Consider the following 57,671-nt stretch of genomic DNA (forward strand, 5'->3'; position numbering starts at 1 on the left):
GGGGGATGAATGCCGTTAATGCATCTGATAGAGAAATTTGGAGTAAGAAATAGTATAATACATATAGGAAACTTCTTTTCCTAAATCTACAGAAAGGAGGCTAAATATATGTATCTTACAGTCAAGCAGCAGGTAAAGCATCTGTCCAAGGAAGACTATCATTCCATCAAGGAATTATGTCATATTGCAAAGAATCTTACTAATCAGGCAATCTATAACATCAGACAGCATTACTTTGCAGAAGGCAAGTATCTCAATTATGAGAAGAACTATGCACTTCTGAAGTCGTCTGATAACTATAGAACGCTTAATTCCAATATGGCACAGCAGATACTGAAGGAAGTAGATGGTTCATTTAAATCATTCTTCGGTCTTCTTAAAAAGGCAAAGCAGGGAAAGCATGCACTTAAGGACTGCAGACTTCCACGCTATCTTCCAAAGGATGGATATACTACACTCATTATTGGAGATATAAGACTTAAGGGGAATAAACTAAAACTTCCATATTCGAATAGCTACAGAAAGACACATAAGGCTGTAGAGATTGTTATTCCACCTATACTGCTTGATAAGAAAGTGAAGGAAATACGTATCTAGTGATGGATATACTACGCTCGTCATTGGATTTGTAAGACTTAAAGGGAATAAGCTCATACTTCCATATTCAAACAGCTTCAGAAAGACACATAAGGCTGTTGAGATTACTATTCCACCTATACTGCTTGATAAGAAAGTGAAGGAAATACGTATCATACCAAAGGCAGATGCCAGGTTCTTTGAAATTCAGTACATCTATGAAGCTGAATGCATTCAAAGGAATCTCAATACAACAAATGCACTGGCATTAGATCTTGGTATCAATAATCTTGTCACTGCAGTATCAAGTAAAGGTGAAACATTCATCATCGATGGAAGAAGACTGAAGTCCATTAATCAGTGGTTCAATAAGAAAAATGCAAGATTACAGTCCATCAAGGATAAGCAGCATTTTGGAAAGAAGACAACCAACAGACAGAAGGCATTAGCACGCAGGCGCAACAATAGAATAACCAGTGGTTCAATAAGAAAAATGCAAAATTACAGTCCATCAAGGATAAGCAGGACTATGGCAGGAAGCCGACCAACAGACAGAAGGCATTAGCACGCAGGCGCAACAATAGAATAAATGACTACATGAACAAGACTGCACGCAGGGTGATTGATTACTGTATCGATAATGATATCGGAACTCTTGTTGTGGGCTATAATGAAACATTTCAGAAGTATTCCAACATAGGCAGAAGAAACAATCAGACTTTCGTCAATATTCCATATGGGAAGCTGAAAGATAAGCTTGAATATCTCTGTGAGCTGAATGGTATCATCCTTGTAATGCAGGAGGAATCCTATACATCAAAAGCAAGCTTCTGGGATAAGGATGTCATACCAGGGAACTCTTGTTGTAGGCTATAATGAAACATTTCAGAAGGATTCCAACATAGGTAAGAGAAACAATCAGACTTTCGTCAATATTCCATATGGAAAGCTGAGAGACAAGCTTGAATATCTCTGTGAACTGAATGGCATCACACTTGTAATGCAGGAGGAGTCCTATACATCAAAAGCAAGCTTCTGGGATAAGGATGTAATACCAGTCTATAAGAGTGATGATACTGAAGAATACCATTTCAGTGGAAAGAGAATACATCGTGGACAGTATAGAACAGCGAGTGGATAAGTTCTGAATGCAGATGTAAATGGTGCGTTAAATATCATGCGTAAAAGTAGAGTTGTGGATGTAAACATAGGCGAAGTGGACACGCAATAAGAATAAGGATTGCCTAGCAATAGGTGGAGACTTAAATATCAAACTTCTTAAACGGATGCGTAAGCATCCTAGAAGCCTTGACTTCAAATACGGAGTATTAAGTCAAGGTAAGTTCACATCAAATTATGATCTAAACAGTAGTGATACACACCATCATCTGCTACAGATAAACATATATCATCCGCAATAGCCTTCACATTATCTGTTGCATTGCCCATTGCGACTCCTGTACCCACTGCTTCCAACATTTCAATATCATTCGTACCATCTCCAAACGCAATGGCTTCACTAGGACTTAAATGATAATACTCTAATACCTTATGTATACCATTACCCTTTCCACCACCTGCTGGAATAATATCTACCGCCCTATTCCACCAAGCTGTAATTTGTGCACCTTCTACATTCTTCATTAATGCATCATATTCATTCTCATATCCACCACACATAATTTGATAAATATCTTCATTCACAAAACTATCAAAGTCTTCTGCTACATTCACCTTCTGTTTAGAGAATGCATAATAATCATCTAAGTCTTGATCTGTGCCATTGGCTTTACTATCATCTTTACTTGCAAGAGAGACAGATCTATTAATAGAAGAAGCATTATCTATAATTCTTAATACATCTTTATGTGGGATAGGATGACTATACAAAACATGTCCTTCCTTATCAAAACAATAAGACCCATTAAAAGAAAGTATGGCATCAAAAGTCACTCCTTCAAAAGTAGGTACACTTAAAGGATGTCTTCCTGTCGCAATACATACCTTTATGTTATTATCCTGTAATCTTTGTAATGTTTCTATAGTAATATCAGAAACACTGCGTGTTTCCATATTGCTTAAAGTTCCATCAATATCAAAAAATGCAATCTTAATCATACCAATCCCTCCATGGATCCATTCTAACATAAAAAGAGAGGTTTACCCTCTCTTAGTCTAACTGTTGACAGAAATCTTTCAGAACTTTATATGATTCTTCTAGTGCTTTCTGCTCATCTTCTTTCATATTGATTTCTACGATTTCCTTAGCACCTGTTTTATCAATAATAGTAGGAACACTTAGGAAGATATCATTCATACCATACTTCCCATCTAAATGTACAGATACTGGATAAATTCTATTTTCATTGAAGAGAATAGATTTCACGATAGCTGTAGTTGCTGCCGCAATACCATAACATGTATTTCCTTTACGGTTAAAGATCTGCCATCCATCTTCAATAACAGCATGTCTTAATGTTTCCTTAGTGGCATCCTTAGTACGTTCTGCATTATCCTTTAATACATCTTCTACACTCTTACCACCAATAGTTGCACTAGACCATGTCACCATTTCTGAATCCCCATGTTCACCACATACATATGCTGATACACTCTTTGCATCTAAATGATACATATCAGCTAAACGACAAGATAATCTTGCACTATCAAGAGTTGTACCACTACCAATTACCTGGTTCTTTGGTAAACCTGATTCCTTCCATGTAATATAACTCATAATATCTACTGGGTTAGATACAATAATAAAGATACCATTGAATCCTGAAGCCATTGTAGAACCCACAATAGACTTAATAATCTTAATACTTGGTGCTAACATCTGTAAACGGTCATGAGAATCTTTAGGCATTGGTGCTGATGCTGTAATGATGACTACATCTGCATCCTTACAATCAGAATAATCCCCTGCTTTTACTTTAATATTTCTATTCATGAAGTAAACTGACTGCTGCATATCTAATGCTTCACCATATGCTTTTTCTTTATTAATATCTATTAATACAATCTCTTCACAAAGTCCCTGGTTAATAATTGAATAGGCAGTTGTAGCACCTACATTACCTAAACCAACAATAACTACTTTAGAATCCTTAAAACTCATATTAGTTTTTCCTCCTTGAATTGTTAATATTGTAGCACAACTGTCTGATCAAATGTATAATAATTACCAAGAGAGGTTCGAATATGAAAACAAAAGTACTATTAAAAAAGGGTGAAGGCCGTACTATTAATGCAGGCGGTTTATGGATTTATGACAATGAAATAAAAGAGATACATGGACATTTCAAGAATGGGGATATTGTGGATGTATATGCCCATAATGAGTATCCGTTAGGAAGAGGTTATATTAATCAGAATTCTAAGATTAGAATTCGTTTAATGACTAGAAATATTAATCAGGAGATTGATTCTGATTTCTTACGTATGAGATTACAGAATGCCTGGGATTATCGTAAAAAGACAGTGGATACTTCTAGTTGTCGTCTTGTGTTTGGAGATGCTGATTTCTTACCAGGTTTAGTCATTGATAAGTTTGAAGATGTATTAGTTGTACAGTCTCTTGCATTAGGTATTGATGCATTTAAGGAAGAGATTGTAGAACTTATGAAGGATATTCTACTACAAGATGGCATTACTATTAGAGGTGTATATGAACGTAGTGATGCCAAGGAACGTACTAAGGAAGGTATGGAAAGAGTTAAAGGATTTATTGGTGAACCTTTTGATCCTCATATTGATATTGTAGAGAATGGTGTTAAGTATCATATAGATGTTGCAGAAGGACAGAAGACAGGTTTCTTCCTTGATCAGAAATATAATAGACTTGCAATACAGAAATTATGTAAGGATGCAAAGGTATTAGACTGTTTTACTTATATTGGTACTTTTGCACTCAATGCTGGTATTGCAGGAGCTCAGAGTGTTTTAGGTGTGGATGCATCTCAGTTTGCGGTAGATCTTGCAAATGAGAATGCTAAGTTTAACGGTTTAGAGAATACTGTTAAGTTTGAGTGTCATGATGTATTTGATTTCTTGCCAGAATTAGAGGCTCAGGGAGAGTTATTTGATATGGTTATATTAGATCCCCCTGCTTTCACAAAGTCTCGTGCATCTATTAAGAATGCGATTAAAGGCTATCGTGAAATTAATATGAGAGGTATGAAATTAGTAAAAGACGGTGGATATCTGGCTACATGTTCATGTTCTCATTTTATGGACTATGATACATTTACTAAAACTATTGGACAGGCTGCAAAGCTTGTACATAAGAGATTAAGACAGGTAGAATTTAGAACACAGGCTGCAGATCATCCTATTTTGTGGAATGGTGATGAGAATAGCTATTACTTGAAATTCTATATCTTCCAGGTGGTTGATGAGAAGTAATGAATAGAAAAAGGCAGTAATGCTTGATTTAGCAGATGTAAAAGGATTTTGACACGCACAAGAAATGATGTCAAAGCTATTTGATAGACAATAATGGGTGTTTTTCCTACAATAAAAGTGCAAGGAGGGACAGTAGTATGGAATATGATATTGGAAGTAAAATCAAGACAGCACGAATTGAAAAAAAGCTGACACAAGAACAGGTTGCTGAATTGTTGGGTGTGAGTCGCCAGACAATCTCAAATTGGGAAAACCAAAAATCCTATCCAGATATCATCAGCGTCATTAAAATGAGCGAATGCTACGATGTCTCTCTTGACTACCTATTGAAGGGAGAAGAAAAAATGAAAAACTATTATGATTATCTTGAAGAAAGTACAAATGTTGTGAAAAGCAATACCAACAGAAGCAAGATTGTTACGATTCTCTCCTATCTTTTGATTTGGGCATATGCAATGATAGTGTTCTGGTTTTTCACAAGTGGAAGTGATGCTATGGGTTACAGCTTGATGTTCCTTTGGTTTATTCTTCCTGTAACTACATTTATTGTATCCGTTGTGATTGGTAAAAATAACTTTTGGGGAAAAGGAAAATGGGCATTCACTCTTTTCTTTGGCGTAATGTATATGCTCGCTGAATATGGCACATTCAAAATAGCAAACAACATTGCTGTTAACAAACTGAATTCCCCTGAATTGGAAATGATTGTAGCTGGATCAATAATCTCTGCAATTGGTATGTTGGTAGGTTCACTATGGAATAAGAAATGCCACAATCAAAAAAAATAAGTAACTAAAAGAATTCCAGTTAGTTGATGAAAAGTAAGAAAGGATGATGACTCGATACAAGTCATCATCCTTTTCAGTTATATCTTATATTTTTGGTTATTTTCTGCATTTTATCAGTTATAACTGACAAAACTAAGATTTATGTATGAAATTTCACTTATATATGTGATATAACATAAATAGTTATAAGGAAGGGGCTGAGATGAATGATTAAACGTGAACTCTATATGAAACGCATCCGTCCGTTCATTGGATTGGACCTTATTAAGGTAATAACCGGAATTCATCGTTGTGGGAAATCTGTTATGTTAGAGTTGATTAAACAGGAACTTATAGAATCAGGTGTTAATCCAACACAGTTTATCTCCATCAACTTTGAAGACTTAAGCTATTCTCATTTACAGACAGCACAGTCTCTTCATGACGAAATTACTTGCCGTGCCAAGGAAATCGGTGGTAAAGTTTATCTTTTTTTCGATGAAATTCAAGAAGTGAAAGATTGGGAGAAGTGTATTAATTCTTTTCGTGTTTCATTGGACTGTGACATCTATATCACTGGATCAAACGCAAAACTATTATCTGGTGAACTTGCCACTTATTTAGGCGGAAGATATGTAGAGTTTGTCATCTACCCATTTTCTTTTGGAGAATTCATCGAATTATATCGTCCAATTTACCCTAATAATTCAATCCAACAATGTTTTCAAAAGTATCTCATTACCGGAGGTATGCCCTATCTTGCGAATATTCAATATGCAGATGAACCATCTAAACAATATCTTCACGACTTATTTAACTCTGTACAGCTTAAAGATATTGTGAAACGCAATAAAATACGTGATGTAGATTTACTAGAACGTATTATTGCATATGTGATTGCGAATGTAGGTACAACCTTCTCTGCAAATTCTCTTGCGAAGTTTCTCAAAAGTGAACAACGTACTGTTGCGCCAGAAACAATCCTAAACTATATCAAATATTGTTGCGATGCTTATCTGTTCTATCAAGTGAAACGAGTTGATCTACAAGGCAAACAGATACTTTCTACAAATGAAAAGTATTATATTGCAGATCATGGCATCCGTGAAGCTGTTTTTGGAGGCAATATGCGAGATATCAATCTCATTTTAGAAAATATTGTCTATCTTGAATTACTGCGTCGAGGATATAAAGTCACTGTCGGTAAAACAGGAGAAAAAGAAATTGATTTTGTATGTGACAAACGTGGTGATAAATTGTATGTTCAGGTGACATATCTCTTAGCATCAGAAGATACAATCAAACGTGAATTTGGTGCATATGATACTATCCGTGACAATTTCCCTAAGTATGTCGTTTCTCTTGATGAATTTGATATGAGCCGAAATGGTATTAAACATCAAAACATTCGTGATTTCCTTTTGGCTGAACAATGGACATAATAAGAGCGAATCAATCGCTCTTTTTTACTACTTGAGAATAAGTTATACTTGAAATAGAGGTGATATCCATGATCAATGATAAAGAGAAGAAAATGATTCAAAGATATTGTATTTATCCAAAGATTGCAGTCATTGCACTCATCTTTTCATTTATACAATGTGCATTAATCGTACCACTAGAGATGATTGATGATTTAGTATTTCACAATAAAGGTTTCGAGCCTACAGGAATGTTTACTGCATTAGGATTTGTCGTTGTATATGTTGTGATATTCTGTTTTTGTGCACTTGCGCCTAAGTTTGGAATGAGAGGAAAGAAATAGCAATCTCTCATAAATAGATTAAATGTGAAACAATCAGAAACAGATTATTCTAAAGAGGTATCTGCAGCTTTAGCGTCACAATCTGTTGGACGATTATTAAAAGAAAGTGATCATGATACTGTGAAGAATATAGGAAATGCAATGCAGGTAGCTGGTGCAATCAGCACTGTTTCTACATCTATAGATATGTTATCTGAGGCAGGAAGTAATGCGGAAAATATGGCACATGCCTATAGAGTTCCTATTCCTCATATTAAGAAACAATTGGTTGCCTTTGCGGTTATTCCAATACTTATTGTAGTAGGAGCTTATATTCCTCAATATATCAAAGGAAAACAAGCAACAGATCAAAGAATTGCAGCTTCCGCAAAACAAGTAGAAATAGTAAAGAAGGCATTAGAACCTGTTTGTGTAAGTGTACATGCTGACGATCCCAATAAATCACGTGATAGATCAAGTTATAGTGTTATGAGATATTTAAGAGATTTGGATACTACTGATTGTTATGTACATATTCAATTGAATGATAGTGGAACAATCACAAATATCTCATATGTAAAAGGTATAGATATTAACAAGAGCTTAGAAGAGAACTTGCAACAGGCAGAAAGAGATTTTACTACACTACAAAAACCTTTTGAGAATTTGAATGTATCAGTATCTAATCCTGAGATATTATCTTATCAGGCAATCCCCCAACAGTTTAAAGATGAATTCCTAAGTGGGACATTCTATAAAAGCTTCCGTTTCTATAATCAGGATGCACCTATCAGTTTATCTTGTTCATTTGATACAGAAACAAAAGATAAGTTTGATGAGTACTCAAGACCTAAGATTTATTTCTTCTTAGGATCAAAATAGGCACCTTATGAGTATTAAATTAAAAAGGACATAAGATATCAGAAGAAAGAGGATGTCTACAAAGACTTAATAGTATCATGAAAAAAGATTGGTTTGGTCGTTATTATAATCATGTTAGGTATGTATATCTTTCATTCCACAAAAAGACCTTAGATCTGCCTGATGCATCTAAGGTAGAATTTGGACATGTACATGGTAATGCAATAACTACTGGCTATGAATGATAATCCTAATGGTGTTGATTATATCCAGATGAAGATAGATACAAAAACATATTATGTCTATGAAAGAAATAGAAAAACTTATATAGAAGAACCTTATAATGGAATATGGAAGATTCCTTCTGACTTATATAAGAATATTAAAAACAATAAAAATCAGTTGATTGTAGAGTACGAAGATTAATATAGTTTTAAACTATATATAACTGTATATTATATGTATTTCTCAATGGTCAAGGTAGTTGTTATAATACAATCACTAACCAAGGAGGAATAAGAAATGGGAAATGTACCTTTTAGATATGATTTTGTAGGAAGCTTTTTAAGACCACAGGCTCTTAAGGATGCTAAGGAAGCATTGGATAACGGACAGTTATCTCAGGAAGATTATGATCATATTGTAGATGAAGAAGTTGTAAAAGTAGTTAAGAAACAGAAGGAATTAGGATACCATGTGATTACTGATGGAGAATTCAGAAGAACATTCTGGCATTTAGATTTCATGTGGGGATTAGAGGGTGTTGAACATAAGAATACCGGTAATGGTGTGAGATTTAATACAGAACTTGCAGTATTGGATGATACTTATCTTGTAGGTAAGATTAAGGCAAAAGCACATCCTTTTGTGGAATACTTTAAATTCTTAAAACAGTTCGAAGATGAAAACACAGTGGCTAAGTATACTATTCCAGCCCCTGCACAGACATTCCAGCAGATGATTGTACCTGCTAACTTTGAAACTACAAGAAAGTTCTATGCTACAAATGAAGAACTCATTCATGATATTGGTGTAGCTTATCAGGACGTCATTAAACAGTTCTATGATGCAGGATGTCGCAATCTACAGTTAGATGACTGTACTTGGGGTGCGATTGTAGGAGATGCCGCAAAACAGAGATATGAATCTTTAGGAATCGATTTAGAAGAAGTAAAGGCTGAATTACTTGCAGTCAATAATCTTGCATTAGAAAATAAACCAGAAGATATGGTGATTACATCACATATCTGCCGTGGTAATTACCATTCTACATTCTTTGCGAAAGGTCCTTATAATTCTGTCGCTGATTATGTATTTGCGAAAGAAAATGTGGATGCTTTATATCTAGAATATGATGATGAAAGATCTGGAGGATTTGCACCTCTCGCAAAAGTATCAGAAGATAAAAAGGTTGTATTAGGGTTGATTACAACTAAGACACCTGAATTAGAAGATAAAGAAACAGTGATTAAGAGAATTCATGAAGCAGCTAAGTTTATTCCACTCGATAGACTTTGTTTAAGTCCACAATGTGGATTCGCTTCTTGTGCAATTGGTAATAAGTTAACTGAAGAACAGCAGTGGGCTAAATTAAAATTAGTCAAAGAAATTGCCGAAGAGGTATGGGGATAAGAACTTCGAAAGAAGTTCTTTTTTAATATATAAAAAGAAGTAAGATCACTCTTACTTCTTACATCATTGAACAGCCACCTCTGTTGCCGCCACGTTTATCATCTACTTCATAGTGGGCATTGAATTCTCTGTTGATTTCATCTAATTCTTTTAAGCCATCAATATAGGCATCATACATAGAAATGATTCCCTGTGAACAGCCATCACATAAACCATCTACTATACCTAATGCATCATTCACAATTTGTTCTCTCTGTTCTCTTGTTGTATTCTTGATTAAAATATCTTCTTTGATCATAGTAACCCCCTGTATTGTCCTTTATCCTTATTTTTAAATCTAATTGCATTCACAGGACAATGATGTAAACATCTTAAACACATCATACACTGTTCTTTCTTGAATGTCACATGCTCTTTGATTTCTATCGCCTGTTCAGGGCATTCTTTCGCACATAAGCCACAATGAATACAAGATTCATCAACAGTGAGGTTATCTGTTTTTCTTACCTGTTTATATTGAAACGAACAGGCCTTATTAATAAAAACTGGGACTGTTCCTTTCAAGTAGTCACCTATTCTTCTTTCCTTGATCCGTGTAATGATTTCTTCTATTTGAGGGTCTATTTGAGATTCTATCTTTTCATTTTTAGATGCATCATACATAGGAATATATGTATCCACCATTTTCACACCATACATGGCATAAAAACCTGTCCCCTTTTTCTGCATGATCTTGTTGGCCTCTTTCCCAATATTACCTGGTTTACCACCATAAGTGACGACTAGATATAAATAAGATTTGGAAGAGACAGACAATCTTTCTAAGAAATCCTTCACAATATCAGGTAACCCAAAGAAATAAACAGGTGTGACTATACCAATCATTTCATCCTGTTTAATACCTTGAGCTGATTCAATAGATTGCATTGTATCCTGTAAGGACTTTGAAAGTACTTCTGCCACATAGTGACTATTTCCTGTTCCACTAAAATAATAAATCATTGTATTTCTCCTTTAAAAAAGGAAACGCATTGCGTTTCCTTATGGTCTCATTCCTAATCCACCTTCAAGAGTGATTGTTTCACCAGTCATATATTTGAAGTCTGGAGAAGTTAATTGTACAACAACACGTCCGATTTCTTTTTCATTGTCACCAAAATGTCCCATAGGTGGTGTATGAACATTTGCCTTGAATGCTTCTGGATAAGCTTTTTCAAACTTTTCAAGCTGTGCAGTCCAAGCAAGTGGGCATACAACGTTTACGTTGATACCATCTGCAGCCCATTCAGTTGCAGCAACACGTGTTAAACCACGGATACCTTCTTTTGCAGCTGCATAAGAGCACTGACCTTTGTTTCCGAATAATCCAGCACCAGATGCGAAGTTGATGACTGAACCTTTAGTTTCTTTTAAATATGGATAACATGCTTTCATATAATAGAATGCTGCATATAATCCTGAATACATAGCTAAATCAAACTGTTCTGTAGTATGTTCTGCAAGAGATACACCAGATGCACTTGCCTGTGCATTATTGACTAATGCATCAATATGACCAAATTTTTCAATTGCCTTTTCAACAACTGCTTTTACTACTGCTTCATTATCAGCACCTGCATTCACATCAGCCTGTACTGGAAGAACTTCTACATTATAAAGTCTTTCAATTTCTTCTTTTGCATCTTCTAGTTTCTTTAGATTACGTCCAGTGATGACAATATTTGCCCCTTCTTTCGCAAATGCTGTTACGATACCATAACCAATTGAACCACATGTTCCATCTTCAAGTACTGCACGTCCACCACCAGTTACAATGACAGTCTTACCTTCTAAAAATCCCATATTATTTACCTTCTTTCTTTTAATTTAAAAGCGTTAATGTAATTATACATGAATTAATCATAAATGTGTAAAATATGATACATCTTAATTAATTCCTTTATCTACTTCATTCTTGCTTGGAATGCTGAACATTTCATTACTGATGATATTTTCAGGATCATCCACACCCTGATTCAACAACATAATAAGTGATACCCAGACAAAGATATCATAAGGGTTAAAATACTTATTCTTTTCTAGGAAACGGAGCTTTGACTGCGCAAAGTTTACGATGTTATCTCTATTTTCTATAATAAATTCATCGAGTTCGTGAACATACATATAGCCTAGATTATGGAATCTTTTTACAACTCTTAATTCAGATATAATATACGGTTCTTCCTTAACTGAGATATTAAACTGTTCACAGATGATCTGTGTTAATTCACTCATAATAGGAGAATCATGATAATAAGTCATGAGAGAGTTATAGTTCAAGTCTGTCTTTAATACCTTCTCTATATGATCAATACCCCTATTGTATTCTTCTATATCATCTCTTATATTCACAAATTCTTCATCTAGAATTTCTAGAGTCGCACTCAGTCTTGTAAGTCTTCTACGAATATCCTTAGGTATTTCATATTGTGACTTATACCCTAGACCATGTTCTACTTCAGCCCAAGAATGCTGGAGAATAGTTCTAATCTGTATTTCAAAGACAATATGACGATAATCTGAGTATTCAATCATATTCAGTCTTGCTTCATTATATTTCACTAATAAATGAAGAGAGTTATAACCGAAATCAATACGGTCATCATAGTTCTTCTTTCTCTTATCATTGTATTCCACAATATCAAAGTTCTGTTTAATTAATTTATATATGACATCAATATCTGATTCAAACAATGTAATAATACGACAAGCAACGATATCTGTAATATCATTAACATCCTTGTACTTATGCTTTAAACAGATCTTACGTCTTAATGCATCTTCTGTTTTAATACGTATCGCAAAATTAGAAATCTTTATATTATTCTTTGTAATGATATTATCAATAATATCTGTAATATCATGTTTTAATGAACGGTAGAGATTCTAGTTATCATAATATTGCTGGATGATATGATTTTCAATTCTTTTATCCATCTTTTACACCTCTTTACTATCATATATATGATACATTAACTTAATGTGAAGAAAAAGCGAAAGATTAATTCTTTCGCTTTTGCTGGTTAGTTTTACACATCTTTTCAGTTGAATTTACTTTTACATCTTCATCAGTTAATTTTTTCTACCTGCATATAATCGTATGTGATGTCTATTCCTATTTTTTGTGCAAATGCACATTTTTGTGTAATACACTGATATAGGCATGAAAGATGCTACACTCACACCCCCCTATTAAATCAAAAAAAACGCCAGAACTGGATATCAAAATCCCATTCCGACGTTATTGATTACAATTATCTTATTAACTTTTCACTTTAGGACTTTCGCTTTTGATAGTTTCTTAAGTAATATATGCCAGCCACACCCACAATAATAAACACTATAGATGTGAGTTGGGCCATACGGATAGGACCTAACATAAGTGAGTCTGTACGTAATCCTTCCACAAATACTCTCACAATACCATAACCGACAAAGTAAGAGAAAAACTGTTCACCTGTACATTGTGCTTTCTTCTTAACTACAAGAACAATCACAAGAAAAACAATCAAGTTCCCTACTGATTCATAAAGGAATGTAGGATGATGATAAGCCCCCTCAATATACATATTATTGATGATAAATTGAGGAAGATGTAATAGTTTTAAGAAATTTAAAGAAACAGCTGAACCAAATGCTTCATGGTTAAAGAAGTTTCCCCAACGACCACATGCCTGCGCAATGAGTACACCTGGCATAATTGCATCACCTGCTACAAAGAACGGAATATCCTTCTTTTTAAAGAAGTAATAGCTATAGATGAGTGCAGCTATGATTCCACCTTGTATCGCAAGTCCACCATGCCATATCGCAATAATTTCTTCAGGATGAGACATATAGAGTTCTTTCCACATGAAGATGACATACCAGATACGAGCACCAATGATCCCTGTCATGAGTACTCCAAAGAAGTAATCTGATAAAATTTCAGAACTATAGCCTAATTTCTTAAAATTATACTGACCTAACAGATAGGCAATAAATGCACCAATAATGATACATACTGCATACATATGAATTTGCAGACCACCGATTTTAAGAAATATATTATATTCTGGAAAGAATTGCATAACTTACACCTGCTTATTTTTAATGTTTTCAAGGATTCTATTCACAAATTCTTTGCTTGAATCAAATCCAGAATCCTTAAGCTGCATATTCATGACAGCTGCTTCAATAATAACTGACATAGAACGTCCACCAGTTACTGGTACAACGATCTTAGGAATAGGAACTGAAAGAATATCTTCTGTAACATCATCTTCTTCTACTCCAATACGTCTATATTCACGAGATGGTAACCATCTTTCTAACTGAATAATAAGGTCTACCTTTTCTTTTGGAAGAACACTCGCAGCCCCAAACATCTTAGAAGCATCAATAACACCAATACCACGGATTTCTAATAGATTCTTTAAAACTGTTGGTGCTTTCCCAATAATAGACTGCCCAATATGATAGAGTTCTACTGCATCATCCGCAATCAACTGATGTCCTCTCTTAATAAGTTCAAGTGCGATTTCGGATTTACCAATACCACTATCACCTTTGATAATAACACCTTTACCATAAATATTTAAGAATACACCATGAATCTGTGTTTCAGGTGCTAATAATTCATCTAATTTACCCATTAAGTTAATAGAAACTCTTCCTGTTGCCATCTCTGTTTCAAAGATTGGGAAGTTTCTCTTACAGGCAATATTTCTAAGTATTTCTGGTGTTTCATAACCCTTTGCGATAATGATACAAGGTGTTTCATCATTCACTAACTTAGAAAAACAAGCCAACTGACTTTCCTTAGTCATTTCCTTAATAAATATATTTTCTTTATCACCTAATAGAATAATTCTTCTAAAATCACTATGTTTAAAGAAGCCGGCAAGTTCAAAACCAGGACGATTTATTTCTGCGACAAATACTTCTCTTTCTAAAGATTCTTCATCTCCAGATACACGTTTATAGGCCGGATTATTCATCAAGTCTTTTAGTTTTACGGACTTTCGCATAAAATACCTCCTTACAATAGGTTCTTAAGAAAGCGTCCTGTATGGCTCTTTTCACACTTTGCAACCTTTTCAGGGGTGCCTTCTACGACTATTGTACCACCATTGTCGCCGCCTTCCAATCCTAAATCAATGATGTGATCTGCGACCTTAATGACATCTAGATTGTGTTCAATGACTAATACTGTATCACCATTATCCACAATCTTCTGTAATACAGCAATTAATCTATTTACATCATCACTGTGTAATCCTGTAGTAGGTTCATCAAGAATATATAATGTTTTTCCTGTTGAACGCTTCTGTAATTCTGATGCAAGTTTTACTCTTTGGGCTTCACCACCAGAAAGTGTCGTTGCACTTTGTCCTAGCTTAATATAGCCAAGTCCTACATCATATAATGCTTGTAGTTTAGTATGAATACGAGGAAGATTTTCAAAGAAAGAAAGTGATTCTTCTACAGTCATTTCTAATACATCATAAATATTCTTATCCTTATAAGTGACCTGTAATGTTTCCTCATTATAACGATGTCCATGACATTCTTCACAAGGTACATAAACATCTGGTAAGAAGTTCATAGAGATACGTTTAACACCATCTCCCTGACATGCTTCACAACGTCCACCCTTCACATTAAATGAGAAACGTCCCTTATCATATCCACGTATTTTAGCTTCTGGAGTCTTCGCAAATAAATCACGAATATCATCAAAGACACCTGTATAGGTAACTGGATTAGAACGTGGTGTTCGACCAATTGGTTCCTGTGATACTTCAATTACCTTATCAATATTCTCTATACCACGTATTTCTTTATGTTTACCTGGTAGTTCTCTTGAACGATAAATCTTTGCACGTAATGCTTTACATAAAATATCATTCACTAAAGTAGATTTACCTGAACCAGACACACCTGTAACCGCAATAAACTTACCTAACGGGAACTTCACATTAATATTCTTTAAGTTATGTTCCTTAGCCCCACGTACTTCTAAATAAAGACCATTGCCTTTATGTCTTGTTTTAGGAACCTCAATCTTCTTTCTACCAGATAAATAATCACCAGTAATAGAATTTTCATTGGCAGCGACTTCTTCAGGTGTACCATAGGCAACTACCTGTCCACCATGAATACCAGCACCAGGTCCAATATCAATAATATAATCAGATTCACGCATTGTATCTTCATCATGTTCTACAACAAGAACACTATTTCCTAAATCACGCATTTCCTGTAATGTATGAATAAGTTTCTCATTGTCTCTTTGATGAAGACCAATAGACGGTTCATCTAATACATATAAAACACCTGTTAAACGTGAACCAATCTGAGTAGCTAGACGAATACGCTGTGCTTCACCACCAGATAATCCTCCAGCACGTCTAGAAAGTGTTAAATATCCAAGTCCTACTTCATTTAAGAATGTCAAACGATCATGAATTTCTTTTAAGATCAAATGGGCAATCTTTTCTTCCATTTCTGATAACTTTAAGTTTTCTACAAACTCCAAAGCTTTCTCAATAGAAAGGTTCGTAAATTCAATGATATTCAAACCACCCACCTGTACACTTAAGACCATTTCATTCAGTCTTGCACCGTGGCATGTAGGACAGGTATGTTCAGCCATAAATGAGGCATACCATTCTTTAGACCATTTAGAAGATGTTTCTTCATAGCGTCTTTGTATAAGTGTAACAACACCTTCAATATAGTTTGTTGTACGAGAAACATTACCAGAAGAAGAAACAATTGTATAAGTAATAGGATCATGTGAACCAGTAAAAATAATATCTCTTTCTTCTTCATCAAAGTCCTTTAAAGGTTTATCTAAGTCAATATGATAATATTCACATAGTTTTAAGAATCTCTGCCATTCAATACGATCAGTACCAACTGCTGTCTTAAAATAACGAATACCACCTTCATTAATACTTAAGTTCCAATCTGGTACTAATAAATCCAAATCAACTTCTTCCTTAATACCTAAACCTTTACAATCAGGACAAGCACCTAATGGGTTATTAAAAGAGAACAAACGTGGTTCTAGCTTAGGAACAGAGAAACCACAAATAGGACAAGCATAATTAGAAGAGAAAAGCTTTTCTGTACCCTGAGTTAAATTCTCTACAATAGCTTCACCATCTGTAAGTTTTAAAGCTGTTTCTAAAGATTCTATAAGACGTGTACGATAGCCTTCTTTTTTCTTAATACGATCGACAATAACATCGATAGTATGTTTTTTATTTTTTTCTAGAGTAATGTCTTCATCAAGAGTATACATGTTTCCGTCTACCTTAACTCTGACATACCCTTCTTTTCTTAATTTATCAAAGAGATCTTTATGTGTTCCCTTTTGGTTCATTGCCATACGTGCAAGTATCTGAAGTTTATCTCCATCATCATATGTATCCACAATATCACCCATCTGTTTTAATGTCTGGGCTTCTATCTTAATACCATGATGAGGACAATAAGCATGTCCTACACGTGCATATAATAAACGTAGATAATCATAAATCTCAGTCACTGTACCAACAGTAGAACGGGGATTATTAGATGTTGTTTTCTGATCAATCGCAATAGCAGGTGATAAACCTTCTATTGAATCTACATCAGGTTTTTCCATTCCGCCTAAGAACTGTCTTGCATATGAGTTTAATGATTCTACATAACGTCTCTGACCTTCTGCATAGATTGTATCAAACGCAAGAGATGTTTTACCACTTCCTGATAAACCAGTCATAATGACTAATTGATTCTTAGGAATATCTATATTCACATTCTTGAGGTTATTAACACGTGCACCTCTAACCGCAATGACATCCTGTTTCATTCTTCAACCTCCTTATAATCACTTCTTTATTTAAACCTTGTAATTGGTAATCATAGGCAAGAGAAAGGATTTTAGAATAATCCTGATGATTCTCAAAACCTTCATTAATTAAATCTTTACCTGTCACAATAGCTGCAGGTGCATGATCCCCACAAATAGAGATCATTTCCTCTATATATTCATTTAACTCATTAATAGAAGCACTTGTGACCATACCTCTACCTAACTTATCACATCTTGCAAGATAAAGAAGATCTTTTAAAGGAGCCTTCTTATCAATCGCTTTTAAGAAGCGTAAGAATTTGATCTTTCTTGCATGATTACGAGAAAATGTAGGTAACACCATATGATATTGAATCATAGTATAAATATATTTCTTCTGTTTATGAGAAAGAATAAGATCTACCTTCTCATTAAAGAGCGCTGCACCTTCTTCTGCATGACCATAAGCATGTCCTTCTGGTGTTGTTACTAGTGGTTTACCTATATCATGTAATAAAGCACTCCACATAAACCATAACGGTTCACTTGTATGATGCTTACATAAAGCTGCTAAGTCAGTCACCAACATTGTATGATTCCATACACTACCTTCTGGATGATAGTCAGTTCTTTGATGTGTTGTGACTAAATCTTCTAAATAGAATGGTAAACCATGAATATCTCTTAAGAAATTAAATCCCTGTGAAGGATATAATCCCATCAATATCTTACAATATTCTGTATAAATACGTTCGATACTTAAAGTCTCTAATCCACCTTCTTCTACAATAGATTGACAAAGATTCTTTGTGTCTTCATCCATCTTAAAGCCATAGCGTGACATAAAAGACGCACCTCTTAATACACGTAGTGGATCTTCTGAGAAATGATCTTTATTTGTAGCACGTAAAATACCATTCTTTAAATCTTCCTGTCCTGAATAGAAATCAATCACTGTCTCTGTTTCTACATCATATAACATACTATTAATAGTGAAATCTCTTCTAGCACAGGCTTTTTCTAAAGGAAGATCTGGGTCCACAATAATATTAAAATCCTGATGCTTCAGTCCTGTCTTCTCTTCTATTCTAGGTAAGGCAAATTCATAACCTTCTAATGTAGAAAGATGTACAACCGCAAAGGATGCACCCATCACCTGTACTGTCCCAAAGGGAGATAATACTTCCTTTAAAGCCTCAAAAGAGAGGTGATGTACTTCTACATCAATATCTTTAGATCTTCTTTTTAATAGAAAATCTCGTACACACCCTCCTACTAAATAGACATGTCCTCCTGCCTGTTTAATTGCCTCAAAGACATCTAATGCGAGAGGTGTGAGATTAAACTTACTTTCCATCTTTAATCTCCTCTATCATATCGCGTAATTCCATAGCACGTTCAAAGTCAAGCACCTTAGCTGCTTCCTTCATCTGTCTTTCTAATTCCTCAAGAAGAACCTTCTTATCCTTCTTAGGTGCCTTACGGCCTTTCTTGACAAGCTTCTGTGCTTCATCAATGACTTCCTGACCATGGATTGCTTCTCTAATTTCTTTCTTGATAGTTGTAGGTGTAATACCATGGGCTTTATTATAAGCTTCCTGTATTTCTCTACGACGACTTGTTTCATCAATGGCACGCTGCATTGAATCAGTAATACGATCTGCATACATGATTACATGACCATCCGCATTTCTTGCAGCACGCCCAATTGTCTGAATCAATGAACGTTCACTTCTTAAGAACCCTTCCTTATCTGCATCTAAAATACATACAAGAGAGACTTCTGGAAGGTCTAAACCTTCTCTTAATAAGTTGATACCAATCAAAACATCATATTTACCTAAACGTAAATCTCTTAATATTTCTGTACGTTCTAATGTCTTTGTTTCTGAATGAAGATAAGCGACCTTTAAACCAAATTCCTTAAGGTAATCAGTTAAATCTTCAGCCATTCTCTTAGTGAGAGTCGTAATAAGTACACGTTCATTTCTTTCTATACGTAATTGTATTTCACTAATGATATCATCAATCTGATCTTCAATAGGACGTACTTCAATAATAGGATCTAATAATCCTGTTGGACGAATAATCTGTTCTACATATTCACCATGTACACCTTCTAATTCATAATCACCCGGTGTGGCAGATACAAATATTGCCTGGGGAATAAGCTTTTCAAACTCTTCAAAACGAAGTGGTCTGTTATCTAGAGCACTTGGTAAACGGAAACCATATTCGACCAATGTTTCTTTACGGCTTCTATCTCCATTAAACATACCTCTGATCTGTGGAAGCATAACATGAGATTCATCAACAATAAGTAAGAAATCATCAGGGAAATAATCTATTAAACAATAAGGTCTTTCTCCTGGTTTTCTACCATCAATATGACGTGAATAGTTTTCAATACCTGGACAGATACCTACTTCTCTCAACATTTCAATATCATGTCTTGTACGGTTATCTATTCTTTCATATTCAAGAGGTTTAGCGGCATCTTGATAATATTGTAGACGTTCTTTTAATTCTTCTTCTATCGTATCACAGGCATGAAGCATCTTTTCACGACTTGTAATATATTCTTCGGCTGGATAAATTGTATAAGTATTATAAGATGCTTGAACATGACCAGTCAGAGGATCTACTTCTGTAATACGATCTACTTCATCACCAAATAATTCAATACGTATAATATAAGATTCAGTATGACCTGGTACTATTTCAATCACATCACCACGTACTCTAAAAGTACCTTTGACCTGGTCCATATCATTTCTAGTATATTGTCTATCTACCAAGAATGTAAGTAATTCACGTCGATCTATTTCTTGTCCTACACGTAAAGAGAAGATCATTTCTTGATAACTTTGTGGATTACCTAACCCATAAATAGCTGCCACAGAGGCCACGACAATTGTGTCTTTTCTTTCTAATAAAGAATTCATAGCAGCAGCTCTTAACATCTCTATTTCTTCATTTGTCTGTGATTCTTTATCAATATATGTATCACTCTTAGGTATATAGGCTTCTGGCTGGTAGAAATCGAAGTTTGAAATAAAGTATTCTACACGGTTTTCTGGAAAGAATTCCTTTAATTCACTATAAAGCTGTCCTGCAAGAGTTTTATTATGTGATAGTACAAGAGTGGGTTTATTCACCTGTGCAATGACATTCGCAAAGGTAAATGTCTTACCAGTTCCTGTACCACCTAATAATACCTGTGTCTTTTTACCTTGATGAATACCTTCTACTAATTCTTTAATAGCCTCGGGCTGGTCACCCATTGGTTTAAATTTTGATACAAGCTTGTAAGACATAAAATCCCCTCTTTCTATATTAAAGTAAGTACCTTCTGTAAACTATTATCATATTCCTTATGACTTAATCTTTCTGCAAGTACACTAACCATGCATTCCTGATCACTATATTCTAATACACCATCTACAGTTAATCCATGATCCTGTTCAAAACGTTTTAATGCATCACTCACTCCTTGTGAGAAATAACCATCTGTACGACCTGGATTATAACCTAACACATCTAATAATTTTTCCATCACAATAATAGAATTATTCACATTATCCACATAAAACTTATCACTATAATAAGTGAAATAAGCTGATAAGAGAGATTGATCCTCTACAGCGACATCTGGAGTCCATCCCTTCTTATTAATATTCACACCCTTAGGTGTATACCACTTTGCATAAGTGTATTTCAATACAGAACCATCAGATAAGTTTGTCTGTGCCTGGATAGTCCCTTTCCCATAAGACTGCTGCCCAATAAGTTTATATCCCTGTATTTCTTTAAATGTACCTGCACATAATTCAGATGCACTGGCTGTTCCACTATTCATTAAAATATAACCATTAGAAAATGCATAATGTGTCTTACTATTATCCTTATATGTTTCAGTCTGACCCTTCTTATTCTTAACAGTAAAGAGTGTCTCTCCCTTCTCATTAAATAAAGAAAGAAGATCTCTTGCAGCAGTAATATAACCTCCACCATTACCTCTTAAATCTAGAATAATATCTGAGACATTCTGTTTCTTAAACTCTTTTAAAGCTTTTTCTACATGTTGAGCAGTTGTATCACCAAAAGTAGAAATATTTACATAACCATATATTTTATTAGTTGTAGTACCTACATAATAAGTCACATCAGAACTGAAATTATTACGTACTGCTTTTACACTTAAAGTCTGTTGTAGTCTTTTAATCTTTAAAGAGACTTCAGTCCCTTCATTTCCTTTAATATATTCCTGCATTTCAGTACTAGTCATACCAGAAAGTGATTTGTTATCAGCATCAGTAATGATATCTCCTGCTTTAAGACCCGCTTTTTCTGCACTACTTCCTTCAATAATACCAGTTAATAAAGCACCGCTATGTACAGGTGAGAAATAAACACCAATACCACTGTAATTACCATTAATATCACTATTAAATTCTTTATTCTCTTGTGTAGACATATATGAAGAATGTGAATCACCTAAACCATCTACCAATCCTGCAATCATACGATCTTGAATAGATGTTTTAGAGTCAGTTGTATCCAGCCAATTATTATTAAGAAGTTCTACGACTTCATCCACTACTGTCATATTTGTCTTATCTTCAGCACTCGCGTCACTATTATGAAATACTAAATAACCGCTTCCAAATCCAAGAGCTAAACATAATACACCTATGACTATATATTTGATTAATAAGTTTTTCTTTCTTTTATTTAATTCCATGTTCAAGTCACCTCGTTTCATTATTTTATCATAACATGACTGTTTTGAGTAGAAACTTGACCAAAAAGAAAAGATCCCTATAATAGGGATCTTCCATTATTTAATTCAGATCTGATTAAGCTAATTCTGAGAAATACTTGATTGTCTTAACCATGTTAGAAGTGAATGAGTTTTCATTGTCGTACCAAGATACAACCTGAACTTCACTATTTCCATCAGGTAAAGCGTTAACCATAGTCTGAGTTGCGTCAAATAATGAACCGTAAGTCATTCCAACGATGTCAGAAGATACGATTTCGTCTTCATTGTAACCGAATGAATCAGTTGCAGCAGCCTTCATAGCAGCGTTAACTTCATCAACAGTAACAGTACCCTTAACAACAGCTGTTAAAACTGTAGTTGATCCAGTTGGAACTGGTACACGAACTGCAGAACCGATTAATTTACCATTTAATTCTGGGATAACTAAACCGATAGCTTTTGCAGCACCTGTAGATGTTGGTACGATGTTAACTGCAGCAGCTCTAGATCTTCTTAAGTTACCTTTTCTCTGTGGTCCATCAAGAAGCATCTGGTCACCAGTGTAACCATGAACTGTTAACATGATACCACCCTGGATTTCTGCTAACTTGTTTAATGCATTAGCCATTGGAGCTAAGCAGTTTGTAGTACAAGAAGCTGCAGAGATAACCTTATCTTCTGTTGTTAATGTTTCGTTGTTTACGTTGAATACGATAGTCTTAAGATCGCTTCCAGCTGGAGCTGAAATAACAACCTTCTTAGCACCTGCAGCTACATGAGCTTCAGCTTTTGCTTTTGAAGTGTAGAAACCAGTACATTCAAGAACTACGTCTACGTCTAATTCACCCCAAGGTAATTTAGAAGCATCTGGTTCTTTATAGATAGTGATCTTCTTACCGTTAACTGTGATGTAATCTTCTCCTGCTTCTACTGTATCAGCATGAGCATATTTACCCTGTGAAGAATCATACTTTAATAAGTAAGCTAACATTTTAGGTGAAGTTAAATCGTTGATAGCTACTACTTCATAACCTTCTGCATCAAACATCTGTCTGAATGCTAAACGACCAATACGGCCAAATCCATTAATTGCAACTTTTACTGCCATAATATGACATTCCTCCTTAAATAATTTCTATCTGTATTATAATCCAGCACTTAACTAAAATCAACTATTTCACAAGGATTTATGTAAAGGTAAACCCTTTCATCAAAACTTTTTTTAATGTTTAGAGCAAAACACAAAAATGAAGCATAAGCATGTAAAAACTATCTTAATTTATAGAAAAAAAGAATAAGGATTTCTCCTTATTCTTCTTCCCCATAGCTATCTTCAACTAAGCCTTCGTCTTCTTCTTCAGCGCTTTCTTCTGATTCATCTTCATTGTAGATATCATTCATATCGATATGCACTTCTTCGAATCTATGTCTTGTTCTAAGATCCCATTTGTTTTCACCAACAGTGATCATACGACCATCTAAGATCATATTTGTATAGAATAATGATTCGTTATCGTCTTTCTGTTCTTCATCGAATTCTTTCTTTTCAGCAACTTCTTTCCAGATATCATAGAAACTCATTGCTCCTGCTGATTTTGTAAGAATTTCGAATGCGATATTTACCATTGACTCTTGTCTGTAATCCATAGTAGCCTCCTACATCTTTTCTGGTGCATGGACACCAATTAAGTTTAATGCGTTTGCAAGTGTAATGCGTGTTGCTTCTACAAGTGCTAAACGTTGAGATGATAATTCTTTGTTTTCTTCATCAATTACATGACAGTCACCATAGAATGAATGGAATAACTGTGCTAATTTCTGAATGTAGTTTGCAATCTTATGAGGGGCTCTTGTACGAGCTGCATCATTGATTGTGTTTTTGAATTCATTAATGTGTTTTAATAATTCAATTTCTTTTGGGTTATTAATCAATTCAAAGTGATCTGCAGGTTCAATGTTCTTTTCTGCTGCTGATCTCATGATTGAACACATTCTTGCATGTGCATACTGTGCATAGTATACAGGGTTTTCATTTGACTGTGATTTTGCAAGTCCTAAGTCAAAATCAAATGGTGTGTTTGCTGCTTTCGCTACAAAGAAATAACGAGTTGCATCTACACCAATATCATCAATTAAGTCACGAATAGTAACAGCGTTACCAGTACGTTTACTCATCTTAACAACTTCACCGTTTTCAACCATTCTTACCATCTGTAAGATATCGATATTCAACTGATCTGCATTATAGCCTAAAGCCTGGACAGCTGCTTTCATACGGTTGATATAACCATGATGGTCAGCACCAAGTAAGTCAACTAAGTAATCATAGCCTCTATTCAACTTACTTAAGTGATATGCGATATCTGGTGTGAAGTATGTATAGCTTCCATCAGTTTTAATAAGAACACGGTCCTTATCATCACCGAAGTCAGTTGTTCTAAACCATAAGGCTCCATCCTGTTCATATGTATAGCCTTTTTCTTTTAACTTATTGATTGCAGGTTCAATCTTATTACCTTCATATAAAGAAGTTTCAGAGAACCATACATCAAATGATACACGGAATTCCTTTAAGATATCTTTAATCTTCTGTAATTCATGTTCAGTACCCACCTTACGGAAATAAGCAATGGCTTCTTCTTCAGTTAACTGAGTTAAAGCATCTCCTTCTTTTTCCTTGATACTCTTTGCAATATCAATGACATCCTGTCCCATATATCCATCTTCAGGAATTGGACGTTCAATATCAAATAATGCAAGATAACGGCTGTATAGAGATAATGCAAGGTTAGTGATCTGCTTACCTGCATCATTAATATAATATTCTCTTGTTACATCATAACCTGCTTTAGTCATGATACGGCAAATAGAATCACCTACTGCAGCACCCTTTGCATGACCTAAGTGTAAGTCTCCTGTTGGGTTGGCAGAAACGAATTCTACGTTATATTTCTTTCCTTCACCGAAGTGAGTCTGTCCATAATTATCCTTTTCTGAAAGTACTTCAGTAATTACTGAAGTAAGCGCATCATTTTTCATAAAGAAGTTAATAAAACCAGGACCCGCAATTTCTACTTTTTCTACATGTGCTGCTTCCTGATCAAGTGAATCAACAATGGCTGTCGCAATTTCACGAGGATTCTTATGGAGTGTTCTTGTCAGCTGCATCGCAATGTTAGTAGAATAATCACCATGAGTAGAATCCTTAGGAATCTCAATCATGATATTTTCAGGGGTGATATCTACTGCTTCAAAGCACTTATTAACAGACTGACCAATGGCGATTTTTAGTGAGTTTTCAAGCTTATTTTCAGCCATCTTGTATTCCTCCTTTTTTATTTCATACTCTAAATAATGTATCACAAAATGTTGGACTGTCAAGAATTTTATAGAAGTGGAGAGAATAATCTCAATAATCCTTCTACGAGTCCTTTAAAATGACGGCTGTCATCTATTTTTACAGGTGCACAGATTTCATTCATTTCTCTAAAATCTCTCTTGATTGCAGATAAACATTCTGCTTCATATAATAAGACATTGCATTCAAAGTGTAAGTATAAAGAACGATAATCAAAGTTGATTGTTCCTACTGTAGCTGCTTTACCATCAACTAACATGACTTTCGCATGTAAGAAGCCTGGTAAATATTCATACACCTCAATACCAGCACGAATGAGATCATAATAATAAGAACGTGTCACTCTAAAGACAATCTTCTTATCCGGTACATGAGGGACATAGAGTCTGATCTTAACACCATTCTTAGAAGCAAGGCACAATGCCTTCAACATAACATCATCAATAATAAAATAAGGTGTCATAATATCAATACTTCTAGAAGCATGTGTAATCATATTTAAATAAACTGCTTCTCCAACACCTTCATCATCTAATGGATCATCTCCATAGGGTAATACATAACCTGTATTCTTAAATGGTTCAGGATGATAGGTATGTGGTTTAAACTGTTCTATCTCTTCTCCATGATATTCCTTATGATAAGCATAGAAGGTTGATAGAAACATAGATGTCAAAGACCATACTGCTTCTCCTTCTAAGCGAATTCCTGTATCCTTCCAATGTCCAAAACGCATCTTACAGTTAATATATTCATCTGCTAAGTTAAAACCTCCAGAATAACCAATATAGCCATCAATCACACAAATCTTACGATGGTCTCTATGATTCTGACTTAAAGAGAAGACAGGAATAAAACGATTAAACATCACTGTTTTAATACCTGCTTCTTCTAATTTCTTTGCAAAGTGAAGAGGTACAGTTGTAAAGGAACCAAAGTCATCAAAGATAAAGCGTACATCAACGCCTTCTTTAACCTTCTGTTTTAAGATTCCGATGATTGTATCAAACATCAGTCCTTTAGAAACAATAAAGTACTCCATAAAGATAAAGTGTTTTGCATGTAAAAGATCTTTAATCATATCCTGATAGTTATAATCACTTAATGAATAGTACTTACATTCTGTATGATTATATATAGGGAATGATTGTCTATTGAGATAATCTAAAGAAATAATCTTCTTATTAATAATCTGATTTCTAATAACCGGATCCTGATGTCTTGTTTCATTAAAATATTGTACTTCTGGCTGAATCTTTCTTTTTAACCAGCGTGATGGTCTTTTGTTACCTAACAAGAGATAAAGTAATCCTCCTGCATTAGGCAATAACATTATAAAGAAGATCCATGTCATCTTATAGTTTGTATTCTCATCTTTACTAATCAAATAAAAGATCATAAATGCGGAAAGTGAGATAAATAAGAAACGAACCACACCATTAAAGTCTGTGAGTATTGCTGCAAAGTATACAAGATAAATAGCCTGAATACAGATGAGCGCAATATAAATCACAATCGGACTTAGTAAGAACTGGATAAAACGATATAGATATTCAAAGAACAATGCTGTAAAACGTTTTATATATTTCATGAAGGCATCCCTTCTTCATCTATATCAGAGTAATGAACCATCATATAAGCTTTAGTTACAAGATGTTCCTGGTCATAGAGTTCATAGATAAATTTCATTGTACCTTCTCTATATTCTAAAGAAATCACTTTTGTATAAAGTTCTACAACACCATAGGGTAATGTATATTTATTAGGTACACGCATATCCTTATTAAAATGTAGTACTGATTGATCATTCACAAGATGTACATGTGTATCATCATATTGGATATGCATTGGTTTCCCTTCTACTTCAAAAGAGATATGATGAACACCTTTTACTTCATAATGGTCTCCAATCTCTTTGTATTTTACTTTTTCTTTGACAGGGCCATTGACTAATAAACATTCATAAGAAATTCTTTTTTTCATCATCCTACCTCCTTAATCATATAGTTACCTTCTGTACGATACCCATTTTCTAAATAAAAATCAAGAGATTGTGTATGAGGAATAATCTTGATTATATCTTTATTGTATTTTTTAAAGAAATCTTCTATTGCAGCTAATACTTCTTTTTCATAGAACTCTCTACGATCATCAGGAAGTAATACAATGTCTTTGACACAATCATCAATAATATGTGCACACCCTATAACATGATCTTCTTGATAGAATTCTAAGAATATACCTTCCTGATTCCATTCTTTAGAAGTCTGTTCAAGAATATAATGTGTACCTTGTGCATCTTTATAGTTATTAAAAGACTGATATCTAAAAGATGAACGTCTAATCACTTGTCTAGTAGAGAAGATCTTCTGATCCTGTTTGGCTTTACCTAATAATATAGCTTGTACAATTTCTGATTCTTCTGGTAATGAACTAATTGTTCCATCTTGTTTAAGTATTTCTACTTCATTCGCATGTCTGACCTCCATACGTTTATAAGGTACCTGATTCATAATCGCATCACTTGTGACATAATAGCGAGGATCCAGTCCTTCTTCTATACATATCTTTCGTGTATTTTCATAATCTTCATCACCCTTAAGTGTACGATATTTAAATAATTCTCTTTCTAATAAACGAGTCGATAAATCTTTAAGAATTGTATCATCTTCATCCATAAAGCATCTTATATAATAGAGTAATGATGTTTCATCAAGTTTCACAAATTGTTCAGGTGTAAAGTTATCTTCTAAGAAAGGAATAAGAAGTGGAAATGAAGATTTAAAGGTATAGTTTTGTTTATATAAGTCCTTTACACGTTTCATAACACTCCCTAGTACTTGTTCATAACTTCTAGATACGGGATGATAGTACACCTGCCAATACATATAATAACGAGCTAAAATATAATCTTCTATTGCCTGTACACCTGAAGATTTAAAAACAATACGATTATCTACAATACGCATAGTACGTAATATTCTTGATAAATCAAACTGTCCATAAGTGACACCACAGTTATAAGAATCACGTAAGAGATAATCCATACGATCAGCATCTACCTGACTAGAGATCATCTGCACCAACATTGGTTTATCAGCTTTCTTTTCTATAATACGTGCCACATCTTCAGGTAAATGAGGATCTATTTGTGTTAGGACTTCATGTACCTCTGTATGTCCTCTAATAAGAGCAGTGGTCATCTCTTCATGATTATATTGGAATATACCTTCAAATGAATGAGAGAAAGGCCCATGTCCTAAATCATGTAATAAAGCGGCACATAATACAGTTAAACGTTCATAGTCTGTTAAGTGGTTTTTGACTTGATCTAATTCTATCATTTGTCGAGTTATTTCATAAACACCTAAAGAATGGACAAAACGTGAATGTTCTGCACTAGGAAATACCATGGATGTACCTCCTAACTGTTTAATACGTCTTAAACGTTGAAATTCTTTTGTATTAATCAGTTTCCAGATAGGCATATATTCTACATGTATATAGTCATGTACAACATCTCTAAATACTTTTGTATCAAATAAACGGTAATCTTCTAAATGCATGGTATCACCTTCCTTATGAAAATTATTCTATCATTTTTAAGAGCCATTTGCGAATGATATAGGTTATAATAGATATGGAGGTATATTTATGTATATTGATGAAATTTATGCTGCACGTGATTATATTCAGTCACGTTATAAAAATCCTATTGATGTTGCCATTGTATTAGGTTCAGGTTTAGGACCACTTGCTGATGTGATTAATGAACCTGTAGAAATTGATTATAAGGATATCCCTTATTTCCCTGTTTCTACTGTACCAGGACATGCTGGTAAACTTATTATCGGTGAAATTGGTGGTAAGACTGTTGCCTGTATGAAAGGACGTTTCCATTTCTATGAAGGCTATGATATGCAGAAAGTCACAATGCCTATTCGTGTATTTAGTGCTTTAGGTATTAAGAACTTAATTGTGACTAATGCCTGTGGTGGTGTAAGAGATGATTTAAATCCAGGACAGATTGTAATTATTTCTGATCATTTATCATTTATGATGCCATCACCTTTAAGAGGACCTAACCTAGATGATTTTGGACCACGTTTCAAGGATATGACTGATGTTTATACATCAACATTACGTAGTCTTGCCTTAGAATCCGCAAAGAAAGTAAATGTAGATGTAAAAGAAGGCGTTTATTGTTTCTTTAAAGGACCACAGTTTGAAACACCTGCAGAAATTCGTGCATTCAAGACACTTGGTGCAGATATGGTAGGTATGTCTACAGTGCCTGAAGCCATTGTTGCAAGACATTCTGATATGAAGATTTTAGGTATTTCATTAGTGACTAATAAAGCAGCAGGACTATCAAATAATGAATTAAATCATATAGAAGTCATGGAAGCAGCAAATAGTGCAGAAGAAAGACTTGTAAAGCTTGTAAAACAGATTTTGAAAGACATGTAATAAAGACCAGCTTACGCTGGTCTTTTATATTAGTCTAGATCTTCACCGTTAGATTCAATGACTTTCTTATACCAGTAGAAAGAGTCTTTCTTACTTCTCTTCATAGTACCAGTACCATCATCATGTTTATCTACATAAATAAAGCCATAACGTTTTCTCATTTCTCCAGTACCTGCAGAAACAAGGTCAATACAGCCCCAAGTTGTATAACCGATTAAATCAATACCTTCTTCAATCGCTTTATCCATTTCTTTAATATGTGCACGGTAGTAGTCAATTCTATAATCATCATGAATAGAGCCATCTTCTTCTACTGTATCAAAGGCACCCAAACCATTTTCTACAACCATTAATGGTAATTCATAACGATCATAAACGACTTCAAGATAGTATCTTAATCCCTCAGGATCTAATGCCCATCCCCAATCAGAATATGTTAAGTAAGGGTTACGTACACCAAATGACATATTACCACCTACAGTATCTTCATTCTTATGAGTTGTAATAGACTGAGACATATAATATGAGAATGTATAAAGATCAACAGTACCATTCTTTAATTCTACTAAATCCTGTTCTGTGATATCTAATTCGACATTATGTTCCTTCCATAAGCGTTTAGCATATGTTGGATATTTACCTTTACACTGTACATCTCCACAATAGAAGATACCCTTTTCCCATTTATAACGATTAAAGAGAATATCTTTTGGATCAGAAGTAAGTGGATAATAAGTAATACCACAGATCATGCAGCCAATCTGATAGTCAGGATCAATCGCATGACCAATCTGCACAGCTCTTGCACTCGCTACAAACTGATAATGAAGATGCTGATATGCTTCCTGGAAAGCTTCATCACTTGCATTATCTGGTAAGAAGTTAATTGTATTATTAATTTCATTAAATGTAAGCCAGTATTTAACTAAGCCTTTATATTCTTTAAAGATTGTAGTCACATACTTTTCATATAATTCAATGTACTTTCTATCCTGCCAGTCACCATACTTTTCTTCTAAAGCAAGTGGTGTATCAAAGTGCCAGATAGAAACGAGTGGTTCAATACCCGCATTTCTTAATTCTGTGAATACATTTCTATAGAAGTCCAAACCAGCCTGATTTGGTTCTGTTTCTTCTCCTGTAGGATAGATTCTAGACCATGAAATAGAAAGTCTGAACATCTTGAATCCCATTTCTTTTAGTAATGCGATATCTTCCTTATAGTGATGATAGAAATCAATACCATCATGGTTAGGATATAGTTCATCATCAAAGACTGCAAAATGAGCCCCTTCTGGTAATTTAAAACCATGGTTAGGTAATTTCTGTTTCTGACCATCCTTATCAATAAATGTAACCATTCTAGGAGTATTCACTGATCCTCCTGTAGTTACATCAGTACGGGCCATACCTCTTCCATCTACATTCCATGCCCCTTCACACTGATTGGCAGCAACAGCACCACCCCAATAAAAATCTTTACTAAATGTCATTGTTTATTCCTCCTAAATCATATTATATGAATTTTTAAACAAATATATTAAAAACAGACAGATTATGAAAATATTATTTTGGAATATCACATGAACCATAGTAATTATTCAAACCTACAATATGTGTATAGGTTTTGTGATTAATAGAGATATAATCCACATTTTCTATAAGGTTCTTATATGTATTCTCTATTTGATATTCACAATGAGGGTTCTTCATAATAGTTCCTGAATAATTGATATCAGTAGAAATAGGATAAGGATTATAGACAGGCATATTACTAAAAATAGGTATTTCTAGTATACGTTTCACATGATCCATATTATTAGACTTGTACCCTCTTAACATATTCTTTGCTTCACTATAAGGTGCTCTAATGTTAGACATATAATAATGATGACCAGGATTATTATTGTGGACATCAAACTTCTGCAGATAAAGAGAATTCTGTCCTTTAGTGATATAATTATCAGCTAAATACTTAGAACCATAGAGAATAGCTTTTTCTCTTGTATCCCAGTTTCTTGATGCCGCAAAGTCTATCCCATCCTGATCACTACTGTTTGCTCCTATATTATATATATTATAGAAGAGAGGTCCTTGAGGATTGTTTCTTGCATGTCCTCCACGAAGTCCTAGTCCTCCACCTGTCTGTTCTTGAATCGCACGGGTAATGAGTAATGACATAGAGATGTTATTTACTTCTGCACTGTGACGGTAGAGTTCGGCCCAGTCTTTTTTAGACTGGGGTTCTATACCTGACATTTCAGTTCCTGCCAGCATTCTTTTTCCTTCCTGTAATGTTTCAGAAGAATTATAAGTGAGCTTCTCAAACATCAGCGCATGATAAGCATCCAAACCATTACGTGGGTCTAAGAAATAACGGACTGCATTCAAAGAAACACGACACCATGTCTGTCCTTCTATAATATCAGGAGAGGCGATCATTGAAGAATCATTTGTATCTATCAATGACTTACTTTGGAAGATAGAAGCTGTATCATTAAAGTCTAAAGAAGTAGAAAGAGGTACATAGTTCCACTCTGGATAAAGTACATGTAAGAAACGTAACGGTTGTTTATAACTATCAGGAAATGATGTGATTTCTTTTTCAAAAGATTCATCAAATACATATGCAATCACATTACGACTTGATATATAGCCTTCTTTCTTCTCACCATTCACATATATATAACCATAATATTGAGAACCTCTTTGTCCTTCTACAACTAAAGGTTGTCCGATTGTTAGTGTTTGATTTAAGAATGATGTATTCTCTTTAACTAAGAAAATATGAGGTGCAAGCTCCTTATACGAAGTACATTGATGAACACCTAGAAGTAAAGCTAGTACACATACTATCTTAATAATCGATGTCTTCTTCATTGACCCACCCTACCTGTGCACCGCAGATAACATAAACATAATGTCCATAGACACCTGCAATCTTGACTTCAGTGCCTTTTTCACCTATAAACCAATGATCTGTATAATCATCTAAACAATAGAGATGATGATTTCTTTCATATAAGAATTCATTCTTAATAGAGATCATTACATGATCACTCACTCTATAACATTGACTAAACTCTTTTCCTTTCTTCATCATCTTTACTTCATAATCTGGAAAAGCTATCTTATGATCTACTTCACCATTGCCATACAGATCTTTATTTAATACACCTATAGGAAATGGCTGTACACATTCTGTTTGATATGTCACTTTCCCCTTATAACTATGAATAATAAGCGCATTTAATTGTGAAATAGGCTTCACACCTGTTCCTCCATCAATACAGATAATCTTCTTTTCTTCATCTATAATAATGTCATTATGAATAGAACGAGGGAAATAATTAGATGTAGGAAGATGTCCTACTACAACTGTATATTTTAATGAATGTCCTAATTCATAAAAATGTTGGAGTTCAAGGTAGGAAGAGAGACCACATTCCTTATAGTTTTCTCTTGGTTCTACACCTGCATGGACAAATAAATAATCATTAAATAATAATGTAGTAGGTAAATGGGACATGAACTTTAATTCTTGTTTTAGCTTTTCAGCCATGATTTTCTGCATACCTAAAGGTGTTTCATGTCCATCACTAAAATGTTCATGATTATAAATATCTCTAATAATACCGTTCTTACTATTTCTTTTGAGATACTTAGGAATTTCTCCTGCAATTTCTGGAATAGTGAGCAATGCATTCATCGCCCATTCACAATTACCCATCAAAACATAACACTTGGGAAAACGTGAAAGATTCATAATAAAGTGTATTGTTTCTAATACCTGGTCTCCTTTTTCTACAAAGTCACCAATAATCACCAAATAATCCTCTACAGGATCATAATTCACTTTTCTTAATAATTCTTTAAAGCGGTCTAAATGACCATGTATATCAGATATTGCAATCAGGCGATAGTCATTCTTTTCTTTTTTAATTAAATGTTTAGGTGTTAACATAAATAGCCTCCTGATATCATTCTACAACAAAAAAAGTAGGTTGACCCTACTTTCTTGTTGCATAATATTTTCTTACAAGCATCTGTGTTTTACGAATATGTCTTTGAATACGTTCTGTTGCTTCATCTTTGTCTCCATCAATGATGGCTTCTAGAATAGCACGATGTTCTGCAAGTGATGATTCTAAACGTTCTGGACGTGCAATAGAATGTCTTGATGTCACAGAGACATAGTAATGAATATCCTTAAGAATCTGTTCAAAATAGGTAGACTGTGTTGCCTGATAAATAGACTCATGGAATAAAATATTAAAATCATTCACTTTATCAAAGTCGCCCTTTGTAGTATAGAATTCTAGTAATTCAAATACTTCTTTAATTTTAGCAAGATGTACTTCATCCATACGATCAATTGCGAATGAAACAGCTAATCCCTCTAAAGAAAGACGTATTTCAAACATATCATCAATATCACGAGGTGAAAAACCTTTCACATAAACACCTTTGTTAGGAATACTTTCTACTAAACCTTCTAATTCTAGCTGTTTTAATGCTTCTCTAATAGGTGTACGAGAAATCTTTAACTCTTTTGCAAGTGTTAATTCATTTAGTTTATCACCGCATTGATAACTTTCATTAAGAATACGATCACGTAATAAGATAAATATTTTAGAGCCCAATGATCCATGGGAAGTTGATTCAAAAATGCTATGAGATGGCATTTCATTGTCCCTCCTCTTATAATTTATCGATAATTGCGTCTGTAAACTCTTTTGTAGTTGCCTGTCCACCAATATCAGGTGTTGTAAACTTACCTTCTTCTACAACTGCTGCTAAAGCTTCTCTTAAAGATTGTGCTTCTTTCTGTTTATTTAATGCTTCAAGCATCATTGCGAATGCAAGAATTAAAGAACTTGGGTTCGCAATACCTTTACCTGCAATATCAGGTGCACTGCCATGAACAGCTTCATAAATACGGTAGTCGTCACCAATATTACCTGATGGTGCAATACCAAGACCACCTACAAGACCTGCACATAAGTCAGAAACAATATCCCCATATAAATTTGGTGCAACAAGGACATCAAATGTTTCTGGACGCTGTACAAGCTGCATACACATATTATCAATAATAACTTCCTGTGTTTCTATTTCTGGATAATCTTTTGCCACTTCTCTATAACAATCAAGGAAAAGACCATCTGTATATTTCATTATATTGGCTTTATGAATGGCTGTCACTTTTTTTCTGTTATTTGTGCGTGCATATTCAAATGCATAACGACAAATACGTGTAGAAGCTTCTCTAGTGATCAACTTAACACCATTCGCAATATCATCAGTGAGCATATATTCAATACCTTTATATAAATCTTCAGTATTTTCTCTAATGATGACTAAATCAATATTTTCATATTTAGAATCAATACCCTTGAAGTTACGTAAAGGACGTACATTAGCATAAGTAGAGAACTTCTGTCTTAATGCGACATTCACACTTCTAAAGCCTGTTCCAATTGGAGTTGCTGTAGGACCTTTTAATGCCCATTTATATTCTTCAATTGCATCTACAAGACCAGGTTCCCATACTTCACCTGTTTCTTTTGCATATTGGGCACCTGCTCTATATTTAACCCATTCAATATCTAGGTTCATTGCTTTTGTGATAGATTCAACACTTGCTGAAATCTCTGGTCCAATACCATCACCTGGAATAAGTACTGCTTTCATTAGAAATCTCCTCCTAGTTCTTTAATTGCATTTAATAATCCACCATACTGAATCATGACTTTTTCACGTGCTGATAATGATAGATGTGCTGTAATAGTTTCATTTGTATTTTTATTAGTCACTACAATGTCCTTACCTTCTTCTACAGATGTTAATAAATCACTTAATTCGTAATCATCCTGATCATTGAAGAAATCATAATCTTTCGCATCAATAACAAGTGGAAGAATACCATTGTTGATTAAATTAGAACGATGAATTCTCGCAAATGAAATTGCAAAGATAGCTTTAATTTTTAAGTAGTTAGGTACTAATGCAGCATGTTCTCTTGATGAACCCTGTCCATAGTTATCTCCACCTACAATGAAACCACCATTGTTTTTAACAGCTCTATTATAGAATTCAGGATCTACCTTAGAGAATGAGAACTTAGCTAAGTGAGGGACATTAGAACGGAATGGAAGTAGTTTAGAATCAGAAGGTACAATATGGTCTGTAGAAATATTGTCTCCTACTTTTAATACAACTTTACCGCTTACTGTATCTGTTAACTTATCTCCTCTAGGAACTGGTTTGATGTTAGGACCCATATAAATTTCATTATCAGGGATATATTCACTAATAAAGAAGTTAGGATTCTTCACAAATGGTGTATCTGGTACTTCTTCTAATACCATATCATCTTCAAATTCCTGTGATAAATAACCTTTGACTGCAGATAATGCAGCAACTTCTGGAGATACAAGATATACACTTGCATCATTTGTACCAGAACGTCCTTTAAAGTTACGGTTGATTGTTCTTAAAGATACACCTTTTGATAATGGAGCCTGTCCCATACCGATACAAGGGCCACAACCACATTCAAGGATTCTAGCACCTGCATGAATCATATCTGCAAGAGCACCATTTTGTGCAAGCATAGAAAGAATTGAAGAAGAACCTGGTGCGATAACTAAAGAAACATCTTCAGCTACTTTACGACCTTTTAAGATCTTTGCAGCACGCATCATATCTGGTAAAGATGAGTTTGTACAAGAACCAATGACTACCTGATTGATCTTCATACCTTCTAATTCTTTTACATCTACTACATTATCTGGTGAATGAGGCTGAGCAACCATAGGAACTAATGTAGACATATCGATTTCAATAGTTTCATCATATGTTGCATCAGCATCAGCTTTCATTTCAACATATTCATCTTCTCTACCCTGCTGTTTTAAGTAAGCTAAAGTATTTTCATCTGTTGGGAATACTGAAGTAGTGGCACCAAGTTCTGCACCCATGTTACAGATAGTCGCACGGTCAGTAAGTGAAAGATCATTTAAACCTTCACCTGTGTATTCAACAATCTTATTAACCCCACCTTTTACTGATAATTCCTGTAAGATTTTTAAGATAACATCTTTTGCAGATACCCAAGGTGCTTTACGTCCTGTTAGTTTAACCTGTAATACTGATGGACACTGAACATAGTACTTACCTGTTGCCATGGCAACAGCGACATCAAGTCCTCCTGCACCAATCGCAATCATACCCATTGCACCACATGTTGGTGTATGAGAATCTGAACCAATAAGCGTCTTACCTGGATGTGAGAAATTTTCAAGCTGTAACTGATGACAAACACCATTACCTGGTTTAGAGAATGTGATACCATGTTTTCTTGCAACAGATTTAATAAATTCATGGTCATCCATGTTTTCAAAACCAGTCTGAAGCATGTTATGGTCAATATAAGCCACGGCTTTTTCTACTGCAACATGACCTACATTCATTGCTTCTAACTGAAGATAAGCCATTGTACCTGTAGAATCCTGTGTTAAAGTCTGGTCAATTCCAATACAAATAGATGTTCCTGGAACTAATTCTCCTTCTTTAAGATGTGCATTCAAGATTTTATACGCTAGATTCATATAATCTTCTCCCCCTTGTTTCTTATTGTATACAATTATACACATATACTATTATCTGTGCAATATAAAAAACAAAGATAATTTGTATTTATTTCGTTAAATTGGTACAATACATTGGGTGATGAAAAATGATATTATCTTGTTCAGGACTATCTAAATCTTATTCTGGAAAAGAAGTCCTAAAAAATATAACATTCCATATAGAAGAGCATGATAAGCTTGCTATTATTGGTGTTAATGGTGCTGGTAAGAGTACATTGCTTAGAATTCTTTTAAATGAAGAAGCTTATGATGATGGTATAATGACTATTGCGAAGAATATTCGTATTGGTACATTGAATCAGGAACATAAGTTTGATCTTAATAAGAGTATTTATGAAACATTGGAAGAACCTTTTGAAGATTTAAAGAAAATAGAGAAACGTATTCGTGAATTGGAACAGGAAATGGCTGTCACAAATGATTTAGATACAATTATGAATCAGTATGATTCTTTATTATCTAAATTCCAGGATGAAGGCGGTTATGCCATGGAGTCACAGGTGAAAGGTGTTCTCAATGGTTTAGGTTTTGATGAGGATATGTGGTATAAACCTATCGGTATTTTATCTGGTGGACAGAAAACAAGAATTGCGTTAGGTCAGTTATTATTACGTTCTCCCGATTTATTATTACTAGATGAACCGACCAACCATCTTGATGTAAATTCTATTGAATGGTTGGAAAACTATTTAAAACAGTATAATAAAGCTGTAATTGTAGTATCTCATGACCGTTATTTTATTGATCAAGTGTCTACTTCTATCATGGAAATAGAAAATGGTAAGAGTAAGATCTATAAATGTAATTATTCTAAATATGCTGAAATCAAGAAACATGATCGTGATGTAGAATTAAAACATTATTTAAATAACCAGAAAGATATTAAACGTATGCAGGAATCTATTGATCGTTTAAAATCTTATAACCGTGAAAAACAGGTGAAACGTGCTGAATCTAAAGAGAAAGCACTTGAACGTATGGAGAAGGTAGAAAGACCTGAAAGTCTTCCTTCTAGTATTCGTTTCGCGTTTGAGCCTGAAGTAGAGAGTGGTTATGATGTTTTAAAAGTAGATGATGTAGCGATGGCTTTTGATAAGCCACTATTTGATTCTGTGTCTTTTGAAGTTAAGAAAGGTGAAAGAGTTGCTTTACTTGGACCTAATGGTGTAGGTAAGACAACTATGTTCCATTTGATTCTTAAAGATTATTTACCAATACACGGACGTATTCGTTTAGATTCTAAGGTGATGATTGGCTATTATGATCAGGAACAGACTTCTTTATCTCCTGAAAAAACAATCTTTGATGAAATACATGATGCTTATCCTGATATGAATAATACAGAGATCAGAAACATCTGTGCTGCATTCTTATTCAAAGGTGAAGATGTATTTAAAACAATTGATGTTTTATCCGGTGGTGAAAAAGGACGCATCGTCTTAATTAAGTTATTACTTAACAAGGCAAACTTCTTAATTCTAGATGAACCAACAAACCATTTAGATATCCAATCTAAGGAAATACTAGAAGATGCATTATTAGATTTTCCTGGTACTATTCTCTTTATTTCTCATGACCGTTATTTTATTAATAAATTGGCTACTAAGATTGTAGAGATGAATCCTCATGGTGATGAAATATTTGGTGGTAACTATTCTTATTATCTTGAACATCGTAAAGTAGAAGAAGTTGTGAAAGAAACAGCGGTAAAAGTTCAAAATAACATTGATAAGAAAAAGAAGAATAGATTAAAGAAGATAGAAAATGATATTTCTGACTTTGAAGAGAAGATCAGTGCGAAGGAAGAAGAACTCCATAGTGATGAAGTGATGAATGATTATCAGAAGTATAATGAAATCACCGCTGAACTAGAAGACTTAAACAACAAATTAGAAGAACTCATGACGGAATGGGAAGAACTTTCAGAAGAGATGAACGCTTAAAAGGACTAGGGGCAACCCTAGTCCTAATTTCTTTGTTTTAAGTTATAGATAAGTATAAATGCACAGATAAAATCACCAACGATTGATACAATAAATGGATAAAATGCATAAAGATCTTTTAATGTTGGTAAGAAAGATAAGACAAAAATATTCTGTGAATAACATAAGAACTTAATGCCTATCACCATAAAGGCAATCATATAAGTAAACCATAAACAATAATGTGTATAGATTCCTCCTGGCACCACATGCTTTAATCTTTCATATTCATTCTCTGTTCCTCTATTATGAGATAACTTAATATACATATTCTTATATATCTTGAGATTCATACGTGAGAACATAATGATTGGAATATAGAGTAATGTCCAGAAACCAATAGTCCCTAAGTAAGGACACAGTAAACCACTCACAATAGAAGCACCCATGCATATATAGAAGGAACGTGGCATAGTAAATGTCAGCCCTTCAGGATCAAAGTAATCATAAAGTTCTCTTCCACCATAACGATGTAACCATTTATTTCTTTCATCATAAACAGTCTTAATAGATAAGACATTAACCATTAGACCAATCATATAGAGTACTGTATTCAGCAATTCCCCTCTTTTATTAATAAGAGTCACAGTACTGTCTCCATCTAATTGATAAAGGAAAAGCATAATAACTGAAGTCACAACAACTAACATTACAGATAGTATAAAATAAGCATTATAGAGTGTATCTTTTTCTGAATCATCAGCCTTTTTAATACGATATTCCATTAAGCCATAAAGACCTGTTTCTATTAATACAACAAGACTTCCTAAACCTATAGGAGGATTAATTAGGAAAATAAACCAGCTTATTAGCGATAAAATAATAGCGTTCATATTTCCCTCCTTTCCCACCTATCATACACTAAAAAAAACATCCGGAAAAGACCGGATGTTCATTTATTATTCAACATCAAAGTCGTCTGATAAGTCTTCACCATTAGTAGCGATGACTTTCTTATACCAGTAGAATGAATCTTTCTTATAACGATCAAGAGTTCCTACTTCTTCATCTGTAGTATCTACATAGATAAAACCATATCTCTTTCTGATACCTTCATGAGTTGATACTAAGTCGATTGCTGACCAAGGGCAGTAACCCATCATTTCGATGTTTTCAGTAACAGCCTTATGTAACTGTTCGATATGTGCTCTTAAGTATGCAATTCTGTAGTTATCATGAACACGACCATCTTCTAATGTATCGTATGCACCTAAACCATTTTCAGTAACAATCATTGGTAAATGATAACGAGAATACATTTCTCTCATAGTTGCTAAGAAACCATCAGGGTCAATTTCCCAACCGAATTCAGTCTTCTTAAGGTTTGGATTTGCATATCCCTTATAGTAACCTGCTTCACCACGAGCTGACTGCTGGTCTGCACCTGGATCTAATTCATCATCAGCTGCTGCTTTCTGTACAGTTGCAGTTGAATAGTAGTTGAAACCAATGAAGTCTGGATGTGCATTCTTCATAGCTTCTTCATCACCTTCAGCAAATGTAGGTGTTGCATCATTTTCTTCTAAGTAAGTCCATACTAAGTTATTGTATTTTCCATAAACAGCCATATCTAAATATAACCAGTTTCTGATTGCATTGTATTCCTGAGCTGCTAAATTATCTTCTGGCTTACAAGTTGCTGGATATACATAAGAAATATTTGGAGCTGGACCAATCTTAGCATTTGGAAGCATTTCATGACATAAAACCATAGCTTTAGCCTGAGCAACTAACATATGGTGGTTTTGCTGATATACTTCTTTTAATACATTTGTAGTACCTTCAGGAATTCTTAATGTACCAATAATTGGACCAACTAAAGTAAGCATATTCTGTTCGTTGATAGTTAACCAGTATTTAACTCTATCACCGAAGTTTTCAAACATAACCTTTGCGAAGTTAACGAACCAGTCTACTGATTCAGGATTAGACCAAGAACCTCTCTTGTCTAATGCATCAGGCATATCAAAGTGGAACATAGTCACTAATGGTTCGATATTATATTCTAAACATGTATTAATCACATCATTGTAATGATCGATACCTGCCTGGTTTACTTCACCAGTTCCATTAGGAATTAGTCTAGTCCAAGCGATTGAGAAACGGTATGTCTTGAATCCCATTTCAGCCATTAACTTGATATCTTCTTTATAACGATGATAGTGATCTGCACATACATCTAAAGATGCAGTTCCTGCTGGTAGTTCTTTAACATCCTGACATGATGGTCCTTTACCATCTGATAAATTAGCACCTTCTACCTGATAAGCTGAAGTAGATGCACCCCATAAGAAATCTTTTGGAAAAGCTTTTAATTTGTTGTCTAACATTTATGAGTCTCCTTTTCTTTTTTTCTGACACCATTATAACGGAAGATTTTAAAAATCATGATTCTTTTCAAGAATAGAAAAAAGAGAAAATATTTTCACATTTTCTCGCTTATCCTACACTTTTTTTAAAAGTATCTTAAATTTTCTTTTCCATTAAGTATCTTAGAAGTCTTTCTCCACGTCTTTCATTGATTTGTTCTTCAATGACTGCATAACCTTTAGATTCAAAGAATGCTTTAGATGTAATAGATGAAGTCACATTAATCACATGACTTCCATGTTTTTTTGCATATTCTTCTAACTCTTCTACAAGTTTAGATGCAATCCCTTTTCTTAAATAATCAGGATGAACATATAAACGATCCAAATATCCAGTTTTGCCAATATTACCGAATGCAATCAACTTATCATCTTCCTCAACCACGATAGTATGATTTTTCTCTAAAGACTTTTCCCAATGATATTCATTAGCATCCTTAGGTGCAATAGCATCTAATTGTTCTTCACTATAATCATTCTTATTGACTTCATGAACAGTGACATAAAATAAATCCATAACTGCATGAAGATCTGTGTTCTTGTATTCTCTAAATTCCATTTATATCACCTCTATTTCATACTCACATTATACCATTATTTGCCCATAAAAAAAACGGTCATTACAGACCGTTTCTATTAAATACCGAATAATAAATCGATATAGTTTGGAATTGGATACTGCTGAGCACTTACTTTAGTTTCTAAGCTATCAGCAGTTGCACGTAATGCATCCATAGCTGGGATAACTAAATCCTTCCATGCAGTTGCAGTATCTAATGTAGAAGAATCAGTTGATTCAGCTTTATTGATAGCATCTTCTAATGTAATCATCTGTTCACGCATAGTTGAAAGTAAAGAAGTTAATACCTTTAAGTCTTCAACCATGAATGTATTGTCTACACCAGCCTTAGCTACTTCTTTTGCATCATTAGCTAAAGTACCACATGCCTTTACATATGCTGGATATAATTCAGTCTTAGCCATTGATAATGCTGTTAAAGCTTCAACACGGATTGTCTTAGCATAGTTGTCTAACTGGATGTCATAACGTGAATCAATTTCAGCTTCAGTGAATACACCATGTTTTACAAACATTTCACGGATTTCAGGTTTCTTTAAGCAAGCGCATGCATCTACAGAGTTTGCGTGGTTAGGTAATCCACGTCTTGCAGCTTCTTCTTTCCATTCTTCTGAATATCCATCACCATTGAAGATGATTCTTTCATGATTCTTGAAGAATTCTCTAATGATATCATCTAATGATTCACCTGCATCTAATTTAGCAGCCATCTGATCATATTCTTCAGCCATAATAGCATTTAACATAGTGTTAACTGCTGCAACTGACTGAGATGAACCAACCATACGGAATTCAAATTTATTACCTGTGAAGGCAAAAGGAGATGTTCTGTTTCTGTCTGTTGAGTCTTTAGAGAAATCTGGGATAACTGATACACCAGTAGTGAATCTTTCACCAGTAGTCTTATTTAATTCTTCACCATCAATGATTGCTTTAATAACTTTATTTAAGTCATCACCAACGAATGCTGAAACAATTGCAGGTGGAGCTTCGTTAGCACCAAGTCTGTGGTCATTACCAGCACAAGCAGCAGATAATCTCAATAATTCAGCATATTCATCAACACCCTTGATAGCACAAGCAAGAGTAGCTAAGAAAGGCTTATTGTTAATTGGATCAGGTCCAGGACTAAATAAGTTAATACCAGTATTAGTTAATAATGACCAGTTGTTATGCTTACCAGAACCGTTAACACCTTCAAATGGTTTTTCATGTAATAAACATCTTAAACCATGTTTCTTCGCAATATCCTGAGATAACTGCATAACTAATGCGTTATTATCAGCTGTTACGTTAGCTACTGTATATACACATGCAACTTCATGCTGTGCAGGAGCAACTTCGTTATGCTTAGTCTTTGAAGGAATACCATATTTCCATAATTCGTTGTCAAGATCCTTCATGAAGGCACCTACTTTACGTTTAATAGAACCAAAGTAGTGATCTTCTAATTCCTGACCCTTAGGAGCACTTGCGCCATAAAGAGTACGACCAGTTAATTTTAAGTCAATTCTCTTCTGCCAGTATTCATCTAATACTAGGAAATATTCCTGTTCAGCACCAACTGATGCAGTTACTTTTCTAACATCTTCTAAACCAATCTTATTTAATAAGTTAGTAGCAGATGCACTTAAAGCATCACAAGCACGTAATAATGGAGTCTTTTTATCAAGCGCTTCACCAGTATAAGAACAGAATAATGTAGGAATATATAAGCTACCATCTTTTACAAAGGCTGGAGAAGTACAATCCCATGCAGTATAACCACGTGCTTCGAAAGTAGCACGGATACCACCAGATGGGAAAGAAGAGGCATCAGGTTCACCTTTTCTTAATGTCTTACCACTAAATTCAAGAACTGCTCCACCATTTCCATCTGGTTCTAAGAAAGCATCATGCTTTTCTGCAGTTAAACCAGTCATTGGCATAAACCAGTGAGTGAAATGTGTAGCACCATTTTCAACAGCCCAGATCTTCATTGCATTTGCGATTACAGTCGCAACTTCTTTTGAAAGAGGTTCTCCCTTATCTAGAGCTTCATGGAAAGCTTTATAAGTAGATTTAGGAATGCGTTCCTTCATAGTTTCGTCGTTGAACGTATAACGACCGTATTCATCTAAAAGTTTGTTCATTTCCATACGATTACATCTCCTTTTTATGGGTATGATTGTAGCAATAAAAAATATTTGTGTCAATACTTTTTTATCACTGTGCAATAATTTTTATCATTCACTCCTTATTGCACCCACATAGTATCACAAAATGTAGGCTTTTAACTACTCTAATTCAATAATTTTCACTTTTTAAAAAATATTAGCCAACTTGTCATTTAATACCGAAAAGATTATAATTGTAGCGAGGTGAAAAATATGTTTGGAAAACAGAAAACATTGATCATAGATCATAATAGTGAACGTAATAATCGCATTAAGAATTATCTCAATCAAGATCATTTTATTTGTTATCAAGCAAAGACTTTGGATGAATTCAATTCTCTTTATACAAACAACAATTATGATTGCATTATTCTAGAAGATGTATTCCCCGGTATTAATACTAATAAATTCCTAGTAAAAAATAGACGTAACTCACAAGCTATTACTATAGTTATAAGTGATATGTTAAATGAAGCTTACTTAGAAGATTTATTAGATGCCGGTGCGGATGATTACATTGTAGTACCCTTCTCATTAACTTCTTTATTAAGAAAAATTCAAGACGTCTATAAGATGGGTGTTTTAAGACCTAGAAAGATCTACCGTTTTAAAGATATTATATTAGATGATACTGCCAAGACCGTTTCATTAAACGATCATTCAGTTACTCTAACTAAAAATGAATTTAAACTATTAAAAATGTTGATGTCTCATCCCTATCAACCTTATACTTCAACCAAGATTTTTGAAGGTATCTGGGGTGATAGTGTTTATGCAGATGATCAATCAGTCATGAACCTAGTAAGTTCACTTATAATAAAATTAAATAGAACAGGCTCTCATGAAGAGTATATCAGACGCTTTGGCGCAAACTCTTATAAGATGGCCATATAAAAAAAGAATGCATATCGCATTCTTTTTTCTTTTAGCTTCTCTTATTGATTTTTCTACGTCTTCTGTTTTCGCGTCTTTCTTTCTTTTCAATCTTACGATGCTGGTCAGTATAATCCGCTACTGTACAGTGGATACGTTTATTAGATTCGCAAATTGCATCTACAAATTCATATCTATCTTTTGGGAATGTACTATATCTCTTTTTTAAATCTGTATAAAGTTCAATAGCATGAGGTCTAGTGACTAAGTCAGCCATTCTTGATACTGGATCACAAATGACTTCACATGACATTAAGTCTACTTCTTTTTGAGGTAATAATCTTCTTTTTAAGATTAAAGTTTTGCCATCGACAATATATTTATAAGGACGACATCCTAAGAAATAAAGATACATTGCAGCCAAGAAAACTGAAACAATAATAAATGACTGCTGATCCAATGATTTTAATACAAACATGACGATATCATAAATCCAAACAAGAGTTAAAGCACCTAGCCAGATACCTACAGCTAGATTTGGTTTTACCTTGAATTCTTTCATAAAAAAAAGGCCTCACTTTCTTTTCTATTATACAATATTTAGTCCTTTATTACAATAAAAAAGAAGAGAGGCAAGGCTCTCTTCTCATTGTCGAAATATTATAATTATAAATTTTAAATAAATTATTCAGCAGCCTGTTTAGCCTGATACTTTTCGTAAGCAATCAAGAATGGTGTATAGATTACAACAGATAATGCGATAACGATTAACTGTGATACAGCACCCATTAGTTTACCACCTGTACATAAGAATCCTAAGAATACTGGTGGCATTGTCCAAGGTACTTCAAGTACGATCTTAGGACAGAATCCACTAGAAACTAATAGATAACCTACAACAAGTGTAACTACTGGAGCTAAGATAAATGGAATATCTAGAATTGGGTTCAATACTAGAGGAACACCAAATGTCATAGTTTCGTTGATGTTGAATAAACCTGGAACGACAGAGATACCAGCGATAGTTCTGTTATCTTCACGTTTAGAGAAGATAAGAATTGCGATTACTAAACCGATAGTAACACCAGAACCACCGAATTCACCAAACATCTGTAACATAGTTAAGTTCATTACATATGGAATGTCCTTCTGAGCAGCACCTGCAGTAAATGCAGCTGTGTTAGCATATAGTAATGGTCTGAAGATTGGTTCCTTAACAGCACTAACCATGTTATTACCATGAATACCTACGCACCAGAATAATGAGATAATTACATAAAGAATAGCAACTGCAAAGATGTTGTTACCAATTAAGCTCTGTAATGGTTTCTGAACGACATTAAAGATAAATGCGTTTAATTCAGAACCAGTAGCTAACTGACATACTAGCCCAACAGCACCAACAACGATTGCAGTTAAGCAAGTTGGGATTAATACTTCGAATGCGCGAGCAACTCCAGGTGGAACCTGTTCTGGCATCTTGATCTTTAATGCATCATTCTTACGGAACATATTGTAAAGTTCCATACCAACGATTGCAACAATTAAACCTGTGAATAAACCAGTTGCAGCAGTGTAGTTAGATAAAATACCGCTGTAAGTAAAGCTATCAGCTGTAATTTTATGTTTAGCAGCTTCACCAGTCACATTAATGAAATCACCTAAAGTATAACCATGAGATTTACCAGCTTTATCAATGAAAGAAGCAGATAAATCTTTTGCAGCAAATGAAGTTGGAGTTACCATCATCCATAAGATAAATCCTAATACAGCTGGGAAAGCACCAGTTTCACCATTTGCTTCAGCAATTTCAGAAGCAAGTAACATAGTAATACCAATAGTAATACATGAGATTGTAGCATACTGCATTGCAGTAAAAATTGGGTTAAGAACTTTAAGAACCATAATTGGAGACCATAAAGCACCTAAACCTGTTGAATCATTTACTAAAACGTTTGTCCAAAGAACACCAACGGCACCTGAGATTGTAGCTGGCATGAAGTTCTGGAATGCATTCTTGATTGCATTCAAGTACTTATTCTGACCACACCAAGCACCGACACGTCCTAGCTTATCAGCAAAAGCGTCCATTTAATTTCCTCCCTTTCAAGAGTTGGCGTAACTCTTGTACAGGTACTATTTTACACAATCTGAAATGTAAGTCCATGGATGCGCTATCACGAGCACGATTGTTACAAAGAACTCTTTTTCGCATATCATTATCTTGTAAATATGATACATTTATAATCTATTTACCAATGTACTTTCATTTCAATTATAGCCAATCACTCCTCATTTTGGAAAACTTTTTTAAAACAGTGATTATTTCCCATTATTAAAATGATGTATGATAAAATATTCTTATAGATTTACATTACATAGAAGTGCATTAGAAAGGTGGTAGATGTTTATGAGAGATTATCATGCGCACGAAATTGGAAATGTAGCTGTTTTAGGACATTCTGGATGTGGTAAGACAAGTATAGTAGAAACAATGGCTTACCGTGCTGGAACAATTGGTCAGATTGGTAATATCCAAAGTGGTAATACAATTAGTGACTATAGTGCTGAGGAGATTGCACGTCAATCTTCTATTAATTTATCAATCATTCCGATTGAATGGGATAACTGTAAGATTAATTTAATAGATGTTCCTGGTACTTTTGACTTCGTAGGTGAAACAGAAGCAGCTTTATCTGTTTGTGAATCTGCTTTAATTATTTGTCCAAGTTATGCTGGTATTTCAGCAGGTACAAAACAGGCAATGTATAAGGCAAGAGATAAAGGTAAGATCATCTATATTAATGGATTAGATAATCCAAATAGTGATTATCCTACAAAGCTTCAACAGTTAAAGGATACTTATGGTAAGGGTATTGCCCCAATACAGGTACCAATCATGGATAATAATAAGATGGTTGGTTATGTCAATGTTGCAAAGATGGAAGGACGTATGTTTGAAAATGGTCAGACACATGAGGCCCCTATTCCTGAAGATATGATGGATGAAGTATTACCAATCAAAGCAATGATTGATGAGGCCGTGGCGAATACAAGTGATGAATTACTTGAAAAATATTTAGAAGAAGAACCTTTCACAAAAGAAGAGATTTCTAATGCATTAAGACAGGGTGTTACTGATGGTAGTTTGATTCCTGTACTTTGTGGTACTGATCGTATTGGTATTAGTATTATCTTGAATTCTATGTGTGCTTTCTTTGATTCAGCCAATCATCCAAAGAATGCACTTATTGTAAAGGATTTAAAGAAAGATGATGAAAAGATCTTAGAATGTAATGAAGATTCGCCTACAAGCTTATTTGTCTTCAAGACAATTACTGACCCATTTGTAGGTAAGACATCTTATTTTAAGGTGACAAGTGGCACTTTATATACAGGTATGACTCTTTATAATCCAAAAGAAAAAGAAGATGAAAAGATTGTGAAGATTTATCAGCCTATGGGTAAAAACTTGATTGAAGTAGATAAACTTCATGCAGGGGAAATTGGTGCATTTACACGTTCTGCAACATGTCATACAAATGACACATTATGTGATCCACGTTCTCCTATTCTTATTCCCGATACAGAATATTCTAAACCATATTATAAGAAAGCGATTGTGCCTCTTGGTAAGAGTAATGAAGAAAAGATTGCGAATGCGATTAATAGATTACTTGAAGAGGATCCTACTTTAGTTTATGAATATAACGAAGAAACAAAGCAACAATGCTTATCTGGTATTGGTGATATTCATCTTGATACAGTGCTTAATAAATTAAAAGCAAGATTTAAGGTAGAAGCAAAGTTTGAAGATGTCAAGATTCCTTATCGTGAAACAATCAAAAAGGAAGTGACTCAAAGAACAAGATATAAGAAACAGTCTGGTGGTCATGGACAGTTTGGTGAAGTAGAAATTACCTTCAAACCTTCTCGCAATTATGATAAGCCTTATATTTTTAAGGAAGAAGTATTTGGTGGTGCTGTACCTCGTACTTATTTCCCTGCAGTTGAAAAGGGACTTATTGAAAGTGTAAAAGCAGGATGCTTAGGTGGTTATCCAGTATTAGGTATTGAAGCAACTCTTATTGATGGTGCCTATCATTCTGTTGACTCTTCTGAAATGGCCTTTAAGACTGCAACATCTATGTGCTTCAAGGAAGCGATGCCTAAGGCAGATCCTGCATTACTTGAACCATATATGAAGATGAAGGTTATTATTAATGATGAGTTTACAGGTGATATTATGAGTCATTTAAATACATTACGTGCGAGAGTTATCGGTTCTGATGTATTTGAAGATGGATTAATTAAAATTATTGCAGAAGCACCTATGAGTGAAGTGATGAACTATGCAGTTGATCTTCGTTCTATGACTCAAGGTCAAGGTGTTTTTGAAATGGAATTCCTTGATTATGAATTTGCACCCGCAAATGTAGTAAAAAAGATTTTAAATAACTAATGAAGCGAGGGAGTTTAATGGTAATTTAAAATAACTAGGGGTTTCCTAAATTTTAATTATCACGAAATTTTCCTCCCTAAATCTTTTCGACAGTTTACAGTATAATCGTTCTTTATAAAAATGTCAACGGTTACATCAGAAAAAATATGGTTTTTATTAACAAGACCATATTTTTGCATCTAAAAAATAGAAATTATATTGAGAAATTCAGACATTTTTCATTCTACACACTTTAAATTATTTTTTCATAAAATAAAAATTTAAATTCATTAATACAGTTATATTCTTCGCATGTTTTTGCTACTTGTAAATAAATGGTAAAATTAAAAGAGAACCATAACATATAGTTCTCTTAGTTATTGTTCTACAATGACGGTTTGGAATTCAAAGTCTGCATAGTGTCGACGATTGAATGTCAACTCAAATACAGAGCCATTAGAAAGGTATGTTGTCTGTTCTTCCTGGATATAAGGTTCACCTTCACCTAGTCCTAAGAATGACTGTTCGAGTATTGTAGACAGTGCTGATGTGATCTTTAAGTGACAACTCTGAACCGTCATATGTAACTGATTGATTACATATTTATACAATGAATCCTTTAGGACATCTGCTTTCAAGTTAACTAAACGATATAGTGGAATATATGTAATTTCTACACAATAAGGCTTTCCATCAACAGAACGATTTCTAATAATATGATAAACAAAGTCTCCTTCATCTATCTGTAGCTTTTCCGCTATTTTCTTATCACTTGGTATAACCTCAAATACTTTAATATCCGAAGTTACATCATGTCCTTCAAAACGCATAGAAAGACTGCGCATACGGACAGTTTCATTGTTTTCAGATACATTGAGTTCTTTCACAAATGTACCTGCTCCACGGCGACGTATAATGAGACCTTCTTTTACTAGAATCTCCAAAGCCTTCTTCATTGTTTCTTTATTACAATGGTAATTAACACATAACAAGTATTCGTAAGGAAGTTTCTGGCCCGAAGTATATTCTCCCGACTTAATCTTCTCTCTAATTGCATCTGCAATATCTCTATACTTTGCCACAAAACCACCTCCTTACTAAAAATACCATACTTTTAAAAAGAATGCACTGTATAATTCTTATTTTGTGATTTTTTTACACCAAATCTCTTTGTGTTCTAAATTATAAAGTGTGAATGTTTCATTTTCATAAACTAAGAAACTCTTTACACCTTGTTTTGGTAAAGAAATAGAGTTTGGATTCACTGTATAGAAGCCATGGTCTTCAAATACTGGAACATGATAATGTCCATAAAGGAATACATCACCCTTCTTTAAATAAGGCATATTGTCTTTATTGTATAAATGTCCATGAGTAATATAAAAATCATGACCGTCTACATTAAGTAATGCAGAATCACTTCTCATAGGGAAGTCTAAGACCATCTGATCTACTTCTGCATCACAGTTACCTCTTACTGCAAGGATCTTATCTTTATATTTGTTTAATAAAGGAATACACTTTTTAGGTGCATAACCTTCTGGTAAGTCATTTCTAGGACCATGATATAAAATATCACCTAGGATGATTAAACGGTCTGGCTGCTCTTCATCAAAGTAGTGCATTACTTTTTCTAGGTCATTATAAGAACCATGAATGTCTGATATGATCATTAGTTTCATTTTATTCCATCTCCAATCCGATTGGGCAGTGATCACTGCCAAGTATGTCACTATATATTAAACTCTCTTTTATTCTCTCTTTCAATGAATCAGAGACAATAAAATAGTCAATTCTCCATCCAGCATTTCTTTCTCTTGATTTAAACATATAACTCCACCATGTATAAGCATCCTTTTTATCTGGATAAAGATATCTGAATGTATCAATATAGCCATGAGATAAAAGTTCTGTCATCTTATTACGTTCCTGATCAGAGAAACCTGCATTATGATGATTGGATGAAGGGTTCTTTAAATCTATTTCATTATGAGCCACATTGAGGTCACCACAAAGGATGACAGGCTTATTAAGAGCATCTAAATAGGCAAGGAAGGCATCTTCCCATTCCATACGATAATCGATTCTAGCAAGCTCTTTTTTAGAATTAGGTGTATAACATGTCACAAAGTAATAGTCTTCAAACTCTAATGTAATGACTCTTCCTTCCTGATCATGTTCCTCTATTCCTATTCCATAAGATACTGATAGTGGTTCTATTCGAGTAAGTACAGCCGTTCCACTATAGCCCTTCTTCAAAGCATCATTAGTATAAAGTGTATAACCTGGGATATCTAATTCAATCTGATCCTTTTGTGCCTTAGTTTCCTGTAAGGCAAAAATATCAGCATCCAATGAATTAAAGCTTTCTAAAAAACCTTTCTTTAAACAGGCACGAATGCCATTCACATTCCATGATACATATTTCATATTTTTCTCCTTAAAAAAGAAGGAGCTAAAAAGCCCCTTCTACATTTTCTGCAATCGCATAACGAACAATTGTTTTCAGTTTTTCACTTGGTGTCTTTTCATAATCATTTAAGTAGACTTCATGATGGAATCCTTCTAAACGCATATTTTGAATAGTAATAAATTCCATAATCTGCTTAGTTGTATTGATTTCAGTATTATAAGCACCCTTATGTAGCATCTGTACGCAATGTCCTTCTGTCATCCTCTTAAGATATATATCTACAATGTAAGGATTATCCTTCTTGTTAGCAGCTTTCTGTTTAATAATTTCAAATGTATTCGGATCTAGAAGCTTTGGTTGTGCCATCATTAAAGTGAACTTAATCATCTTCTTACGAGTAACGTCAAACTTTGAATTATCATAGGTATCCCATAATCCTTCTAGCGGTGAAATAAGATAAACAAGATTCTTTTCTTGTTTAAAATACTCTCTAATTTCTGCTGACATGATTCGAAGAGCTTTTGATTTTAAGTGGAACTCTTCTACTTCAGGATTACCGATTCCATCAATCATGATGAAATTGAATTCTGGAACATCAACAATGTCAATCATCTTTGTTGATGCATCATATTGTTTTTTATACTCTTTACGTATACCTTCCTTCATACGGCGCCTCCTTTCTTAAACGTAAACATTATACAAAAATTCACAAGAAAATACTACCATTTTAGTATTATTTCTAAAGAATGTCTTGATAATGTGTCAATTTCATTAATATACTTTTGGGCATTGATTCATAACTGACAACAAAAAAGCTATTCATAAAGAATAGCCTAAATTTACTGTCATTATATGATTGTATCAATATTTCAATATTTCGCAACAGTTTTTTTATAATAATTTCATTGTCTTGATAACCTGTGGTTCATTAGGCATATCATTCCAAGGTGATCTTTTAACATTCGCAATCTTATCTACTTCTTCTAATCCTTCAGTAATTAAACCAAAAGCAGCATAGTCACCATCTAGATGTGGTGCGTCAGCATGCATGATAAAGAACTGAGATGAAGCAGAATCCTTAACCATTGTTCTTGCCATTGATAAAACACCTCTTGTATGCTTTAGGTTATTAGTCACACCATTAGATGCAAATTCACCCTTGATAGATGCTGCTGGATGTTCTTTCATATCAGTATCATATCCACCACCCTGGATCATGAATCCTGGGATAACACGATGGAAGATTAAGCCATCAAAGAAGTTATTTTTAATTAAGTTTACAAAGTTTTCTACAGTAATAGGTGCTACTTCAGGATATAATTCACCCTTCATTACATTGCCATCCTGCATTTCAATTTCAAATAAGATTTTTTCCATGATTGTTCTCCTTTATTTGATTTCGTCTTATTTTAACATATTTATTCAATCTCTAATAGTAAAAGCTGTAATAGATCATCTATTACAGCTTCTTATTATTATAATTTCTTATACATTTCCGCAATAATTTCAGCAGCTTCATCTAAACCATAATCACTATTAATAGTTAAGTCAAAATTCTTTAACTGACCCCATTTATTTGTTGTGTAGTAATTATAGTAGTTAGATCTCTTCTTATCTCTTGAGATGACATACTTCTTTGTATTCTCATGCTCTTCTTTATATTCTTCTTCTACTCTCTTAATACGTGATTCAAGAGGTGCATGGACAAAGACTCTTAATACTTTATCATAATCTTCAAGAATATAATCAGCACATCCATTTACTATGATACATGAATCGTTATTTGCAAGATGACGAATGATTTTAGATTGTGTCGCAAAAACCTGATCATTTAAAGGCATTTGGAAAGTACCTCCAGCCATTCCATAAAGGAATCCTGAACTCTTTTCCTGAGCTGCTTTCCTAATTGTTTCAATATCAAATCCAAGTTCCTGTGCAGCTAAATCAATAATCTGATTATCGTAATAAACAAGTCCTAAAAGATCGGCTACTTTCTGTGCTATGATACGTCCTCCAGAACCATATTCTCTTGCGATTGTAATAATTTTAGGCATAAGACAAATCCTCCTTCTATAAGTTTATTTTATCACAAGTTCAAAAGAATATGTAAGAAACTTTATTGTAAATAATGAGATGTGCTATAATGCATGGGAAAGAGGTGGATTATGGAATACCATGTTTTAGCAAGTGGTTCTAAAGGAAACAGCACATTTATTGTAGAAAAAACTACAGGTATTTTAATAGATTGTGGTATCTCAAAGAAACAGCTTGTCTATCGATTAAAAGAAATTGGATATACAATAGATGATATAGATTATGTATTATTAACCCATGATCATACAGATCATAATAAAAATATACATATATTTGATAAAGAAATGGTATATACCGCAAAAGGGAATATAGAGGATCTAGATGAGGATCATGAACTTGTTCCTTATACAAGTTATACATTTGGTGATATAGATGTGTATGTATTACGTCTTTCACATGATGCAACTAATCCTATTGGATTTATATTCAAAGGGGATGAAACACTTCTCTATATGACAGATACAGGTTATGTATCACAGAAGAATAAAGAACTTATTCACAACTTGAATTATTATATTATAGAGTCTAATCATGACATAGAAATGTTGATGGCTACACGTCGTCCTTTTTCTTTAAAGAATAGAATTATGGGAGATACAGGACACTTAAATAATGAATATAGTGCTCATTTAATGTGTGATGTGATTGGTGAGAATACAAAAGAGATTGTACTAGCCCATTTATCACAGGATGCCAATACGAAAGAAAAAGCATTAGAAACTTATTATTCTATCTTTGATGAAGAAAACATAAAATTTGATAAAGAGATGATTAAAGCAGCAAGTCAAACATCTGTTGTTTCTGGAGGAAAATATGAACATTAAGATTATTACTGTAGGTAAGTTAAAAGAGAAGTATTTAAGAGATGGTGTACAGGAGTATGTAAAAAGACTTGGTGCTTATGCCCATGTAGATTTGATTGAAGTACCTGATGAAAAGATTCCTAATAATCCTTCTCTTGCAGAAGAGGCACTTGTAAAGAGTAAAGAAGGAAGAAAGATTCTTGATCATGTGAAACAGAGTGATTTTATGATTCTATTAGATGTAGCTTCACGTGAAATGGATTCAGTGACTTTTAGTCAGTATATTGAGAAGAAGATGATTGATGGTTATTCTACTATTGATTTTGTGATTGGTGGATCTTTAGGACATGGAGAGGATGTTCTTACAAGAGCTGATTTTAAATTATCTTTTTCACCAATGACTTTCCCACATCAATTAATGCGTCTGATTCTTGTAGAACAGATTTATCGTGCATTTAAGATCATGAAGAATGAAACATATCATAAGTAGATGTCAATACAATGTATTGACATCTTTTTTATACAAAAAAAGAACCTGTATAAACAGGTTCTTGCGTCTTATTTAAGACCGTATTTCTTATTGAATTTTTCAACTCTACCATCAGCACTCGCAAATCTCTGTTTACCAGTGTAGAATGGATGACAGTTTGAACAAGTATCCACACGGATTTCATCTAAAACTGAACCAGTTTCAAATTCGTTACCACATGATGTGCAGATTACTTTTACTTTTTTGTAATTTGGATGAATTCCAGCTCTCATTGTCTTATCTCCTTCCGCCTTGAAATATTTGCTACTTCAAAGTAAGTTGCTAATGTATTGTACATCATTTTTTATTGAAATACAATAGCTTTTTTAAATTTATTTCTTAGTAATATAACCTAATTTTGTTAACATTTCAGCACTTTCAACAGCACCACCTGCAGCACCTCTTAGAGTGTTGTGAGATAAACCTACAAACTTATAATCGAAGATGTTGTCTTCTCTAAGTCTACCAATAGAAACTCCCATACCACCTTCATAGTCTACATCTAATGTAACCTGTGGACGGTTTTCTTCTTCCATGTATCTGATGAAATGTTCAGGTGCATGTGGAAGCTTAAATTCCTGTGGCTGACCCTTGAAGTTATTTAAACGATCAATTAATTCTTCTTTAGTAGGCTTCTTATTGAAACTAATAGAAACAGTTGCTGTATGACCATTTAATACTGGTACACGAATACACTGGGCACTAATAATAGGTCCTTCAGCTTTAACGATTTCACCATTTTCAATATGACCAAATACTTTTAATGGTTCCTGTTCAGACTTTTCTTCTTCCCCACTAATTAAAGGAATGATGTTTCCTACCATTTCTGGCCATTCCTTAAAAGTCTTTCCAGCACCAGAAATAGCCTGGTATGTACTTACTACAACCTTTGTTGGTTCAAATTCCTTCCATGCTGCTAAGCAAGGTGTATAAGACTGGATTGAGCAGTTAGGCTTTACTGCGATAAAACCTTTCTTAGTTCCAAGTCTCTTTCTCTGATCTTCGATGACTGCATAATGTTCTGGGTTGATTTCTGGAATAACCATAGGAACATCAGGTGTCCATCTGTGTGCACTGTTGTTTGACACAACAGGTGTTTCTGTTTTTGCATATGCTTCTTCAATTGCTTTGATTTCTTCTTTACTCATATTTACTGCTGAGAATACAAAATCAACTTCCTTCGCAATGTCTTCTACATCTGCAACATCTTTTACGACAATGTTCTTGACTGCTTCAGGAATAGGTGTATCCATTTTCCATCTGCCTTTTACTGCTTCTTCATAAGTCTTTCCCGCACTAGACTTACTTGCTGCAAGTGTAGTCACTTCAAAC

Annotated in this window: 55 protein-coding genes (1 of these 55 running past the window's edge); 17 read left to right on the forward strand and 38 right to left on the reverse strand. The window is 34.1% G+C overall.

Annotation, left to right across the window (positions count from 1 at the left end; translation table 11 throughout):
* The first annotated feature begins 108 nt into the window (after window positions 1–108).
* The 4 genes from QVO42_RS09770 (at window position 109) to QVO42_RS09780 (ending at window position 1,717) form a co-directional block, all read left to right on the forward strand.
* Window positions 109–597: a transposase gene (locus QVO42_RS09770; protein WP_022425923.1), complete on the forward strand. Its 489-nt coding sequence runs from the start codon at window positions 109–111 to the stop codon at window positions 595–597.
* A 136-nt stretch (window positions 598–733) separates the two neighbouring features.
* Window positions 734–1,141 carry a transposase gene (locus QVO42_RS09775; RefSeq protein WP_288164356.1) on the forward strand — a complete coding sequence of 136 codons (408 nt, stop codon included), beginning with the start codon at window positions 734–736 and terminating at the stop codon, window positions 1,139–1,141.
* Complete coding sequence (locus QVO42_RS10500; RefSeq protein WP_353867266.1) at window positions 1,087–1,452, forward strand: IS200/IS605 family accessory protein TnpB-related protein; 366 nt, start codon at window positions 1,087–1,089, stop codon at window positions 1,450–1,452. The genes QVO42_RS09775 and QVO42_RS10500 overlap by 55 nt, the downstream gene beginning before the upstream one ends.
* Complete coding sequence (locus QVO42_RS09780) at window positions 1,418–1,717, forward strand: IS200/IS605 family accessory protein TnpB-related protein (RefSeq protein WP_022425924.1); 300 nt, start codon at window positions 1,418–1,420, stop codon at window positions 1,715–1,717. The genes QVO42_RS10500 and QVO42_RS09780 overlap by 35 nt, the downstream gene beginning before the upstream one ends.
* A 203-nt stretch (window positions 1,718–1,920) precedes the next feature.
* Here the strand turns inward: QVO42_RS09780 and QVO42_RS09785 are convergent, their stop codons facing one another.
* Together QVO42_RS09785 and QVO42_RS09790 are read right to left on the reverse strand one after the other, a co-directional pair.
* The gene (locus QVO42_RS09785; protein ID WP_022425925.1) at window positions 1,921–2,694 is read right to left on the reverse strand and encodes a Cof-type HAD-IIB family hydrolase; all 774 of its coding nucleotides are present in this window, start codon (window positions 2,692–2,694) and stop codon (window positions 1,921–1,923) included.
* A gap of 52 nt (window positions 2,695–2,746) precedes the next feature.
* Entirely contained in the window at window positions 2,747–3,697 is a 951-nt protein-coding gene (locus QVO42_RS09790) for an L-lactate dehydrogenase (RefSeq protein ID WP_022425926.1), read from the reverse strand.
* Between the two features lie 83 nt (window positions 3,698–3,780).
* On the opposite strand from QVO42_RS09790, the gene QVO42_RS09795 reads away from it, so the two are divergent.
* From QVO42_RS09795 to QVO42_RS09825, 7 genes are all read left to right on the forward strand, one after another.
* Window positions 3,781–4,983, forward strand: coding sequence for a class I SAM-dependent rRNA methyltransferase (locus QVO42_RS09795; RefSeq protein WP_022425927.1), 1,203 nt, complete (start codon window positions 3,781–3,783; stop codon window positions 4,981–4,983).
* Window positions 4,984–5,120: 137 nt separating this feature from the next.
* A complete protein-coding gene (locus tag QVO42_RS09800) occupies window positions 5,121–5,771 on the forward strand; it encodes a helix-turn-helix domain-containing protein (RefSeq protein WP_022425928.1) in 651 nt (216 codons plus the stop codon).
* A 206-nt stretch (window positions 5,772–5,977) separates the two neighbouring features.
* A complete protein-coding gene (locus QVO42_RS09805; protein WP_022425929.1) occupies window positions 5,978–7,192 on the forward strand; it encodes an ATP-binding protein in 1,215 nt (404 codons plus the stop codon).
* Between the two features lie 68 nt (window positions 7,193–7,260).
* Entirely contained in the window at window positions 7,261–7,515 is a 255-nt protein-coding gene (locus QVO42_RS09810) for a hypothetical protein (RefSeq protein WP_022425930.1), read from the forward strand.
* A 24-nt stretch (window positions 7,516–7,539) separates the two neighbouring features.
* Window positions 7,540–8,376, forward strand: a complete 837-nt coding sequence (locus tag QVO42_RS09815) for a hypothetical protein (protein ID WP_022425931.1) — start codon at window positions 7,540–7,542, stop codon at window positions 8,374–8,376.
* A 216-nt stretch (window positions 8,377–8,592) separates the two neighbouring features.
* Window positions 8,593–8,781 carry a DUF5301 domain-containing protein gene (locus QVO42_RS09820; RefSeq protein WP_022425932.1) on the forward strand — a complete coding sequence of 63 codons (189 nt, stop codon included), beginning with the start codon at window positions 8,593–8,595 and terminating at the stop codon, window positions 8,779–8,781.
* 96 nt (window positions 8,782–8,877) lie between these two features.
* Complete coding sequence (locus tag QVO42_RS09825) at window positions 8,878–9,987, forward strand: 5-methyltetrahydropteroyltriglutamate--homocysteine S-methyltransferase (protein WP_022425933.1); 1,110 nt, start codon at window positions 8,878–8,880, stop codon at window positions 9,985–9,987.
* A 58-nt stretch (window positions 9,988–10,045) separates the two neighbouring features.
* Here QVO42_RS09825 and QVO42_RS09830 read toward each other — a convergent pair whose 3' ends face one another.
* The 16 genes from QVO42_RS09830 to QVO42_RS09905 form a co-directional block, all read right to left on the reverse strand.
* On the reverse strand, window positions 10,046–10,285 hold the full coding sequence (locus QVO42_RS09830; protein WP_006505362.1) for a hypothetical protein: 240 nt from the start codon (window positions 10,283–10,285) through the stop codon (window positions 10,046–10,048).
* The gene (locus QVO42_RS09835; RefSeq protein ID WP_022425934.1) at window positions 10,282–10,989 is read right to left on the reverse strand and encodes an EFR1 family ferrodoxin; all 708 of its coding nucleotides are present in this window, start codon (window positions 10,987–10,989) and stop codon (window positions 10,282–10,284) included. The genes QVO42_RS09830 and QVO42_RS09835 overlap by 4 nt, the downstream gene beginning before the upstream one ends.
* A gap of 39 nt (window positions 10,990–11,028) precedes the next feature.
* Window positions 11,029–11,829 carry an SDR family NAD(P)-dependent oxidoreductase gene (locus QVO42_RS09840; protein WP_022425935.1) on the reverse strand — a complete coding sequence of 267 codons (801 nt, stop codon included), beginning with the start codon at window positions 11,827–11,829 and terminating at the stop codon, window positions 11,029–11,031.
* Window positions 11,830–11,913: 84 nt separating this feature from the next.
* A complete protein-coding gene (locus QVO42_RS09845) occupies window positions 11,914–12,885 on the reverse strand; it encodes a GTP pyrophosphokinase (RefSeq protein WP_353867267.1) in 972 nt (323 codons plus the stop codon).
* 416 nt (window positions 12,886–13,301) lie between these two features.
* Complete coding sequence (lgt, locus tag QVO42_RS09850; protein WP_022425937.1) at window positions 13,302–14,096, reverse strand: prolipoprotein diacylglyceryl transferase; 795 nt, start codon at window positions 14,094–14,096, stop codon at window positions 13,302–13,304.
* 3 nt (window positions 14,097–14,099) lie between these two features.
* Complete coding sequence (gene hprK, locus QVO42_RS09855; RefSeq protein WP_022425938.1) at window positions 14,100–15,035, reverse strand: HPr(Ser) kinase/phosphatase; 936 nt, start codon at window positions 15,033–15,035, stop codon at window positions 14,100–14,102.
* Window positions 15,036–15,046: 11 nt separating this feature from the next.
* Window positions 15,047–17,869, reverse strand: a complete 2,823-nt coding sequence (gene uvrA / locus QVO42_RS09860; RefSeq protein ID WP_022425939.1) for an excinuclease ABC subunit UvrA — start codon at window positions 17,867–17,869, stop codon at window positions 15,047–15,049.
* Window positions 17,844–19,208 (reverse strand): CCA tRNA nucleotidyltransferase, encoded by a 1,365-nt coding sequence (locus QVO42_RS09865; protein WP_022425940.1) that lies wholly within the window; start codon window positions 19,206–19,208, stop codon window positions 17,844–17,846. Before QVO42_RS09865 ends, uvrA begins: the two co-directional genes overlap by 26 nt.
* Window positions 19,198–21,168, reverse strand: coding sequence for an excinuclease ABC subunit UvrB (uvrB, locus tag QVO42_RS09870; protein WP_022425941.1), 1,971 nt, complete (start codon window positions 21,166–21,168; stop codon window positions 19,198–19,200). The genes QVO42_RS09865 and uvrB overlap by 11 nt, the downstream gene beginning before the upstream one ends.
* 14 nt (window positions 21,169–21,182) lie before the next feature.
* Window positions 21,183–22,595, reverse strand: coding sequence for a S41 family peptidase (locus tag QVO42_RS09875; protein ID WP_022425942.1), 1,413 nt, complete (start codon window positions 22,593–22,595; stop codon window positions 21,183–21,185).
* Between the two features lie 115 nt (window positions 22,596–22,710).
* The gene (gene gap, locus QVO42_RS09880; RefSeq protein ID WP_022425943.1) at window positions 22,711–23,724 is read right to left on the reverse strand and encodes a type I glyceraldehyde-3-phosphate dehydrogenase; all 1,014 of its coding nucleotides are present in this window, start codon (window positions 23,722–23,724) and stop codon (window positions 22,711–22,713) included.
* Window positions 23,725–23,924: 200 nt separating this feature from the next.
* The gene (gene rpoE / locus QVO42_RS09885) at window positions 23,925–24,263 is read right to left on the reverse strand and encodes a DNA-directed RNA polymerase subunit delta (protein WP_022425944.1); all 339 of its coding nucleotides are present in this window, start codon (window positions 24,261–24,263) and stop codon (window positions 23,925–23,927) included.
* Between the two features lie 9 nt (window positions 24,264–24,272).
* Window positions 24,273–25,934, reverse strand: coding sequence for an arginine--tRNA ligase (argS, locus tag QVO42_RS09890; protein ID WP_022425945.1), 1,662 nt, complete (start codon window positions 25,932–25,934; stop codon window positions 24,273–24,275).
* Window positions 25,935–26,002: 68 nt separating this feature from the next.
* A complete protein-coding gene (gene cls / locus QVO42_RS09895; RefSeq protein WP_022425946.1) occupies window positions 26,003–27,565 on the reverse strand; it encodes a cardiolipin synthase in 1,563 nt (520 codons plus the stop codon).
* Window positions 27,562–27,957 (reverse strand): DUF1934 domain-containing protein, encoded by a 396-nt coding sequence (locus tag QVO42_RS09900; RefSeq protein ID WP_022425947.1) that lies wholly within the window; start codon window positions 27,955–27,957, stop codon window positions 27,562–27,564. Before QVO42_RS09900 ends, cls begins: the two co-directional genes overlap by 4 nt.
* Window positions 27,957–29,540, reverse strand: a complete 1,584-nt coding sequence (locus tag QVO42_RS09905; protein WP_022425948.1) for an HD domain-containing protein — start codon at window positions 29,538–29,540, stop codon at window positions 27,957–27,959. The genes QVO42_RS09900 and QVO42_RS09905 overlap by 1 nt, the downstream gene beginning before the upstream one ends.
* A gap of 88 nt (window positions 29,541–29,628) precedes the next feature.
* Between QVO42_RS09905 and QVO42_RS09910 the strand changes: the two genes are divergently transcribed.
* Window positions 29,629–30,444: a purine-nucleoside phosphorylase gene (locus QVO42_RS09910; RefSeq protein ID WP_022425949.1), complete on the forward strand. Its 816-nt coding sequence runs from the start codon at window positions 29,629–29,631 to the stop codon at window positions 30,442–30,444.
* Window positions 30,445–30,473: 29 nt separating this feature from the next.
* On the opposite strand, the gene QVO42_RS09915 is transcribed toward QVO42_RS09910, so the two are convergent.
* From QVO42_RS09915 to QVO42_RS09940, 6 genes are all read right to left on the reverse strand, one after another.
* Window positions 30,474–31,937 (reverse strand): family 1 glycosylhydrolase, encoded by a 1,464-nt coding sequence (locus tag QVO42_RS09915; protein WP_022425950.1) that lies wholly within the window; start codon window positions 31,935–31,937, stop codon window positions 30,474–30,476.
* Window positions 31,938–32,010: 73 nt separating this feature from the next.
* Window positions 32,011–33,324 carry a hypothetical protein gene (locus QVO42_RS09920; RefSeq protein WP_022425951.1) on the reverse strand — a complete coding sequence of 438 codons (1,314 nt, stop codon included), beginning with the start codon at window positions 33,322–33,324 and terminating at the stop codon, window positions 32,011–32,013.
* Window positions 33,302–34,408 carry a metallophosphoesterase gene (locus tag QVO42_RS09925; protein WP_022425952.1) on the reverse strand — a complete coding sequence of 369 codons (1,107 nt, stop codon included), beginning with the start codon at window positions 34,406–34,408 and terminating at the stop codon, window positions 33,302–33,304. The genes QVO42_RS09920 and QVO42_RS09925 overlap by 23 nt, the downstream gene beginning before the upstream one ends.
* Window positions 34,409–34,454: 46 nt before the next feature.
* Complete coding sequence (locus tag QVO42_RS09930) at window positions 34,455–35,129, reverse strand: GntR family transcriptional regulator (protein WP_022425953.1); 675 nt, start codon at window positions 35,127–35,129, stop codon at window positions 34,455–34,457.
* A gap of 16 nt (window positions 35,130–35,145) precedes the next feature.
* Window positions 35,146–36,138 (reverse strand): isocitrate/isopropylmalate dehydrogenase family protein, encoded by a 993-nt coding sequence (locus tag QVO42_RS09935; protein ID WP_022425954.1) that lies wholly within the window; start codon window positions 36,136–36,138, stop codon window positions 35,146–35,148.
* A complete protein-coding gene (locus tag QVO42_RS09940; RefSeq protein WP_022425955.1) occupies window positions 36,138–38,057 on the reverse strand; it encodes an aconitate hydratase in 1,920 nt (639 codons plus the stop codon). The genes QVO42_RS09935 and QVO42_RS09940 overlap by 1 nt, the downstream gene beginning before the upstream one ends.
* Before the next feature lie 128 nt (window positions 38,058–38,185).
* On the opposite strand from QVO42_RS09940, the gene abc-f reads away from it, so the two are divergent.
* Window positions 38,186–40,042, forward strand: a complete 1,857-nt coding sequence (abc-f, locus tag QVO42_RS09945; protein WP_022425956.1) for a ribosomal protection-like ABC-F family protein — start codon at window positions 38,186–38,188, stop codon at window positions 40,040–40,042.
* Between the two features lie 23 nt (window positions 40,043–40,065).
* Here the strand turns inward: abc-f and QVO42_RS09950 are convergent, their stop codons facing one another.
* The 4 genes from QVO42_RS09950 to QVO42_RS09965 form a co-directional block, all read right to left on the reverse strand.
* Window positions 40,066–40,914, reverse strand: coding sequence for a hypothetical protein (locus QVO42_RS09950; RefSeq protein WP_022425957.1), 849 nt, complete (start codon window positions 40,912–40,914; stop codon window positions 40,066–40,068).
* Window positions 40,915–40,980: 66 nt separating this feature from the next.
* Complete coding sequence (locus QVO42_RS09955) at window positions 40,981–42,411, reverse strand: glycoside hydrolase family 1 protein (RefSeq protein ID WP_022425958.1); 1,431 nt, start codon at window positions 42,409–42,411, stop codon at window positions 40,981–40,983.
* 136 nt (window positions 42,412–42,547) lie between these two features.
* Entirely contained in the window at window positions 42,548–43,009 is a 462-nt protein-coding gene (locus tag QVO42_RS09960; protein WP_022425959.1) for a GNAT family N-acetyltransferase, read from the reverse strand.
* Between the two features lie 77 nt (window positions 43,010–43,086).
* Window positions 43,087–45,168, reverse strand: a complete 2,082-nt coding sequence (locus QVO42_RS09965) for a glutamine synthetase III family protein (protein ID WP_022425960.1) — start codon at window positions 45,166–45,168, stop codon at window positions 43,087–43,089.
* Between the two features lie 231 nt (window positions 45,169–45,399).
* Here QVO42_RS09965 and QVO42_RS09970 point away from each other — a divergent pair, with 231 nt between their 5' ends.
* Window positions 45,400–46,080, forward strand: coding sequence for a response regulator transcription factor (locus QVO42_RS09970; RefSeq protein ID WP_022425961.1), 681 nt, complete (start codon window positions 45,400–45,402; stop codon window positions 46,078–46,080).
* A gap of 31 nt (window positions 46,081–46,111) precedes the next feature.
* On the opposite strand, the gene QVO42_RS09975 is transcribed toward QVO42_RS09970, so the two are convergent.
* Together QVO42_RS09975 and QVO42_RS09980 are read right to left on the reverse strand one after the other, a co-directional pair.
* Window positions 46,112–46,621 carry a hypothetical protein gene (locus QVO42_RS09975; RefSeq protein WP_022425962.1) on the reverse strand — a complete coding sequence of 170 codons (510 nt, stop codon included), beginning with the start codon at window positions 46,619–46,621 and terminating at the stop codon, window positions 46,112–46,114.
* 122 nt (window positions 46,622–46,743) lie between these two features.
* Window positions 46,744–48,150, reverse strand: a complete 1,407-nt coding sequence (locus QVO42_RS09980; protein ID WP_022425963.1) for a PTS sugar transporter subunit IIC — start codon at window positions 48,148–48,150, stop codon at window positions 46,744–46,746.
* A gap of 319 nt (window positions 48,151–48,469) precedes the next feature.
* On the opposite strand from QVO42_RS09980, the gene QVO42_RS09985 reads away from it, so the two are divergent.
* Window positions 48,470–50,521, forward strand: a complete 2,052-nt coding sequence (locus QVO42_RS09985) for an elongation factor G (RefSeq protein ID WP_022425964.1) — start codon at window positions 48,470–48,472, stop codon at window positions 50,519–50,521.
* A 356-nt stretch (window positions 50,522–50,877) separates the two neighbouring features.
* On the opposite strand, the gene QVO42_RS09990 is transcribed toward QVO42_RS09985, so the two are convergent.
* From QVO42_RS09990 to QVO42_RS10015, 6 genes are all read right to left on the reverse strand, one after another.
* The gene (locus QVO42_RS09990) at window positions 50,878–51,582 is read right to left on the reverse strand and encodes a GntR family transcriptional regulator (protein WP_022425965.1); all 705 of its coding nucleotides are present in this window, start codon (window positions 51,580–51,582) and stop codon (window positions 50,878–50,880) included.
* Between the two features lie 57 nt (window positions 51,583–51,639).
* Entirely contained in the window at window positions 51,640–52,182 is a 543-nt protein-coding gene (yfcE, locus tag QVO42_RS09995; protein WP_022425966.1) for a phosphodiesterase, read from the reverse strand.
* 1 nt (window position 52,183) lies between these two features.
* Window positions 52,184–52,930 (reverse strand): exodeoxyribonuclease III, encoded by a 747-nt coding sequence (locus QVO42_RS10000; protein ID WP_022425967.1) that lies wholly within the window; start codon window positions 52,928–52,930, stop codon window positions 52,184–52,186.
* A 25-nt stretch (window positions 52,931–52,955) separates the two neighbouring features.
* Complete coding sequence (locus QVO42_RS10005; protein ID WP_022425968.1) at window positions 52,956–53,579, reverse strand: GyrI-like domain-containing protein; 624 nt, start codon at window positions 53,577–53,579, stop codon at window positions 52,956–52,958.
* Window positions 53,580–53,804: 225 nt separating this feature from the next.
* Entirely contained in the window at window positions 53,805–54,290 is a 486-nt protein-coding gene (locus QVO42_RS10010; protein WP_022425969.1) for a peptidylprolyl isomerase, read from the reverse strand.
* 98 nt (window positions 54,291–54,388) lie between these two features.
* On the reverse strand, window positions 54,389–54,967 hold the full coding sequence (locus QVO42_RS10015; RefSeq protein WP_022425970.1) for a cytidylate kinase-like family protein: 579 nt from the start codon (window positions 54,965–54,967) through the stop codon (window positions 54,389–54,391).
* Between the two features lie 111 nt (window positions 54,968–55,078).
* On the opposite strand from QVO42_RS10015, the gene QVO42_RS10020 reads away from it, so the two are divergent.
* Complete coding sequence (locus QVO42_RS10020) at window positions 55,079–55,831, forward strand: MBL fold metallo-hydrolase (RefSeq protein ID WP_022425971.1); 753 nt, start codon at window positions 55,079–55,081, stop codon at window positions 55,829–55,831.
* Window positions 55,821–56,300, forward strand: a complete 480-nt coding sequence (rlmH, locus tag QVO42_RS10025) for a 23S rRNA (pseudouridine(1915)-N(3))-methyltransferase RlmH (RefSeq protein ID WP_022425972.1) — start codon at window positions 55,821–55,823, stop codon at window positions 56,298–56,300. The genes QVO42_RS10020 and rlmH overlap by 11 nt, the downstream gene beginning before the upstream one ends.
* Before the next feature lie 68 nt (window positions 56,301–56,368).
* Here the strand turns inward: rlmH and rpmE are convergent, their stop codons facing one another.
* On the reverse strand, window positions 56,369–56,572 hold the full coding sequence (gene rpmE, locus QVO42_RS10030; RefSeq protein ID WP_006507087.1) for a 50S ribosomal protein L31: 204 nt from the start codon (window positions 56,570–56,572) through the stop codon (window positions 56,369–56,371).
* Window positions 56,573–56,671: 99 nt separating this feature from the next.
* On the reverse strand, window positions 56,672–57,671 hold the 3' portion of the coding sequence (gene asd, locus QVO42_RS10035) for an aspartate-semialdehyde dehydrogenase (protein ID WP_022425973.1). 86 nt of this gene lie beyond the right edge of the window; the window shows 1,000 of its 1,086 coding nt (coding positions 87–1,086); its start codon lies off the right edge, out of view; its stop codon occupies window positions 56,672–56,674.

Source organism: Catenibacterium sp. CAG:290 (genome assembly GCF_000437715.1).
In the GTDB taxonomy this organism is placed as follows: domain Bacteria; phylum Bacillota_I; class Bacilli_A; order Erysipelotrichales; family Coprobacillaceae; genus Catenibacterium; species Catenibacterium mitsuoka_A.

Excerpts from the sequence above, each read along its gene's own strand:
- QVO42_RS09935 (WP_022425954.1), bottom strand. The coding sequence starts at position 36,138 with ATGAAAGCAGTACTTATTCCAGGTGATGGTATTGGACCAGAGATTTCA.
- abc-f (WP_022425956.1), top strand. The coding sequence starts at position 38,186 with ATGATATTATCTTGTTCAGGACTATCTAAATCTTATTCTGGAAAAGAA.
- QVO42_RS09905 (WP_022425948.1), bottom strand. The coding sequence starts at position 29,540 with ATGCATTTAGAAGATTACCGTTTATTTGATACAAAAGTATTTAGAGAT.
- QVO42_RS09910 (WP_022425949.1), top strand. The coding sequence starts at position 29,629 with ATGTATATTGATGAAATTTATGCTGCACGTGATTATATTCAGTCACGT.
- gap (WP_022425943.1), bottom strand. The coding sequence starts at position 23,724 with ATGGCAGTAAAAGTTGCAATTAATGGATTTGGCCGTATTGGTCGTTTA.
- argS (WP_022425945.1), bottom strand. The coding sequence starts at position 25,934 with ATGGCTGAAAATAAGCTTGAAAACTCACTAAAAATCGCCATTGGTCAG.
- QVO42_RS09915 (WP_022425950.1), bottom strand. The coding sequence starts at position 31,937 with ATGACATTTAGTAAAGATTTTTATTGGGGTGGTGCTGTTGCTGCCAAT.
- QVO42_RS09820 (WP_022425932.1), top strand. The coding sequence starts at position 8,593 with ATGAATGATAATCCTAATGGTGTTGATTATATCCAGATGAAGATAGAT.
- lgt (WP_022425937.1), bottom strand. The coding sequence starts at position 14,096 with ATGCAATTCTTTCCAGAATATAATATATTTCTTAAAATCGGTGGTCTG.
- QVO42_RS09810 (WP_022425930.1), top strand. The coding sequence starts at position 7,261 with ATGATCAATGATAAAGAGAAGAAAATGATTCAAAGATATTGTATTTAT.
- QVO42_RS10015 (WP_022425970.1), bottom strand. The coding sequence starts at position 54,967 with ATGCCTAAAATTATTACAATCGCAAGAGAATATGGTTCTGGAGGACGT.
- QVO42_RS09955 (WP_022425958.1), bottom strand. The coding sequence starts at position 42,411 with ATGTTAGACAACAAATTAAAAGCTTTTCCAAAAGATTTCTTATGGGGT.
- QVO42_RS09835 (WP_022425934.1), bottom strand. The coding sequence starts at position 10,989 with ATGATTTATTATTTTAGTGGAACAGGAAATAGTCACTATGTGGCAGAA.
- QVO42_RS09960 (WP_022425959.1), bottom strand. The coding sequence starts at position 43,009 with ATGGAATTTAGAGAATACAAGAACACAGATCTTCATGCAGTTATGGAT.
- rpoE (WP_022425944.1), bottom strand. The coding sequence starts at position 24,263 with ATGGATTACAGACAAGAGTCAATGGTAAATATCGCATTCGAAATTCTT.
- QVO42_RS09900 (WP_022425947.1), bottom strand. The coding sequence starts at position 27,957 with ATGAAAAAAAGAATTTCTTATGAATGTTTATTAGTCAATGGCCCTGTC.
- QVO42_RS09790 (WP_022425926.1), bottom strand. The coding sequence starts at position 3,697 with ATGAGTTTTAAGGATTCTAAAGTAGTTATTGTTGGTTTAGGTAATGTA.
- QVO42_RS10010 (WP_022425969.1), bottom strand. The coding sequence starts at position 54,290 with ATGGAAAAAATCTTATTTGAAATTGAAATGCAGGATGGCAATGTAATG.
- QVO42_RS09875 (WP_022425942.1), bottom strand. The coding sequence starts at position 22,595 with ATGGAATTAAATAAAAGAAAGAAAAACTTATTAATCAAATATATAGTC.
- uvrA (WP_022425939.1), bottom strand. The coding sequence starts at position 17,869 with ATGAAACAGGATGTCATTGCGGTTAGAGGTGCACGTGTTAATAACCTC.
- QVO42_RS09975 (WP_022425962.1), bottom strand. The coding sequence starts at position 46,621 with ATGAAAGAATTCAAGGTAAAACCAAATCTAGCTGTAGGTATCTGGCTA.
- QVO42_RS09930 (WP_022425953.1), bottom strand. The coding sequence starts at position 35,129 with ATGCCATCTCATAGCATTTTTGAATCAACTTCCCATGGATCATTGGGC.
- yfcE (WP_022425966.1), bottom strand. The coding sequence starts at position 52,182 with ATGAAACTAATGATCATATCAGACATTCATGGTTCTTATAATGACCTA.
- QVO42_RS10000 (WP_022425967.1), bottom strand. The coding sequence starts at position 52,930 with ATGAAATATGTATCATGGAATGTGAATGGCATTCGTGCCTGTTTAAAG.
- QVO42_RS09830 (WP_006505362.1), bottom strand. The coding sequence starts at position 10,285 with ATGATCAAAGAAGATATTTTAATCAAGAATACAACAAGAGAACAGAGA.
- QVO42_RS09920 (WP_022425951.1), bottom strand. The coding sequence starts at position 33,324 with ATGAAGAAGACATCGATTATTAAGATAGTATGTGTACTAGCTTTACTT.
- uvrB (WP_022425941.1), bottom strand. The coding sequence starts at position 21,168 with ATGTCTTACAAGCTTGTATCAAAATTTAAACCAATGGGTGACCAGCCC.
- hprK (WP_022425938.1), bottom strand. The coding sequence starts at position 15,035 with ATGCGAAAGTCCGTAAAACTAAAAGACTTGATGAATAATCCGGCCTAT.
- rlmH (WP_022425972.1), top strand. The coding sequence starts at position 55,821 with ATGAACATTAAGATTATTACTGTAGGTAAGTTAAAAGAGAAGTATTTA.
- rpmE (WP_006507087.1), bottom strand. The coding sequence starts at position 56,572 with ATGAGAGCTGGAATTCATCCAAATTACAAAAAAGTAAAAGTAATCTGC.
- QVO42_RS09865 (WP_022425940.1), bottom strand. The coding sequence starts at position 19,208 with ATGGAAAGTAAGTTTAATCTCACACCTCTCGCATTAGATGTCTTTGAG.
- QVO42_RS09965 (WP_022425960.1), bottom strand. The coding sequence starts at position 45,168 with ATGGAAATGAACAAACTTTTAGATGAATACGGTCGTTATACGTTCAAC.
- cls (WP_022425946.1), bottom strand. The coding sequence starts at position 27,565 with ATGAAATATATAAAACGTTTTACAGCATTGTTCTTTGAATATCTATAT.
- QVO42_RS09940 (WP_022425955.1), bottom strand. The coding sequence starts at position 38,057 with ATGAATCTAGCGTATAAAATCTTGAATGCACATCTTAAAGAAGGAGAA.
- QVO42_RS09950 (WP_022425957.1), bottom strand. The coding sequence starts at position 40,914 with ATGAACGCTATTATTTTATCGCTAATAAGCTGGTTTATTTTCCTAATT.
- QVO42_RS09800 (WP_022425928.1), top strand. The coding sequence starts at position 5,121 with ATGGAATATGATATTGGAAGTAAAATCAAGACAGCACGAATTGAAAAA.
- QVO42_RS09985 (WP_022425964.1), top strand. The coding sequence starts at position 48,470 with ATGAGAGATTATCATGCGCACGAAATTGGAAATGTAGCTGTTTTAGGA.
- QVO42_RS09925 (WP_022425952.1), bottom strand. The coding sequence starts at position 34,408 with ATGTTAACACCTAAACATTTAATTAAAAAAGAAAAGAATGACTATCGC.
- QVO42_RS09770 (WP_022425923.1), top strand. The coding sequence starts at position 109 with ATGTATCTTACAGTCAAGCAGCAGGTAAAGCATCTGTCCAAGGAAGAC.
- QVO42_RS09780 (WP_022425924.1), top strand. The coding sequence starts at position 1,418 with ATGTCATACCAGGGAACTCTTGTTGTAGGCTATAATGAAACATTTCAG.
- QVO42_RS09970 (WP_022425961.1), top strand. The coding sequence starts at position 45,400 with ATGTTTGGAAAACAGAAAACATTGATCATAGATCATAATAGTGAACGT.
- QVO42_RS10020 (WP_022425971.1), top strand. The coding sequence starts at position 55,079 with ATGGAATACCATGTTTTAGCAAGTGGTTCTAAAGGAAACAGCACATTT.
- QVO42_RS10005 (WP_022425968.1), bottom strand. The coding sequence starts at position 53,579 with ATGAAGGAAGGTATACGTAAAGAGTATAAAAAACAATATGATGCATCA.
- QVO42_RS09980 (WP_022425963.1), bottom strand. The coding sequence starts at position 48,150 with ATGGACGCTTTTGCTGATAAGCTAGGACGTGTCGGTGCTTGGTGTGGT.
- QVO42_RS09805 (WP_022425929.1), top strand. The coding sequence starts at position 5,978 with ATGATTAAACGTGAACTCTATATGAAACGCATCCGTCCGTTCATTGGA.
- QVO42_RS09795 (WP_022425927.1), top strand. The coding sequence starts at position 3,781 with ATGAAAACAAAAGTACTATTAAAAAAGGGTGAAGGCCGTACTATTAAT.
- QVO42_RS09840 (WP_022425935.1), bottom strand. The coding sequence starts at position 11,829 with ATGGGATTTTTAGAAGGTAAGACTGTCATTGTAACTGGTGGTGGACGT.
- QVO42_RS09825 (WP_022425933.1), top strand. The coding sequence starts at position 8,878 with ATGGGAAATGTACCTTTTAGATATGATTTTGTAGGAAGCTTTTTAAGA.
- QVO42_RS09785 (WP_022425925.1), bottom strand. The coding sequence starts at position 2,694 with ATGATTAAGATTGCATTTTTTGATATTGATGGAACTTTAAGCAATATG.